Raw genomic sequence first — 57,262 nt, 5'->3', positions numbered from 1 at the left:
GACGCGATCTCCACGCTCTATGATGGCTGCAACCTCCCGATTCCGGACGCCGCCTGTCTGCTCCTCGTCGCCTGGGCGAACGCCATGTGGGTGGAGGGGGCGAGCTATTCCCAGCAACAATCCAACGATGCGCCGCTGCCAGGAACCTGCTTCGAACTCTATCCGGCCGACTGGCACACGCAGGCCTTCATGCAGCACCATACCGGCACGTATATGCGCCTTCTCGGCGGCGCCTCGATCGACATCGGACCAAGCATGTTGGCTCGGGGGCGCCGGCAGCGGCGGATCTCGCGCTACCGGCTGCAGTCGCAAATCAGAAGTTCCGAAAATTTGCTGCTGAAGCTGACCAAGCGCTGAGGCTTCGCAAGCGGGGGCGCCGGCGCGCGCCCTTGGCCCTATCCAATTCCCTCTCGCTCCCATATAGGAGGCCGGAGCAATCCCGAGCCGCCACCGCGGCGTCACCTGAAGAGCGGATCATGGCCCAGCATTACACGCCCCATTTCCACAATCAGCCCGGCGTCGCGCAGATCAGGATTGGCGCGAAGGAATTCATGTGCATCGGGGCCCTCCCACCGTTCGACCATCCGCATGTCTATCTCGACATGGGCGCGTCGAACGAGGCCGTCTGCCCCTATTGCTCGACGCATTACGTCTACGACGCGACGCTGCGCGGCGGCGCCGACCCGGCCGAATGCGTCTATCGCATCTCTGAAGACACCGCCGCCTGATAGAAGATCGCGGGTGAACGCGCCGATCGTCATCGCCGGCGCGGGCATTGGCGGCCTCGCCGCGGCCCTGTCGCTGGCGCGCGCCGGCAAGCGCACGCTGGTCCTCGAGCGCGCGGCTCGGATCGACGAGGTCGGCGCAGGATTGCAGATCGCGCCGAACGCCGGGCGCATCCTCGCCAAACTCGGGCTCGAGCCCGCCCTCGCCGCCGTCGCTCTGGAGCCCGAGGCCATCAACATCCGCCGCGGGCGGGACGGCGCCGTTCTGGCGCGGCTTGATCTTTCCGCCGCAAGGACCCGCTGGGGCGCGCCGTTCCGGCTTTTCCACCGCGCCGATTTGCAGGGCGCGTTGCTGCAGGCGGCGTTGGACAATCCGCAGACTCATGTCCGCGCCGGCGCCCGCGTCGGCGATTTCGAAGCGACCGCCCGAGGCGTTCGCCTGCGCGTGCACACCCAGGACGGCGTCGAGGAAATCGAGGCGGCGGGCCTGATCGGCGCCGACGGCGTGCGCTCGAGCGTGCGCGGCCATCTCGTCCCGTCCGAGCGCGACGCGCCTTCTTATTCCGGCTGCGTCGCCTGGCGCGCGACGCTGCCCGCCGAGAGCGTTCCCGCGGCGCTGCGCGCGCGCGAGTCCAATCTCTGGCTGCTGCCGGGCGCCCATGTCGTGCACTATCCGCTGCGCGACGCGTCAATGATCAACGCCGTCGTCATCATCGAAGAGCCGCTGGAGGCCGAGGACGCCGCGTCAAGCCTGTCGCTGAAAGGCGCGGCGCTCGCGCGCCGACTCGCGCCGCGTAAAATCGCGGCGGAACTGCGCGACTTGATCGAAGCGGGCGACTCCTGGCGGCATTGGCCGCTCTTCACGCGGCCGGCCCTGGAACACTGGACGCAGGGACCGGTCACGCTCCTCGGCGACGCCGCGCATCCGATGGTCCCCTTTCTGGCGCAAGGCGCGGCGCAGGCGATCGAAGACGCCGACGCCTTGGGCGAATCCTTCATGCAAGTGGGCGCGACGGTGGAAACCGCCTTCGCCGCCTATGAGGGCGCGAGGCTTCCCCGCGCCGATCGGGTCGTGGGCGCGTCTCGTCGCCAGGGCGGTTATTTCCATATGGGCGGACTGCCGGCCGTCGCGCGCAATCTTGCGATCCGCGCGCTCGGCGGAGGCGGCATGCTGGCGCGCAACGCCTGGCTTTATCGTTAGCGTTCGCGCTTCGCGGTAAGAACGCGCTCAATTCTCGGATCGGGCGCAAGCCACATCACCGCCACGAGCACGTAAATCGCCAGCGACAGACGCGGATCGATGAAGGTTAGCCCGATGGCGAGAAGATAAAACAGCACCGAGACCTTGCCTTTGACGTCGACGCCCAGCGCGCGCGCGAGCGTCGACTCTGGTCCGTGCGTCTTCAGTAGCATTCGGCTAAGGATGAAATAAGCGATGGCCGGCGCCAGCAGCGCTGCGCCATAGACCGCGACCGTCGCTCCAGCAAAATGGTTCTCCGCCATCCAGGCGCTGGCGAAGGGAATGAGCGACAGCCAGAACAGCAAATGGACGTTGGCCCACAGCACCCGGCCTGTCACATGCGACGCCGCCTGCAGCAGGTGATGGTGATTGTTCCAGTAGATGGCGATATAGGCGAAACTCAAAACATAGCTGAAAAACACCGCGGCGAGCTGCGCGAGCGCCGAGAAGCTCGCCTCATGCGGCGGCTTCAACTCGAGCACCATTATCGTGATGATGATCGCGATGACGCCGTCGCTAAAGGCTTCGAGCCGCTGCTTCTCCAAAATCCGCTCCAAGGCCGATTGTTCTTTCCGACGCTATACGCATTCGCGAGCCCTCGCTTCTGCTCGCCAATTGGCGTCAGTCGATCTCGCAACGGTCCCATTCCTCGGCCCGCGCGTAAACCTCTGTGACGAATTTGCGCTTCCACCAAGGCGCGCCGTCACACCCGCTAAAAAAATTTGCGCGCCGAGCGGGCGCGTTAACCGCCAGAACGGTCGCATATTAACCGGCATTCCTCGAAGCTTAAGTGTGGGTGGCCGGAAGGGCCGGAAACGAGACGCTTGGCGGGAAAAAAATTGATGCAGTTCAGTGTGATACGAGATCGCATCAAATTTTATGCATTCCCATAACACGAAATTATACTTACCGACGATGCAGCAAAATCTAAACGCGTTCGCGTAAAATCCGACAGAAATACTTTCAAGGACAGCAAAACAAGAAAACTAACCTCGCCTCATGTCACGGAGGCGGGTTATGTTGGGCATCGTTAGCAAGGCGGTTGTGGCTCTCGGGATGGCGGGCGCGGCGCTTATCGCCGTCAATGCAAAAAGTTTCGCCGGACCCGAAACCGCGAGTTTCGCCACGCTTGGCGCCGAAACGAGCGTGCCTTACGGCTGGGTGGACTTCTGCCAGCGCTACCGGGGCGAATGCCAGAACGACGAAACGGCGCAGCAGGAGGTCGAACTCACCGCCGCCGTTTACCGCAAGATCGCGCGCATCAACGCCTGGGTGAATGAGAACATCGACCCGATCGCCGACGCCGATCATTGGGGCGCGGTCGATCAGTGGGATTATCCCAGCGACGGGAAGGGCGACTGCGAGGATTTCGCGCTTCTAAAGCGCCGCATGCTGATCGAGGAAGGCTTTCCGCGGCAGGCGCTGCTGCTCACGGTGGTGAAGGAGAAGAACGGCGACGGCCATTCGGTCCTGACGGTCAAGACCAACCGCGGCGAATTCGTGCTCGACAATCTGTCCAACGAGATGCGGCCCTGGACGCGCGCTCCCTATCGCTTCGTCAAGCGCCAGTCGCAGCAAAATCAGAACGCCTGGGTGGCGATTGCCCCGGCGACCAGCGCCCCGCTGTATGTGTCGCGGTAAGGGAGCTCAGCCGATCAGGGTCAGCCCGCTCGCGTAGCGTTGGCCGTTCTCCACATAATGTTTCGCCGAGTCGAGATGGCGCTCGCGCGCCGCTTCATCGAGCGTGCGGATCGCCTTGGCGGGCGAGCCGACGATCAGCGAATAGTCGGGAAACTCCTTGCCCTCGGTGACCAGCGCATTGGCGCCGACGAGGCAGTTCGCGCCGATCTTCGCCCCATTGAGGATTGTCGCCCCCATGCCGATCAACGTCGCTTCGCCGATGATGCAGCTATGCAGAATGACGCCATGTCCGATCGTGCAGTCCGGCCCGATGACGAGCGGAAAGCCCATGTCGGTGTGGAGAATGCTGTTTTCCTGGATATTGGTGCGGGCGCCGACCGTGATCCACTCATTGTCGCCGCGCAGCACGCAGCCGAACCAGACATTGGCGTCTTCCTCCAGCGCGACGCGGCCGATGATGTGCGCGCCCGGAGCCACGAAGAACCGGCCAGGAGCCGGAAGGCGCGGCGCGATTCCGTCGATCGTGTAAAGCGGCATGGGCGAAGCCTCCTAAAAAAGAGGCGCGACATTGGCATTTTCCCCCTTTTGTATGCAATGGCGTAGCGCCGAAGCCGACGCGATCTCATTCGGAAGTCACGGAAATTTGGACTATAAGCGGACGGCGGGGTTTGATATTGCCGGCTGGCGCGCCGCCGGTGGCAGATCTATCGCGCGAGAGCCGCTGTCGGAGGACGCCCACTGAGCGCCATCATGTTGCGGGATCGGGTTCGGCTGGCGAGCGTTTCCGCGGCGCGGGCGGCGGGCGCCTTCGCGCGAGGCGCCGCCGCGCCCTATCACCTCATGAAGTCGATGGCGATCGCGCCGCCGGAGCGGCTGCGCATCGCGCCTCCCGACATCAGAACCACCGATTCGACGGTCGCCGACCAGATTTACGCTGGCTATTTCTCCTTCGAGGGGAAAACCGTGCAGGCGCGGGGCGTATCGCCTTTTCTGGTCGCCGCGCCTTCTGAGTGCTGGCGGCGCTCCCTTGCAGGCTTTTCCTGGCTGCGGCATTTGCAGGCCTCGGACAAGAGGGTGGCGCTGGCCACGGCGCAGGAGCTCGTGGCGGATTTTCTTTCGCTTCCGAAAATTCCAGCCGACGATCCGGCGATGGAGCCTGCCGTCGTTGCGCGGCGCCTTCTCTCATTTCTGTCGCAGTCGCCGACGCTCCTCGACGGCGCCGACGCCGATTTTTATGACGCCTTCATGCTGGCGCTCGCGCGCAACGCGCGGCTGCTCTGGCGGGCGCTGGCCGGCGACGGCGCGCGCGGCGCCGATCGCGCTTTCTGCGCCATCGCGCTTGCCGAATTCGCCGTTTGCGCGGACACCGGCCGCAAGATCGCCCCGCATGTGTCGCGCGCGCTCAGCGCGGAACTCGACCGCCAGATCCTCATCGACGGCGGCCATGTCAGCCGCAATCCGCAGGTCGCGGTCGACCTGCTGCTCGATTTGTTGCCGCTGCGGCAGGTGATTGCGGCGCGCGGCCTGCAAACGCCGTCCGCCGTCCTGCGCGCCATCGACCGGATGATGCCGATGCTGCGGATGCTGCAGCATGGCGACGGCTCGCTGGCGCTGTTCAACGGCATGGGCGCGACGGCGCTGGACCGGCTGGCGAGCGCGCTCGCCCATGAGGACACGCGCGGCGCGCCGCCCGTCAACGCGCCTTACGCCGGCTATCAGCGGATGGAGGCGGGCGACGCGCTCGTCCTCGTCGACGCCGGCGGGCCGCCGCCTTTCGAATTTTCCCTATCGGCCCACGCCGGCTGCCTGTCTTTCGAATATTCGCTTGGAATAGAACGGGTCGTCGTTAATTGCGGCGCTCCCTCGGCTCCGCATCTCGACGCCCGTGAACTGGCGCGCGCCACCGCCGCGCATTCGACGCTCGTCGTCGGCGATCGCTCCAGCGCCCGCATCGCGCCACAGAACGCGCCGCGTCGGCGCGCCGGGCGCGTTCTCGGCGGCCCGCGCAACACGGCGGTCGAGCGCCGCCGTCTCGATGGCGAGACGACGCTTATTTTGTCGCATGACGGCTATGTGCGCGATTTCGGCCTCGTCCATCAGCGCGAACTGACCCTTCCGGCCGATGGCGCCGCGCTCCTGGGCGTCGATCGGCTCATCGGCGCGGAGCGCGGCGGAAGACATGCCCAAGCGAGCGATTTCGCCCTGCGCTTTCACATTCATCCGCGCGTGCGCATCGCGTCGAACGCCGACGGCGCAATCGAACTCACGCTCGCCGATGGCGAAATCCTCATCTTTGAAGCGCAAGACCTGACGCCCGAAATCGAAGACAGTATTTTCTTCGCCGCGCCCGGCGGCGCGCGCAAATGCGCGCAAATCATTGTGCGAGGGGCGGGGGTTGCAGGGGCCGAGATCGCTTGGAGCTTCCGGCGGCGCGCAGGCGCGCAGGTTCCTCCCGGCGGCAAGGTATGTTAAGCGCGGCGCCAGTTAGGAGTATGCGATGCCCGTCGATTTGCGCCACGTGTCGCGCGCGCTGATTTCCGTTTCCGACAAAACAGGCCTTGTCGAGTTCGCGCGCGTTCTGGCGACGCATGGCGTGGAGCTTGTCTCCACCGGCGGCACGCGCAAAGCGCTCGCCGAGGCGGGTCTCGCGGTACGCGACGTGGCCGATCTCACGCAGTTTCCGGAGATGATGGACGGAAGGCTGAAGACTCTGCATCCCAAGGTGCATGGCGGGCTTCTGGCGATCCGCGAAAATCCCGAACATGAAGCGGCGATGCTCGCGCATGACATCCGGCCGATCGACCTGCTCGTCGTCAATCTCTACCCCTTCGAGGCGGCGCTTGCGAAAGGCGCGCCGTTCGGAGAATGCGTCGAAAACATTGATATCGGCGGGCCGGCGATGATCCGCGCCGCGTCGAAAAATCACGACGACGTCGCTGTCGTCGTCGATCCCGATGATTACGCCGCGCTCATCGAGGAACTCGCGGCGACGAATGGCGCAACGCGGCTCGCGACGCGTCGACGGTTCGCGCAGAAGGCGTTTGCGCGCACCGCCGCCTATGACGCCGCGATCTCCAATTGGCTCGCGCAGCAGATCGGCGAAGCCTCGCCGCCGCTGCGCGCCTTCGGCGGACGACTCGCCGAACCGATGCGCTACGGCGAAAACCCGCATCAATCCGCAGGCTTCTATCTCACCGGCGAGAAGCGGCCGGGCGTCGCAACAGCGCGCCAAATTCAGGGCAAGCAGCTCTCGTACAACAACGTCAATGATACCGACGCAGCGTTCGAATGCGTCGCGGAATTCGATCCGGCGCGGACTGCGGCCGTCGTCATCGTCAAGCACGCCAATCCTTGCGGCGTCGCCGAAGGCGCGACTCTTGTCGAAGCCTACGCCAAGGCGCTGCGTTGCGATCCGGTGTCCGCCTTCGGCGGCATCGTCGCGCTCAATCGCAAGCTCGACGCCGACGCGGCGCGCGAGATCGTCAAGATTTTCACCGAGGTGATCATCGCGCCCGACGCCGACGAAGAATCGATCGCCATCATCGGCTCCAAGAAGAATTTGCGCCTGCTGTTGACCGGCGGCGTTCCGGATGCGCGCGCGGCCGGCTTGACCTATCGCTCGGTTTCGGGCGGCTTTCTTGCGCAATCGCGCGATCGCGCCGTCGTCGACGAGATGAATCTGCAAGTTGTGACGAAGCGCCAGCCGACGGCCGAGGAGCTGGCGGATCTCAAATTCGCTTTCCGCGTCGTGAAGCACGTCAAGTCGAACGCTATCGTCTACGCGAAGGGCGCCGCCACGGTGGGAATCGGCGCTGGGCAAATGTCGCGCGTCGACTCATCGCGCACCGCCGCGCATAAGGCGCAGGAGGCCGCGCGCGTGGCGGGGTCAACAACAAGTCTCGCGAAAGGGGCCGTCGTCGCTTCCGACGCTTTCTTTCCCTTTGCGGACGGACTGCTGGCGGCGGCCGAGGCAGGCGTGACGGCCGTCATCCAGCCGGGCGGCTCCATGAATGATAAGGACGTGATCGCCGCGGCGGACGCACAGGGTCTCGCCATGGTTTTCACTGGCGTGCGCCACTTCCGACACTAGCAATGCGTCGGGCGATCCGGCTAAAGTGGCCGTTCGACGCGAAACGGAGTTCAAAAAAATGCGTAAGTCTTTGAAACTGGCGTTGGGCCTCGCGTTGGTTGGCGCGCTTGCCTCGAACGACGCTCTCGCGAAATCGAAACAACGCGCGCCTGTCGCGACGGGTCAGGTCACCGCGACGCAGGGGGATGATTTTCCGATTCCTCTGCCGCATAATCTGACGACGGGCAAAGACTGGCTCGACGACGGCGCGGCGCCGGACGCGGCGAAGGGAAATCTGCAGCCCAATCGTTACGCCAACGACAATTACTTCCTGGAGCAGCAGGATTTCTCGCTGCAAGATCCGCAGCGCTACAATGAAATCGGTCAGTATTTCGATTACGGCTGGTGAGCCGCGCGCGCCCTGAAATGAAAAGGCCGGCGTGGGCCGGCCCCTTCCTGACGACGGGATCTTGGCCGCATTAGCACGTCGGCACGGCGCGGTAGCCGATGACATAGCCATAGCGGCTATAGATCGGCTCGCGAACGTAACCGCAATCCGGCTCGCTCGCGGCCGCCGCCGCCACTGCGCCTAACGCGAGCGCGCCGCCCACGGCGAAAGGCGCCCAGCCATAGCCGTGATGATGCCATTTGGACCAGGCCAATGCCGGCGTGGCGCTCGCGACCGCGCCCAACATGACGCTGGCGGCGAGACTCGTAGAGACGATCTTTTTCAACGTAGACATGAGGTTCTCCTCGGCGTTCTCACTCGTCACTTGGCGAGTAGCCGCACTCTAGCGAGAGCCTGCCCCGACGTTCGTGCGTCGGCGCACAGGACGCATGCGCAGGTCATTTTGGCGGCGCGCGTCTACGCCTCGCTTTGCGAGAGGAGTTTTTGCTGATGATCGGTCGTCAGCGCGTCGAAGATCTCGTCGAACTCGCCTTCCATCACGCGGTCGAGTTTGTAGAGCGTGAGATTGATGCGGTGATCGGTGACGCGTCCCTGCGGAAAATTATAGGTGCGGATTCGCTCGGAGCGATCGCCTGAGCCGACCTGCTGCTTGCGATCCTCCGAACGTTCATTGTCGAGGCGCTGTCGTTCGGCGTCATAGAGACGCGAGCGAAGAACGTTCATCGCCTTGGCTCTGTTGCGATGTTGAGAGCGCTCCTCCTGCATCATCACCACGATGCCCGATGGAATATGCGTGATGCGGATGGCCGACTCGGTCTTGTTGACGTGCTGGCCGCCGGCGCCTTGCGCGCGCATCGTATCGATCTGCAAATCCTTCTCGTCGATGTCGACGTCGACGTCCTCGGCCTGCGGCAGCACGGCGACCGTCGCGGCCGACGTGTGGATGCGACCCTGCGTCTCGGTCGCCGGCACGCGCTGGACGCGATGCACGCCCGACTCGAATTTCAGCCGGCCATAGACGCCGCGACCGATGATCTCGGCGACGATTTCCTTGAATCCGCCAAGCGGGCCGGGGCTTTCGGACACGATCTCCATGCGCCAGCCCTTGAGCGCCGCATATCTCTGATAGGCGTGGAAGAGATCGCCGGCGAACAGCGCCGCCTCGTCGCCGCCCGTGCCGGCCCGCACTTCGAGAATGACGCCTTTCTCGTCTGCTTCGTCCTTCGGCAGAAGCGCCAGTTTCAGCGCGCTTTCCGCCGCAGCGAGTCGTTCGTGCGCGGCCGCCGTCTCACTTTCGGCCAGCACGCGCATTTCGGCGTCGAGCGCGGCGTCAGCGAGCATGGCGGAAAGATCGTCGGATTCCTTTTGCGCCGCGCGATAGGCGCGAATTCTGTCGACGACCGCGTCGAGCGTCGCGCGTTCGCGCGAGAGCGCGACGAACGCCTGCCCGTCGGCGCCGGCCGCGAGCTTGTCGCCGATCTCGTCGTAGCGGCGCAGAATGAGGTCGAGCTTGTCTTGAGCGAACATGGGGAGGAGGCTTCCCGAGCAATGGTGAGGGCGACGGCGTGAAGAAAGGGGGCTCGCTACAAGGGCACGCCGCGCGCAATCGCATAATCGCGCAATTGCTCGCGCACTGAAGCGCTGCCGTCGTCGGACGCGAGCAGCGAGGCGAGATACACCTGCGCCTCTTCGAGATTGAGATTGAGGATCATCGACTTGACCGGACCGATGGCGGAGGCCGCCATCGACAGCGAGCGGTAGCCGATGCCGAGCAGCGCCAGCGCCTCGAGCGGGCGGCCGCCCATCTCGCCGCAGAGCGTCACCGGCGCATTGTGCCGCGCGCCCGCCGTGACGATGCGCTCGAGCGCGCGCAGCACCGGCCGCGAGAGATTGTCGTAGCGCTTCGAAACGCGCGTGTTATCGCGGTCGGCCGCGTACATGTATTGCACGAGATCGTTCGATCCGACCGACAGAAAATCCGCCCGCTCGGCGATAAGATCGATTTCCCACAGGAGCGACGGCACTTCCACCATCGCGCCGAGCTCCAATCGCGTCGGCGGCGGATAGCGATGATGCGTGATGTGCTCGAGTTCCCGCAGCGCAATCGCCTTCGCCGCGTCAAATTCGGCGACATTGGCGATCATCGGAAACATGATGCGCAGATCGCGATGGGCGCCCGCCTTCAGCATCGCGCGCAGCTGCATGCGCAAAAGCCCCGGCCTGTCGAGGCCGATGCGGATGGCGCGCCAACCGAGCGCCGGGTTCTCCTCTTCGATCTTCGCCATATAGGGGAGGATCTTATCGGAGCCGATGTCGAGCGTACGAAACGTGATCGGCTTATCCGGCGCGGCGTCGAGCACGGCTTTGTAGAAGCGATATTGCTCGTCCATGCGCGGAAAGCGCGGCGCGAGCATGAATTGCAACTCGGTGCGGAACAGTCCGATCGAATTCGCGCCGGTCTCATGCAAATGCGGCATGTCGATCGCCAGGCCGGCGTTCATCTGCAGCCCGATTTCGACGCCATCCTTGGTGACCGCCGGCACATCGCGCAGCTTGGCGTATTGCTCCTGACGCCGCGCCCGTAGCCGCGCTTTTTCGGCATAAGCGCTCTGCACGTCGGGTTGCGGCCGGACATGCACTTCGCCGGTCGTGCCGTCGACGATGATCGGATCGCCGGTTTCGACGATGTCGATCAGGCCGGCGACGAGCCCCACGGTGGCGATGCCAAGCGCGCGCGCGACAATGGCGACGTGGCTCGTCGGCCCGCCTTCCTCCAGCACTAGGCCGCGCAGCCGCTTGCGGTCATAGTCGAGAAGCGCCGCCGGCCCCATGGTGCGCGCCACGATGATGGCGTTTTCCGGCACGCTGTCGCGATCGGCGACGTAGCTCTGACCCGTCAGCTGATGCAGCAGGCGGTTGGCGATATCGTCGAGATCGTGCAGGCGGTCGCGCAGATAGGGATCGGTCTGACGCTGCATGCGCGCGCGCGCGTCGTTCTGGACGCGCTCGACCGCCGCCTCCGCCGTCAGCCCGGTCATCACCGCTTCGCGAAGGCGGCGCACCCAGCCGCGGTCATAGGCGACCATGCGCACGGTTTCGAGCACGTCGCGCGGCTCGCCGGCGGCGATGCGGTCGCTATGCGCGACGAGCTCGTCGATCGACTGGCGCATCGCGTCGATCGCATGTTCGAGCCTCGCGAGTTCAGAGGGCATGTCCTCGGCGACGAGCTGCTTGATGACGACGCGCGGCTCGTGCAGCAGCACATGGCCGAGGCCGACGCCTTCCGCCATCGGCGCGCCTCTCAGCGACGCCGGGCGATAGAGCGCGAGATCGCGTGGGTCTTCGATCGCCTGCAATTCGCCCGAAGCGATGAGCTCGGCGAGCAGCATCGCCGTCGTCTGCAGCGCCTCGATCTCTTCTTCCGAATAAACGCGGCGCACCTTGTTCTGCACGACGAGCACGCCGAGCGTGTTGCCGCCGCGCAGGATCGGCACGCCGAGGAAGGAGTGATAGGCGTCTTCGCCCGTCTCCGGCTTGTAGGAGAACGAGGGATGCTCCTGCGCCTCCGAAAGGGCGAGAGGCTCGGCGCTTTTGGCGATCAGGCCGACAAGGCCCTCGCCCGCGTGCATCGTGGTGAGATGCACGGCCTCGCGGTTAAGGCCCTCCGTGGCGTAAAGCTCCAAGCGCTGGTCGGCGCGCAGCACATAAACGGAACAAACCTCGGCGACCATATTCGCGGCGATCTGCACGACGATCTTGTCGAGCCGCGCCTGTGCGCTCACCGGTTCCGCGCTGATTTCGCGGAGTCGGCGCAGCAGAAGGCGAGGGCCGCCGAGAGCGCTTCGCATCCAATCCGTTCCCGTTTTCCCAGAATTTCGCGGGTGGGCACACCGCAAAAAAACCGCCATGCGCCTGCAGATAGCGACGGTGGCCTTCAAGCAGCGTATATTGGCGCCGTCCGCGCTCCGCAAGCGCGGCCAAGAAGCGCAGCGACGCAAGGAACATACCGTTATTGCAAAGCTTGGCGAATCGGCTTGCCGGCAGGGCTCGAAGCCTCTACCACTTTCCCATCAGAGTCTGGCGATGACAGCCCGCCCACGCGTTTGGCGCCCGGCATCGACCGCGCCAGGCGCGTTCTCCGAGCCTGCGGCATCGAGAAGAGAATTCGTGCGTCTGAAAAAATACCTGGTTGCGCTCTTTTTGTTCATCCTCTCGGCTCAGGCCGTCGCCATGGAGTCGGTGCGGGTGCCGCAGGGCGCGCGCGCGATTGACCTCACCAATGTCATCGAGAAACACTCCTCGCAGGGCGACCGGCTGCAGGTCTCGACCGCGCCCGGCTCGGACGGCATCGTCCGCCGTATCGAGGTCGGCGCCAAGGAGGCCGGCAGCCAGCCCAACTGGATCGTTTTCGCGCTCACCAACGACACGGATGAGCAGATCGAGCGCCTGATCGTCGCTCCGCATTACCGCCTGCAGGGCTCGGGCGTCATCTGGCCCGATCTCGGCTCGACGCGCATTTCGGCGATCACGGCCAGCCAGGGCTTTCCGCCCGAGGCCGAAGACGCTTCGGACGCCGACGTTTTCCGGCTGACGCTCGATCCCGGAACGACGGTCACCTATGTCGCGGAGCTGCGCACGCCGAACCTGCCGCAACTCTATTTGTGGGAGCCTGCGGCCTATAAGGACAAGGTGACGAGCCTGACGCTCTACAAGGGCATCGTCATCGGCATCGCCGGCCTGCTCGCGCTGTTTTTGACCATCGTCTTCGTGGTGAAAGGCGCGGTCATCTTCCCGGCGGCGGCGGCGCTCGCCTGGGCGGTGCTGGCCTATGTGTGCATCGATTTCGGCTTTTGGGACAAAATTTTCGGCTTTGACGCCAACGCCAACCGCATCTGGCGCGCCGGCGCCGAGACGGTTCTCTCGGCGACGCTCGTCGTCTTCCTTTTCGCCTATCTGAACCTCAACCGCTGGCATGTGCGCGCCTGGCACGTCGCCGCCCTGTGGCTGCTGATCCTGTTGGACCTCGTCGGCCTTGCGGTGTTCGACGCGCCCGTCGCCGCAGGCGTTGCGCGCATCTCGCTGGCGACGGCCGCCGTCGTCGGCTTCGTGCTGATTCTCTATCTCGCGTCGCACGGCTTCGATCGGGCCATCATGCTGATCCCGACCTGGTTCCTGCTGGCCGTGTGGGTGGCGACGGCGGGATTTGCGGTCGCCGGCTGGATCACCAACGATCTCGTCTCTCCGGCGCTCGTCGGGGGCCTGGTGCTCATCGTGATGCTGATCGGATTCACGGTGATGCAAAACGCCTTCGCCGCCGGCGGGCTGTCGCACGGCGCCATCAGCGACGTCGAGCGCAAGGCCCTCGCGCTCACCGGCGCGAATGAGATCGTGTTCGACTGGGACGTTCCGTCGGACCACATCTATGTCAGCCCGGAGGCGGAAGCGGCGCTCGGACTCGACCGCGGCGGGCTCGAGGGCGCCGCCTCCTCCTGGCTCGATCTGCTGCATCCCTTCGAGCAGGACCGCTATCGCGCCTGCCTCGACGCCATTCTCGAGCAGCGGCGCGGCCGCATCAATCAGGACTTCCGCCTGCGCGCGGCGGACGGCCATTATCTCTGCTACCGGCTGCGGGCGCGGCCCGTCGTCGGCCCCGACGGCGAGGTGATCCGCGTCGTCGGCACGCTCAACGACGTGACCGACGAGCGCAACGCGCAGGAACGGCTGCTGCACGACGCCGTGCATGACAATCTGACGGGCCTGCCGAACCGCGAATTGTTCTTCGATCGGCTGGAGGCCGCGCTGATTCTCGCGCGCATGGAAAAGGACGTGCGCCCGACGATCCTCGTCATCGACATCGACCGCTTCAAGCAGATCAATGAGCAGGTCGGCATGGCCATGGGCGACAGCATTCTGCTCACCGTGGCGCATCGCCTGACGCGGCTGTTGCAGCCACAAGACACGCTGGCGCGACTTTCAGGCGATACATTCGCGATCATCCTCGTTTCGGAGTCGCACGCCGACCACGTCATCTCCATCGCCGATTCGGTGCGCCGCGCGCTGTCTATTCCGGTGCGCTTCACCGACCAGGAGATCGCGCTGTTCGCCTCGATCGGCATCGCGCTCTACGACCAGCAGACGCATCCCGGCGCCCGCGACATGCTGGAAGACGCCCAAATCGCGATGCGCCACGCCAAGCGCTCGGGCGGCAACCGCATCGAAGTGTTCCGCCCGGCCATGCGCGCGCAGCGCTCCGATCGTCTGACGCTCGAGGCCGATCTACGGCGGGCGCTGGAGCGCGGCGAGATCAAGGTTTTCTTCCAGCCGATCGTCAGGCTCGAGGATCGCACCATCGCCGGTTTCGAGGCCCTGCTGCGGTGGGACCATCTGCGCCTGGGCCGGCTCGAGCCTTCCGAATTCCTTCCCGTCGCCGAGCAGACGGGGCTGATCGTCGATCTCGGACTTCTGGCGCTGGAGCGCACGGCGCGCGAACTCGCGGCCTGGCAGCGCGCGCTCGCCGTTGACCCGCCGATCTTCGCTTCCGTCAACGTCTCGTCGCGCCAGCTCTTGCGCCACGACCTTCTCCGCGACGTCAAAAGCGTGTTGATGCGCAATGATATCGCCAAAGGCAGCCTGAAACTCGAACTGACCGAGAGTCTGGTGATGGAGAATCCCGAATATGCCGCGCAGATGCTGGCGCGCATCAGGGAGCTCGGCGCGGGGCTGTCGCTCGACGATTTCGGCGCCGGCTATTCGTCGCTCGCCTATTTGCAGCGCTTCCCTTTCGACACGATCAAGATCGACCGTTCCTTCATCAAGCAGTCCGGCAAAGGCGCGCGACCCGTCATTCTGCGCTCGGTCATCGCGCTGGCGCAGGATCTCGGCATGGACGTCATCGCCGAGGGCGCAGAGACCGAGCAGGACGCGATCGAGCTTTATCAGCTCGGCTGCGGCTTCGCGCAGGGCTACGCCTTTGGGCGGCCGATCAGCGCGCGGGACGCGCGCCGCCTCGTCGGCGCCGCGCCGGAAGCGGCTTAGTCCCTCTCCCCACGGCGGGGCGAAACGATTAGGTTCGGCCGAGCGCGAACGTTTTGGGATGTTCCTTCGAGTGTACGATTTCCGGTCAATCTGTTCGGAGGGCCTGTCATTCCCGGCAGGCCGAAGGCCTGGCCGGGAATCCAGAACCGACCCACGAACACGGGGTTTGCTCTGGATTCCCGATCGCGCGAGACGCGCGTCGGGAATGACAAGCGAGCGGTTCAGCCGGAAGTCGTATGTCGCGTCGAACCATTTCTCCGCATGACCAAGAAACCTTCTCGCGCCTACCTTGCTTCTGTCGAGGAATTGACGCCCATCGAAGCGCGCGCCGAACATGCGCAGCTGCATGAGGAGATCGCGGCGCATGATCGCCGCTATTACCGGGAAGACGCGCCGACCATTTCCGACGCCGAATATGACTCGCTGCGTCTGCGTTACGAGGCTTTGGAGAAAGCCTTCCCCGAACTCGCCACGGCGCAGTCGCTGACGAAGAAGGTCGGCGCCAAGCCGTCGGAAAAATTCGCCAAAGTGAAGCACGCCGTGCCGATGCTTTCGCTCGGCAACGTCTTCTCGGACGAAGAGGTCCTCGAATTCGTCGCGCGCGTGCGCCGCTTTCTGGGTCTGGATGAAAGCCCGCTGCGTTTCACCTTTGAGCCGAAGATCGACGGGCTGTCCTGTTCGCTACGCTACGAGAAAGGCGATCTCGTGCAGGCGGCGACGCGCGGCGACGGCTATGAGGGCGAAGACGTCACCGCCAATGTGCGAACGATCGACGAGATTCCGCAACGGCTGCGGGGTTGTAATCTCGACGTCCTCGAAGTGCGCGGCGAGGTCTACATGACCCATAAGGACTTCACTGCGCTCAATGCGCGGCAAAAGGAGTCTGGCAAGACTCTCTTCGCCAATCCGCGCAACGCCGCCGCCGGTTCTCTGCGGCAGCTCGATCCGAAGATCACCTCATCACGGCCGCTGCATTTCTTCGCCTATGGGTGGGGCGAGACGAGCGCGCTGCCCGCGAATACGCAACTGGGCGTGCTTGAGGCGCTGCGCCGTTACGGGTTGCCGGTCAATCCGCTGACGACGCTCTGCGAGAACGCGGAAGACATGCTGGCGCATTACCGTTCGATCGAAACGCAACGCGCGACGCTCGGCTATGACATCGACGGCGTTGTTTACAAGGTCGACGACATCGCGCTGCAGGAGCGGCTTGGATTTGTTTCGCGCGCGCCGCGCTGGGCCGTCGCGCGCAAGTTCCCCGCCGAGCGCGCCACGACAATTTTGCGCGACATCGAGATTCAGGTGGGGCGCACGGGCGCGTTGACGCCGGTCGCGAGGCTCGAGCCCGTCACGGTCGGCGGCGTCGTCGTACAGAACGCGACGCTGCACAATGAGGATGAGATCGCGCGCAAGGATATTCGCATCGGCGACACCGTCGTCGTGCAGCGCGCCGGCGACGTCATTCCGCAGATCGTCGAGGTGGTGACGGAAAAGCGCCCGAATAGCGCGAAGCCTTATCAATTTCCGCATGTCTGCCCGCGCTGCGGTTCGGCGGCGCTGCGCGAGATCGACGAAAAGACCGGCGAAGCGGATGTCGTGCGCCGTTGCACCGGATCGCTTGTCTGTCCGGCGCAGGCGATCGAGCGCCTAAAGCATTTCGCCTCGCGCAACGCCATGGACATTGAAGGCCTCGGCGACAAGCAGATTGAGCTGTTCTTCCAGGAGGGCCTCATCCGCACGCCCTCCGACATTTTCACGCTGGAAGAGCGCGACCGCGCGAGCCTCACCAAAATCAAAAACCGCGAGGGCTTTGGTGAAACCTCGGTGCGCAATCTCTTTGCGGCGATCGAGGCGCGCCGAAGCGTTCCGATCAATCGCTTCATTTTTGCGCTTGGCATGCGCCATGTCGGCGAGACCAATGCGCGCCGGCTCGCCCGCCATTTCGGCGACTTCGAATCGTTGCGCGAGACGGCGCGCGATGCGTCGTTGGGGAGCGAAGCGCGCGCCCGCATCGATTCGATCGACGGCGTCGGCCCTGCTGTCGCCGAAGCGCTGCACGATTTTTTCGCCGAGCCGCATAATGAGCGCGAACTCGACGCGCTGCTCAAACAAATCACGCTGGAGCCGATGCCGGCGGTGGCGTCCACGTCGCCCGTCTCCGGCAAGACGGTGGTGTTCACCGGCGCGCTGGAGCGGCTCACGCGTGATGAAGCGAAGGCGCAGGCCGAGCGTTTCGGCGCGCATGTCGCGGCGTCGGTGTCGAAGAAAACCGATCTCGTTGTCGCTGGTCCCGGCGCGGGCTCGAAGCTCAAAAAGGCGGCAGAGCTCGGAATCGAAGTGATCAGCGAAGACGAGTGGTTTACGCGGACCGGGCAGGGGTAAAATTCAGCGCTCGTCGCAGATAGGGCGTTTCCCTCCCCTCGACGGGGAGGGTGGCTTGCGAAGCAAGCCGGGTGGGGTGAATTCTATTACCCCCACCCGATCGCCTTTGGCGATCGACCTCCCCGCAAGGGGGAGGTAGTGCGCGCCCTCACACCGCGCGCGTGCCGGGCGTCTCGTCCTTGCGATAGGCGGTGCCGAACACATAATCCCACCAGATCGCGTGAACGCCGAAGCCTTTCTCGGCGTCGCGGAAATGATGCAGCATGTGCAGGCGCTTCACCATGCGAGCGAATTCGGATTTCGGCTGCCCGTGATGCGTCCAGAAGTGCACGCAGTCATAGATCACATAGCCCGTGATGAAGCCGGCCAGCGCCGGCCAGGCGAATGTCGCGCCAAAAATCAGGCGGGCGCAGACGAGCGCGATCAGCATGATCGGCGCCGAGAGCAGCGGCGGCATGACGAGCCGCAGCGGGTCGTTGGGATAGATGTGGTGCACGCCGTGGATGAGGAACTGGAAGCGCGGTCCAAGCCCGAACGGCAGCGCGAACACGGTGTGAAAGAGATAGCGGTGGCCGAAATATTCGGTCAGCGTCCAGCCCAGATAGCCGACGACAAGACCCAGCGCGACGAGCGTCGGACTGTTGAAGGTGAGCGAATAGAACACCAGGCCGAGAATGATCGGGCAATAGACGATCACCGGCGTCAAATGGTGCACGCGTGACAGCTTGTCGAGAAGATCGCTCTCGAAGAGGCGGGGCGAAGCGTCGAGCGCCTCCGTTCTTACGTCCTGCGTCATGACTTACTCCGCCGGCGCGACGACAGGCGCTACGCGCTCCGCCGCCTGCGTGACATTTTCCGACCGCGTGCCGAGCGAATAGGTCGGATCGAAAATGAAGGTGACGAGCAGCGCCGTCCAGGAACGATGGCATCGCAGATCATCATAGAACTCCGGCGCCATCGCCTTCAGCTGAGGCAAACGGTTCCACGGAATCTCATGAAAATCGTGGTGCTCGTTGTGATAGCCGATGTTGAGCGCGAGCGTGTTGAGCGGCCCGTAATAGTCGAACGTTCCCTGATCGGGGCCGAAGGCGAAATGCTCCTGCAGCCAGCGCGCGCTCAACGGATGCATGCCTCCAACGGAGAACCAGAAGGAAAAGAAAAGATAGAGCAGGGCGTTCGGCCCAAAGGCCCAGAGCACGAAAAGATCGAAAACGGCGATGACGGCGATATTGACGTAGGTCCAGGTTCCCCAGATCGGCACCGTGCCTTTCAGGCGCGACAGGCGCGCAAGCTGAATGACCGGGAAGAAGAAGATCCAAGCGGCTTTGCGCCAGCCGCTGTTGCCGACCCATTCGACCTCCCAGCGGCTCGGAATGTCGGCGTCATAGTCATAAGCCGAGAGATGCGAATGATGCTTGATGTGATAGCAGCGAAAGCCCATCGCCGTCGGAAAGGCGTTGGGAAGATCGGCGAGGATCGCCGTCCACTTGTTGGCGAGCGGGCTCTCGAAGACGCAATTGTGAATGGCGTCGTGGATGATGACGAAATTGGCGTGATTGGCGAAGGCGCCGACGCAGATCGCCATCAAGAGCGACAGCCACCAGTAGGAAAGGCCGAGCGAACCCAAGATCGCGGCGATGACAAACTGCCCGACGAAAATCGCCGCCGTGATCTTGAAGGTCACCGGGTCCTTGCCGAAAAGTTCGCGCACTTGCGGATATTTTTCGAGGATCAGCTTGCGCCGTTCGACATGCGAGCGGTCGGCGCCATTGGCGGTGACGGATATGCCGTTCATGACGTTGCATCCTGTAGCTGAGTTGCCGTGACGCCGTCGCGCATACGCATCGCCTCTTCGCCGCCGCCGACCGTGAGGCGCTTTTCATAAATGCGATGAATCTTGTCGACCTTGCCGCCGAACATTTCGATCGGCCGGCGCATGTCGGCGTTGCTTTCCAACACCCATCCCGCTTCGAGATGCGGAACGCGGATCTTCGCGTGGCGCCGCCGCATCTCTTCGACCAGCGACAGGAAGATCGCCCCGCCGGTCGCGCTTCTTTGCAGCGTCTTGCGCGTGCCAAGCAGCAACAGCCGCGCCGATTTGAACTGATGCGAGCGGAACCTCTTAAACGCGCGCGCCCAGCCGAAGGGGAACAGGCGGCCGTTGAGATCGGCGAGAATCTCATTGAGATTGGGAAGCGCGATCGCAAAGGACTGCGGAACGCCGTCAAGCTCGACGACGATGCCGAAATCCGCCGGCACGAGATATTGCAGCGCGTCGGCGTCGGAGTCGAATTCTTCCTTGGTGAAGGGCACGAAACCCCAATTGCCGCTCCAGCCGTCGTTGAACAGCTCGGTCATCAGCGCGGTTTCGCCCTGCTTCAAGGCCTTCATGTTCAACGGCCGGAGTTTCAAGCGATCGCGCCATTCGCGCCGCGTTGAAATGCGCGCCGGCTTGTCGCTCTCGTCGCTCGAAATGTCGAAGCGGTAGGACAGGAGGTCTTGCGCCTTCTCATAGCCCAGCGCCTCGAGATGGCGCGAGAGATAGGGCGGATGCCAGGGCATGAAGAACATCGGCGTCGCGTCGAAGCCATCGACAAGAAGTCCGCACTCCTTGTTGACCGACGGCGAGAACGGTCCGTTGATCCGCTCCGCGCCCTTGGCGCGCAGCCAGTCCTCGGCGGCCTGGGTCAGCGCGCGCACGACCTCGACGTCGTCGATGGCGTCGAGCGCGCCGAATTGCGCATTGGAGGCGCCGACCGGCGTGACGCCGGGCTTATAGATCTGCGCCATGACGCGCCCGACCCACTGGCCATCACGTCGGGCGAGAAATTTCTGCTCTTCAACGAGCTTGTAATGGGGGTTGAGCTTATGCGCGAAGACGCTCCAGCGCTCGAGGTCGAGCGGCGGCGCAAAGCCTGCCGCGCCGGCATAAAGCAGCCGTGGCAGCCTGCAGAAGGTCGCAAAGCGCGAAAGGCCGTCGACCGGGAGAATCTCGATCCGCGCCATATGATAAGTCCTAGCGGCCGCTGGCCTTAATCGAAAGCGTCAAAGTGACGCGGGAGTCAGCGCTAGCCGCCCGCCATCGCCGCGGCGACGATCTGATGCGCCTCTTCCGTCACCGGCGGCATGTCGCGCAGCATCTGGATGACGCCGCGGATTTCCGCTTCGCTGTGGTTCGCCGAGAAAAAGAAGCGCAACCGCGGCCCATCTTTCGGCACGCCGATGCGCACGACCGGCGGCACGTAATAGCCGTTCTCCAGCAGATGCTGCGACGCCCACATCGTTTCGACGTCGCTCGAGAACAGGATCGGCACGACCCCGCGGCCGATCGCCGGCCCGGTCGAGAATCCCGCTTCATGCGCGACGGTGCGGAAGAGCTCGGCGTTGTCCGCGAGTTTGGCGATGCGCCAGGTCTCTTCCTGCATCAGCCGCAGGGCGGTGCGCGCGGCGGCGAGAATGACGGGCGACAGGCCGACGCTGTAGACGAAGCCCGGCAGCGTATAGCGGAACCAGTCGATGACCTGCTTCTTGCCGCAGACATAGCCGCCGCAGGACGCGAGCGTCTTCGACATGGTGCCGACGATGAGGTCGATGCGCGCGGGATCGACGCCCTGATGTTCGGCGAGGCCGCGGCCCGTTTCGCCGAGCACGCCCAGCGAATGCGCCTCATCGACAAGCAGCCAGACCTTGTATTTTTCCTTGATGGCGAGGAGCCGCGGCAGGTCGGCGGTGTCGCCGTCCATGCTGTAGACGCCTTCCACCACGATCAGGACGTTGCGGTATTCCTCGCGGTGACGCGCGAGCAGATGGTCGAGATGATCCAAATCGTTGTGGCGGAATTTGACGACCTGCGCCGGCGCGCCGTCGGCGCCCGCGACGATGCTGTTATGCGCGAGTTCGTCGATGAAGATCGCATCGCGCTTGCCGCTCATCAGCCAGGCGATCGTCGTCACATTGGAGAGATAGCCGGAGACGAGCGTCAGCGCGCTTTCCATGCCAAGGAATTCGGCGATCTCCGCCTCGAAGGGCTTGTGCGTGGTGCGTTCGCCGCCGACAAGTCGCGAGGCCAGCGCGCCGATGCCGAGGCCGTCGATCTCGCGCTTTGCTTCCTCGCGGATCCGCGGGTGATTCGCGAGCCCGAGATAATCGTAATTGGCGAAGCTGACGAAGTGCTTGCCCTGCGCCTCGAATTCGGCCCGCAGCCTGTCGATCTGGGCGAAGAACGGATCGCTGAACTCCAGCAAGGCGTTGCCAGCAAAACGGAATCGCCTTGCCGCGTAATCCTCTAAGCTCTTATGCTTCGTCACTTACTGGGCAATCCCTGGATACGGGCGCGCCGCGCGCGATTAGCGAGAACTTGGGCCGCTGAGCGCCCAAGAAAGGGTCTGCGCTGCTTAGCATTCCCGTCCCGTCTGCGCCAGCGGGGCGGCCCGGGGGCAGGGGTGGGCGATCGGGCGAAGGATTGTTTTCCTCACCCTCATCCTGAGGAGCCGCCGCAGGCGGCGTCTCGAAGGACGAGGGTGAGGAAAAATACGCGAAAAACGGGCTTCCTCGTCCTTCGAGACGCGTGCTGCGCACGCTCCTCAGGATGAGGAAGCCCTTCACCCGATCGCCCTGCGGGGGCAGGGCGGGCGCTTGAGGCGCGAGCCCGTGTCTGGCGGAGTCGGTCGCAAAGCTCTATGCGGAGCGCATGTCGATCGATGTCCCAGGGCCCGTTCAGCCGCCCGTCGATGGCGCTTTACGTCTTTGCGTCGATAATCTCGGCGTTTTGCGCGGGGGCAGGCGCGTGCTCGATCAACTTAGCTTTTCGCTTTCCGCGGGGCAGGCGCTCATCGTGACGGGTCCCAACGGCGCCGGGAAATCGACGCTGCTGCGGGCCTTGGCGGGACTGCTGCCGCGCGCGGGAGGCTCGATCGCTCTCGAAGGCGGGCCGAGCGACGTCGACCTGCCGCAGCAGGCGCATTACCTTGCCCATAGTGATGGGATGAAGGCGGCGCTAAGCGTCGAGGAGAACCTCGAATTCTGGTCGCGTTATTTGGCTCAGGAGCCTGACCGGCGCAGCCGCACGGTCGACGCGGCGCTCGAGGTCGTCAGTCTCGCCCATGTCGCCGCCGCGCCGTTTGGCGTCCTCTCGGCGGGTCAGAAACGGCGCGCTGCATTGGCGCGTCTCCTCGTCGCCTTTCGGCCGCTCTGGCTCCTTGACGAGCCGCTGACCGCGCTCGACCGCGCCTCACGCGAAAAATTCGCGCTCGCCATGCGCGATCATTGCGCGCTCGGCGGATTGATCGTCGCCGCGACGCATGAGCCGCTGGGGCTCGATGAGGCGGCCTCGCTTGCCTTGGGCGGCGCCTCGTGAGTTCTCCGCTCGCTGCGCTTTTCCTGCGCGAATGGCGCGTCGCGCGCCGCATCGGCGGTTCCGGCGCGATGGGCGTCGTGTTCTTCCTGACGCTCGTCGCGATCGTTCCCTTCGCCGTCGGGCCAGACCCTAATCTGCTCGTCCGCATCGGCCCGGCGATCCTGTGGATCGCGGCGCTGCTGGCGACGCTGCTCTGTCTCGACCGCCTGTTTCAGGCCGACGCCGAGGATGGCTCCCTCGATCTCTTCCATCTTTCCGAGACGCCGCTCGAATTGGCGGTGCTCGTCAAATGCGCGGCGCACTGGGCGGCGACCGGCCTGCCGCTCGTTATCGCCGCGCCGTTTCTGGGGCTGATGCTGCAACAGGAGGCCATGGCGCTTCTCGGCGTCGTCGCGACGCTGCTTGTCGGCACGCCGGCGCTCACGCTGATCGGCGCCATCGGCGCGGCGGCGACGGTGACCGTGCGACGCGGCGGCCTGCTTATGGCGCTGCTCGTCCTGCCGCTGACGATCCCGGTGCTGATCTTCGGCGTCTCCGCCGCGGAGGCGGCGAGCGGCGGCGCCGTGCCCTTCTACGCGCCCTTCGCGATCCTCTGCGCGATCACGCTCGCCGCTATCGCGCTTTGCCCCTTCGCGGCCGCCGCGGCGCTGCGCTATCTCGGCGAATAGGTCGCGGTCAATCGATGCACACGCGCCCGCTGTTCGAACGGCCGGTCAGGCTGTGCGTGTGATTGCCGCTGCCGCTCGTCACATGGACGAAGTTCTTCATCTGCCCGCGTCGTCCAAATATGCAGCGCTTGGCGTTGCCGATCTTGAATGCGCCCTGAGTCGTGCAGAAGGCGGAATCGCCGCGCCATTCCCTGCCGGCGCCATGGGCGTAAAAGAAGTAATTATGCGGATCGGACGTCTCGCTGCGCAAAACGACTCTTTCGCAGCCGCCGCAGGCGCGAAGCTTCCACCATCCCTCCGAGGTGAATCCGCCGCTCGGGCTCACCCAAGCGGACGCAACGGTGACTTGATCGGGCGTTCTGTTGCAGACGGTCAAATCCGCCTTCGCGGGCGGCGCAAAAGCGCAGGATGCGACGGCGAGCGCGATCGAAAGACGAAAAGCATTCATTTCACTCTCCTAAAAATGAGTTCTAAAAAAACTCGCGATAAGTCGTCGACGCCCGCCAAAGCAGCTGACGCGTTCTTCGCGCCGGCGCTCCACGATCAGCCTGCGCGCGCCGGGAAGGCGGCGAGCGTGAAGGCGATCGCGAGCGCAAGGAGCAGCGCCAGATGCAGGGCGCGATTGCGCAATCTGGACATTTTTCTCTTCCTTCAAAAATGACGCGCCGAGCGCAACACGCCACGTGCGCTGAACATCATTTAAGATCGAAATAGCGTGCGGCGCCTCGTCCGGTTAGCTGAGAGAGGCGCAAGAAAGATCAGCGTCGCGGCGCAGCCGAGAGCTGCGCGCATGGCAAGTCGCCGCGCCAACTCCTTATGAGCCTGCGGCTTTGCAAACTCGGTCGCTGGGTCAATCGCCATGAGCCGCGCGTTAGTGAGCGCGACTTTTAGCAGCGTATAAGGCCAGTTCTCACTTTTCGGCCCATGTCGGCGCACGCTTCTCCAGAAAGGCGGCCACGCCTTCCTTGGCGTCTTCCGCCAGCATGTTCTCGACCATCACGGCGCTCGCCAGTTCATAGGCGTCCGAAAGAGACTTCTCGCTCTGAGCGTAAAAGGCCCTTTTGCCGAAGCGGATCGCCTGCGGCGATTTTTGCGCGATGAGACGCGCCAGCGCCAGCGCGCCGATCCTTGCGCCATCGGCTGACATGCGGTTGACGAGGCCGATGCGCAGCGCCTCCTCGGCGCTGATGGGAACGCCCGTGAGCAGCATCTCCATCGCCTGCTTTGGCGCCACATTGCGCGAGAGCGCCACGGCCGGCGTCGAGCAGAAAAGGCCGATGTTAACGCCCGGCGTGCAGAAGCGGGCGCGCGGGCCGGCGACGGCGAGATCGCAACTCGCGACGAGCTGGCAGCCGGCGGCCGTGGCCATCTCATCGACAGCCGCGACGACCGGCTGAGGCAGCGTCACGATTTTCTGCATCAGCGCCGAGCAGGCGCGCATCGTCTTATCGAAGAAGGCGCGGCCTCGGTCGGGATCGTTGCGATGCGCCGTCATCTCCTTGAGGTCATGACCGGCGCAGAAGGCGGGGCCTTCCGCCTGCAGCACGACGACGCGAACGTCGTGGCTGCCGGCAAGCGCGTCGAGCCGGCCCGAGAGGGCGTCGATCATCGCGAGAGATAGAGCGTTGCGCGAGGCGGGGCTGTTCAGCGTGAGGATCGCGACGCCAGCCGCGGTCTCCAGCGTCACGCGCGCGGTGGTTTCGACGTCCAGGGTCATCGCTTCGAGTATAGCCCGGCGGCGGGAAACCAAAGGTGCCCGGCCGCCGTGCGCGATTTAGTAGAGGCCGCCGGTGCCGCTGCCGACCTGCTGATCCACGTCGTGCGGCGTATCGAGCTGACGCGGGCCGCCGCCGCCGGAGTAGGAGTCGGGCGGCGCCGTCCCCGGCTTGAACGCTTCGAGAATCGTGCCGGCCCCCGACGAGCGCAGCCCGGAGTGCACGTCGATGGAAATGAGCTTGATCCCCGGCGGCACACGGAACGGCGTATCGGGCTTGTCCTTCAGAGCCACGGTCATGAAGTCGCGGAAGATCGGCGCGGCGAACTGCGCGGCCTGGGCGTGGCTGCCGAGCGAGCGCGGCCGATCGTAGCCGATGAAGACGCCGACCGCGAGATCAGGCGAGAAGCCGACGAACCAAAGATCTTTTGCGTCGTTTGTCGTGCCGGTCTTGCCGGCAAGGTGCTTGCCGACCGATCTGATCGAGACGCCGGTGCCGCGCTGGATCACGCCTTCCATGATCGAGGTGATCTGATAGGCGGTGAGCGGATCGAGCACCTGTTCGCGCTTGTCGATGAGCTTGGGTTCGAGCTGGTTCTCCCATTTGGCGGAGTCGCAGCCGATGCATTGACGCTCGTCATGTCGGTAGACCGTCTTGCCCCAGCGATCCTGAATGCGGTCAATCAGCGTGGGCTTAATGCGCTTGCCGCCATTCGCCAGCATCGAATAGCCGGTGACCATGCGGAGCAGCGTCGTTTCGCCGGCGCCGAGCGCCATGGAGAGATAGGGCGTCATCTCGTCGTAGACGCCAAAGCGCTTGGCGTATTCGGCGATGAGCGGCATGCCGACGTCTTTCGCCAGACGCACCGTCATCATGTTCTTGGAATGCTCGATTCCGTAGCGCAGCGGATGCGCGCCGGTGCCATGGCCGCCTTCGAAATTCTCCGGCGTCCAATAGGTGCCGTCCGCCTGCTGGATGGAAATCGGCTCGTCGAGGATGGACGACGACGGCGTATAGCCATTGTCGAGCGCCGTCGCATAGACGAAGGGCTTGAATGAGGAGCCGGGCTGGCGCAACGCCTGAGTCGCGCGATTGAATGACGACTGGTCGAAGGAAAAGCCGCCGACCATGGAGAAGACGCGGCCCGTGTGCGGGTCCATGGCCACCATCGCGCCGGAGATGTCGGGGATCTGGCGCAAACGATATTGGCCGGCGCGTCCCGCGAGCGGCTCGACGTAGATCACGTCGCCCGTCGTCAAGGCCGTTTTCGGCGTGCGGCCGCTCCAGCGCATGCCTTCGGCCGTTAGAAGGCCGGTCTCGCGTTCGCGCGCCACTTCGCCGAATTTCTCGCGTCCCGGCTGAAGGCCGATGCGCGCGGCGTCGCCGGTCACATCGAGCACGACGGCGAGGCGCCATGGCTTGACGTCGCCAAGCGCGGGAATGGCCGCGAGCGTCACGCCCCAGTCGGAGGAGATGTCGATGTGGTTCATCGCGCCGCGGAAGCCATGCGCCTCGTCGTAGCGAACGAGGCCGTCGGCCAGGGCCTTTCGCGTGAGGGCCTGCATCTTGGGGTCGAGCGTCGTGCGAACCGACAGCCCGCCCTCGTAGAGCTTCTTCTCGCTTTGTTGCTCCAGCAATTGACGGCGCACTTCCTCGGCGAAATAGCCCGCGACATAAGTGTTGGGGGAGAGAACGCGCGGATTGACGCCAAGCGGTTCGGCTTTCGCCTTCGCGCCTTCGTCGGCGGTCACATAGCCGTCGGCGATCAGTCGATCGATGACGTAGTTGCGACGCTCGAGGGCGCGCTCGCGATTCTGAAACGGATGATAATTGCTGGGCGCCTTGGGAAGCGCCGCGAGATAGGCCGCCTCGGCGAGCGTGAGCTCATTGACCGATTTGTTGAAATAATTGAGCGCCGCGGCGGCGACGCCGTAGTTTCCAAGGCCGAGATAGATCTCGTTGAGATAAAGCTCGAGGATCTTGTCCTTGGGATAGGCCGCTTCGATGCGGAAGGCGACGAGCGCTTCGCGAATCTTGCGTTCGATCGAGCGCTCGTTGCCGACGAGGAAGTTCTTGGCGACCTGCTGCGTGATGGTCGAGGCGCCTTGCACATGGCGGCCGCCCTGGGCGAGCACCGTCACGGCGCGCATCACGCCTTCCGGATCGATGCCGACGTGGTTGTAGAAATTCTTGTCTTCGGCGGAGATGAACGCCTGTTTCACCAGCTGCGGAATGGCGGAGCTCGGCAGGAACAGGCGGCGTTCATGCGAATATTCGGCGAGGATCGAGCCGTCGCCGGCGTGCAGCCTTGTCGTCACTGGCGGCTCGTAGTCGCGCAACTGGGCAGTGTCGGGCAGATCCTTGGAAAAATAATAGATCAGCCCGGACCCGGCGATCGCTCCGATAAGGAAAACGATCGTCGCGGTCGCGAAGACGAAGCCCAAAAACCTTGCGAGCATTCGCATGAAATATCACCCTTAGAGCGGCCGGCGGCTGGCGTCGGCTATTGTTTCAATGCCAAAGTCCGTGTCGCGACCGCGGGCGCCTGAGCCTTGTCGGCGCGCGAGAGCGACTCGTTCAGCTCAGATATAGTGAGCGATCGCACTTTTTGGGTCGCTTTCTTTCACAACGCCCGTTTGGATCATTCCACCGTTCGGCGAATTCCCGGCGCCGGCTCGCGGCGCCTTTGACTGCGAACGCGGCCGGTCACGAAATTGCCGCGACGCGAGAAGCGTTTATCCGCAAGTGTGTGACGCCGCGTCTGCGTTTCTCGTTCTTCGGCGGCTGCGACGCGCGGGCGATCGTGCGTCGCGACTGTCTCCATGTGCCGTGATTTTGTGTTTTATTGTGGGCGCGCCGCGGCCGAGGGCGCTTCGGCGGGGGCCCGCGCTTCACGGCTACGCGCGCTGATAAAGGCGTCAACAGCTTCGGCGGTTTTCTGCGCCGCGCGCTCGCGCCAGTCCTGGGACGTCAGCCGGGACAGATCCCTTTCGCTCGAAAGATATCCAAGTTCGAGCAGAACGGAGGGGACGTCAAAGGCTTTGAGCACAACGAAGCCCGCCGAACGGCTTGGATTTTTGTTGAGCGCCCCGACTTCCTTCCAGAATGAGATCAGCGAATGCGAAAACTGGCGACTGTAGCCGCGGGTCTCGCGTCGCGTGAGTTCGAACAATATGTCGCCAACCTCTTCGGCGTCCGCCTTGCTTTCAAGTCCGGCGGCCTGATCCGCGAGATTCTCCTTCTCGGCCATCCGCGCCGCTTCGGCGTCCGAGGCGCGCTCAGAGACCGTGTAGACGGTCGCGCCCTCGACGCGGGATGCGGACAGCGTGTCCGCATGAACCGAGATAAACAGCGACGCGTTGTTTTCGCGACCGATTCGCACCCGCTCGCCGAGCGGGAGAAACATGTCGTGGTCGCGGGTTAAAAGCACGCGCGCGCGCCCGGTTTCCTGGATTTTGTCCCGCAGCGCGCGCGCGAACTCGAGCACGACGTCCTTTTCCATTTCGCCGTGCTTGGAGGTTGCGCCCATATCGACCCCGCCATGACCCGGATCGATGACCACCATGGGCTTGTCCGTTGGCGCTTTGGCGGCCGTCGCTGGCAGTTTGGACGGTTCTGCGGGCTGTAGGCGCGCCTGTTCGGCGACGGTCGAAGCGAAATGCCCGGCGCTGGTCGGGGCGAGTTCGATGACGAGCCGCGGTCCGCCGACGGCGACCTCGCTGTCCGCCTTGAGAATCTTGGCGGGCCCCGCGAGATCGATCACGACGCGCGAGCGTCCCGGCGCGAAGGTGCCATAACGATATGATTTTATGAGCTTGTCGCCGGGCGACAGGCCGGCGTTCGCCTCCATGCGGAAGAGCACTTCCGGCAAATCGACGATGATGCGCGGCGGGTTCGATACGGGATGCGCGGTCACCGGCGGCAGGCCGGTGAGATCGAAGAGGAGGCGGGAGCGATCGGGGAGCGCCTCGATACGCGCGGTCAGCGCAGAGATCTCCTTCCGTTGCTCGTCGGCGGCGGCAGACCGCGTGAGCGGGCCCAGAGCCATGAGGAACGCGGCCGCCATTGCGATCAACGGTCGTGACGCCCCTGCGCGCAAAGCTGTCCTCCTCACCTGCGTCCCCAAATTCGCGCGGCGTTTCGATCCGGCGATTGGCATTTTGGCAAGAGCGCCGTTAACGCATCGTTAGCTTATCTGAAAGCCGTCCGTTGCGGGACCTTTCCCCATGAATTTTTCGGTGAATAGCCGAGCCGGCGCTTGCGCCGGCCTACTTCGACCGATATGTAAGGAGATAGCTGCGGAATTCTGCGGCGCGATATTTGCCGCAAAATGCGGCCGTCAAGTCGAGCCAACAGAATTTCGGACAGTTGCTTTCCGTTACGCCGCCCCGTGCAGGTCGTGACGTTTGGTCGCCGCCACTTGGCGGTGCGAAAGGTTTTTTGACGATCTCATGGCCAGGACCGTGATAGGCGCGAGAGCAGTCGTTTCCTCCGTGTGGCTTGTCCGCGCGGGAGGGCGCAGCCTCGCAAAAAACATGTCCTCTTGGCTCGTTCGTCATTTCACGGGGACGAGGCGCGATGCGCTTTGTCCCGCCGGCTCGCAAGCCGGCAAGCGTATCGCAGGTCTCAGGCCTGTCTCCCTTATCCTCACAAGAAGCGTTCGCGCCGTCAGGATGCGCCAAAGAGCGGTCGCCGAGTCCCCTCGAGGACTCAGGCTTGCCCCGTCGGCGTTATTGCGCGCGACGCCGCAGAAGAGTCCCCCATGGCTAACAAGATGCTCATCGACGCCTCCCACCCGGAGGAGACCCGCGTAGTCGTTCTACGTGGAAGCCGCGTTCAGGAATTCGATTTCGAGGCTGCTGACAAAAAACCCCTGCGCGGCAATATTTATCTCGCGAAGGTCACGCGGGTTGAGCCATCCCTTCAGGCCGCCTTCGTCGACTATGGCGGAAATCGTCACGGCTTTCTGGCCTTCGCCGAAATTCACCCTGACTACTATCAAATCCCCGTCGCCGACCGTCAGGCGCTGCTCGAGGAAGAGAGCCGCGCCCATCAGCAGGCCGACGAGGAAGAGCGCGTTCCGCATGGTCGCGGGCGTCGTTCGCGCCGCCGCCAACATGAGGGCGCCGAGAAGCGTGCGAGCGCTGATGAGGCTGTGACGAGCGAGCCCCTCGACGAGGCGGGCGCTTCGCCGGTCGTCATTGAGGACCAGGCCGAAACAGCCTTCGCCGAATCGGCTGAGGAACGGTCTGAAGCCGCGCCGGAGTTCGCGCCCCAAGCTGAGGCGCAAGAATATCTCGAGGCCCGGCCAGCGGCGGAGACCGAATCGAGGGGTCAAGACGTCGAGGCGGAGGAGCCCGAGGCCGGGAACGCTGAAGCCGCCGAGTTTCGGTCGGAGAGCACGGACGTTGAGGCCGAGGCGGGCGATCAGCCGATCGCTACGGCGCAGCATGAGCAGATTTCCATCGATCCGGCCGGTTTCGGTTCGGTCGAGACCGGCGAAGCCGAGGAGTTTGCTCTCGAGGCGCCGGAGCCTGACCACGAACTGAAGGCGCGCCGCCAGGATGAGCGCGACGAGGCGCGTGAGCGCGCCCGCGAAGATGCTGAAGGCGAAACGGCTGAGGTCAACGCCCGCGTCAACGCCCCGGCTGAGGAGCATGACGAGGAAGAGCACGACGACGAGGACGATCACGTCGAGCACATCGGCGGGGATGCGATGGACGAAGCGCCCTATCGGGCGCCGCGCTCCCGCCGCCAGTACAAGATTCAAGAGGTCATCAAGCGCCGCCAGGTGCTGCTCGTTCAGGTCGTCAAGGAAGAACGCGGCAACAAGGGCGCCGCGCTCACGACCTATCTCTCGCTCGCCGGCCGTTATTCCGTGCTTATGCCCAACACCGCGCGCGGCGGGGGCATTTCGCGCAAGATCACGGACGGCGCGGACCGCAAGCGGTTGAAGGAGATCGTGCATGATCTCGAAGTGCCGGAGGGGATGGGCGTCATCCTGCGAACGGCCGGCGCGACGCGGACCAAGCAGGAGGTCAAGCGCGATTTCGAATATCTGCTGCGGCTGTGGGAGAGCGTGCGCGAATTGACCCTGCGCTCCGCGGCGCCGACCCTCGTCTATGAGGAAGGCTCGCTCATCAAGCGGGCGATTCGCGATCTTTATGGGCGCGACGTCGAGGAAGTCGTCGTTTCCGGCGAAGACGCTTATCGCGAGGCCAAAGACTTCATGCGCATGCTGATGCCGAGCCACGCCAAAAACGTGCGCCTGCATCGCGAGGCCTTTCCGATCTTCGCCGAGAGCGGCGTCGAGGCGCAGCTCGATGCGATGTTCTCCAATCATGTCACGCTGAAATCGGGCGGCTATCTGGTCATCAACCAGACCGAGGCGCTGGTCGCGATTGACGTGAACTCGGGACGCTCGACGCGCGAGCACAATATCGAGGACACGGCGCTTCGCACCAATCTAGAAGCCGCGGACGAAGTCGCGCGCCAGTTGCGACTGCGGGATCTCGCCGGACTGATCGTCGTCGACTTCATCGACATGGAGGAGAGTCGCAACAATCGCGCTGTTGAGCGACGCCTCAAGGACGCGCTGAAAAACGACCGCGCCCGCATTCAGGTCGGCCGCATCTCGCATTTCGGCTTGCTCGAAATGTCGCGCCAGCGCATCCGCGCCGGCGTCGTTGAAGGCTCGACAGTGCCATGTCCGCACTGCATCGGCGCCGGTCACGTGCGCTCCACCGCTTCCGTCGCGCTGCACGTGCTGCGCGTGCTGGAAGAGGCGCTGGTCAAGAGCGCCGCGCATGACGTGACGCTGCGCACCCGCGCAGTGGTGGCGCTCTACATTCTCAACCAGAAGCGCACCCATTTGCAGGAGCTGGAGCGCCGCTTCGGCGTCCACATCACGGTGGCCGCCGACGATACGCTGACGGGCGCGACCTATCATGCGCTCGAGCGCGGAGAACTCGCGACCGGTCCGCGCGTTTCGCAGCGCGACGCGCCTCTGCGGGTCGATTCGCTGCGCGCCGAACCTCTTGAGGAAGAGGCGCCGGAAGATGTGATCGGCGGCGAAATCGTCGAGGTGGAAGAGGAAACCGTCGAGTCGAACGGCGAACAGCGTGACGAGAACGGCGAACGATCGCGCTTCGGCGCGGAAGAAGACGCGTCACGTGGTCGTCGCCGTCGCCGTCGTCGAGGCCGTGGCGGCGGCGCACAGGGTGGCGAACCCTTGCCGCCCGGCGCCGAGCAGCCGTCCGATGAAGGTCTTGCGCTCATGGCGGCGATTGAGGGCGCGCCGGCGCCTGCCGAGGAGCGGTCTGACCGCCGCGGCGGCCGACGCGGCGGCAATCGCGGCCCGGATCGCGGTTCAGATCGCGGTCCTGGCCGTTGGCGCCGATCCGCGCCCTTGCCCGAGGAATTCAAAGACCCTTCCGCAGTCTTCGCGCTCGACGAGGGTGGTGAGGATGCTCAGGCGCTGATCTCTCCGCGGGGGGCGCAGACGCCGGACTATCCGGAGACTTTGCCGCCGCCGCCGGTAAACGGCGCTGAGATTGCGCCGCCCTCCCAGCCGCCCTTCCAAGAGCGCGCAAGCGAGCCGGTCGCCCCCATCGCTCCGCCTCAGGCGGCGGCGCCGACGCCCGAGCCCGCCCCGCAGCCGGTCGCCCCGCGCGAGCCAACGGAAGTGGTCATTACCCAAGCGGACCCCGACCGCCCCAAGAAGGGCGGCTGGTGGCAGCGCGTGCGCACGCCTTTCGGAAGCTAGGGCCGCAGCCAGGCTTCTAGGCGGGCGAGGCCCTCGCGCACGTCCGCCTCCGGCCCGGCGTAAGAAAGCCGCAGCGTTTTCGCGCCGCGGCGCGGATCAAAATCGAGGCCGGGCGTCGTCGCGACGCCGGCCTCGTGCAACATCCGCCGACAGAACCCGATTGAATCGTCGGTGAAACGCGAGATGTCGGCGTAGATGTAAAACGCGCCGTCGGGCGGCGCGAAACGGTCCAATCCCACTTTGGCTAGGCGGTCCAGCAGAAGCGCTCGGTTTCGCGCATAGGCGGCGCGGTTCGCCTCGAGTTCGTCGCCAGCGTCGAAAGCGGCGAGGGCCGCGCGCTGCGACAGGGTCGGGGCGCAGATCGCCAGCGACTGCTGCAGCCGCTCGAGCGGACGCATCAATTCGGGCGGCGCGACGAGCCAGCCGAGCCGCCACCCGGTCATCGCGTAATATTTCGAGAAGGAATTGATGACGAGGGCGCGTTCCGAGAAGCGCAGTGCGGTCTCCGCGCGCATCTCATATTCGAGTCCGTGATAGATCTCGTCCGAGACGAAAACGATTTCGGCTTCGTCGCAGAAGGCGCAGATCCGCGCCAATTCTTCGCGCGCAATCATCGCGCCGGTCGGATTGGCCGGGCTCATGAAGAGCGCGCCGTGAACCTTCCTGTCGCGATGCGCCGCTTCGAGCATCGCCGCGGTGGGCGCAAAGCGCGTCTCTTCGCCGATGTCGAGCAGGACCGGCTCCAGGCCAAGCGCGGAAAGGATGTTCGCATAGGCCGGATAGCCAGGCGCGGTGACGGCGATCCTCGCTCCCGGATCGAACGCGGCGAGAAAGGCGAGAAGAAAGCCGCCGGATGAGCCTGTCGTGGCGATGATGCGGTCGGGCGTGACGTCGACGCCATAGCGCTCGCGATAGTGGCGTGCGATGCGCTCGCGCAGCGGCGCGTCGCCGAGCGCTTCGCCATAGCCGATCACGCCGTGGGCAAGCGACTCCGCGGCGGCCTCGCGCACGCGGCGCGGCGCGGCGACCCCGGGTTCGCCAAGTTCCAAATGGATGATGCTGCGGCCGGCGCGCTCCAAGGCTTTCGCGTCGCGCAGCACGTCCATCGCCATGAAGGGCGCGATATTGGAGCGGCGGGACGGGGGTAGAGGTACGTTCATGCAAGCCTTCTATTGCCAATCTCAGTCAGGCGCACGCTTTTGGCGCCGCGCGCCATATTATCAGGGCGGGCATCGCCGCCGTTCACGGAGCAGAGATGGCCAGCAGCCATGATTTCCAGCGCATCGCACTGTCTCTCGAGGGAACGCGCGAAGCGCCGCATTTCGACAGAACCGCATTTAAGGTCGCGCGGATCTACGCGACTCTCGCTGCCGACGGACTGACGGCGAATGTGAAATTCGCGCCCGAAGAGCAGGCGTTCAAATCCATGATGGCGCCCCAAGCCTTTGCGCCCGTTCCCAACGCGTGGGGACGGCAGGGATGGACGACGATTCTGCTCGCAGCGGTTGATGTCTCGGAGCTGCGCGACGCGCTTGAAACGGCTTGGCGCCACGCCACACGACGATAAAGAAAAACAAATGTACGAATTAAGCGCCGCCGAGCTGATTCAGAGATTGTCGATCGCCCTGGCGATCGGCCTGCTCATCGGTCTCGAACGGGGCTGGACGTCACGCGACGAGTCGGAAGGCGAGCGCGCCGCCGGTCTTCGCACGCATGGTCTCGCCGGACTGCTCGGCGGCGTATGGGGCGCCATTGTTCAGCCTTATGGCGGGGCCGGCGTCATCGCATTGGCGATCACGCTTGTCTTCATCGGCGCGTTGATCGGCGTCTATCGCTATCGAGAAAATATCCATGATGAGACCTTTGGCGCGACGACCGTCGTCGCGGCGTCGCTAGCCTTTTCACTCGGCGCCTTCACCGTGATTGGGGACATACAGGCGGCCGCAGCCGCAGCGGTGGCGACGACCGTGATCCTGGCGCTCAAAGGGTTTCTCCACGGCTTCGTCAAGCGCATCACCTGGGACGAGCTGCGCTCCGGGCTGGCGCTGCTGGCGATGAGCTTCATCTTGCTGCCGATTTTGCCGAATCGCGCCATCGACCCATGGCAAGCGGTGAACCCTTTCGAATTGTGGCTGATGACCGTGCTGATCGGCGTGATTTCGTTCGTCGGCTACGTCGCCGTCAGAATCATCGGCTACCGCCGCGGCGTCGCCGTCGCCGGCATGGCGGGAGGACTGGCGTCGTCGACGGCCGCGACGGCGGCGATGTCGCGGCTGGCGCGGGAACATCCCTCTCAGATTGGCGCTTCGGCGGCGGGCGCCATCTTCGCCAATGCGGTGATGGCGCCGCGAATCATCGCCGTCATCGCGGTCATCAATCCGACGCTCGCGTGGCGCTTGGCGCCGCCGGTCGTTGCGGGCGGCGTGCTCTTCGCGCTTGCCGGTGTCTTTCTCCTGCGACGAAGCGAGCGGCCTGCAGAATCGAGCGACTTTTCTGTCGGCAATCCGCTGGATCTGATGGCGGTGCTGAAATTCGGCGCGCTCCTCGCGACCGTGATGATCCTCTCGCGGCTCGCGACGCATTTCGCCGGCAGCGCCGGCGCCTATGCGCTCGCGGCCATTTCCGGCATCGTCGACGTTGACGCGATCGGACTGACCATGGCGCGGCTTGGCGCAACCGAGATCGGCGTAAAGGCCGCGGCGGGAGCGGTGCTGCTGGCGCTGCTGTCGAATACGGCGTCGAAAGTCGTGATGGGCTGGGTTATCGGCGGCGCCGCGATGGGCCAAAGACTCGCCGCGGCTTCCGCTCTCGCCGTCGCCGGCGCGCTCATGGCGTTGTGGTTGGCGGACTTCGTTGGCCTATAGGCCGCGCTCGTCGAGAGCGACCGACTTCACTAGGGCGAATACGTCAGCGCCGACGGTCAGCCACAACTCGTCCAGAGCGAGGCGCGTGATCGCGGAGACAAGGCGGTCGCCGCCGATGAGCGTCAGCGTGACGAAGGCGAGGGCGCTCTCGGTCGCATCGATCTTCTCGATGCGTCCGCGCAAGATCGTGCGCACGCTGGTGTCGCGGGGTTCGGACATCGCAAGCGCAACGTCTGTCGCGCGCATGACGACGCGCGCCTCGCGCTGCGTCGTCAGACGCGCCGCGATCAAGATCTCGCCCGCCGGATGGGCGAGCCGCGTGACGCCGTATGCTTCGTCGACGGCGACCACGCGCGCCTTGAGCGCGTTGACCACGCCGAATCGGCCGCCTTCGACAAGACGGCTCGCGCTCGGCAGCACGTCGAGCGGCGCGCCGCGCGCGACGACGCGACCGCGATCGAGCACGACGGCCTCGTCGGCGATGCGCGTGACTTCTTCCGGCGCATGGCTGACGTAAATGATCGGGATATCGAGTTCGTCGCGCAGCCGTTCGAGATAGGGCAACACGTCGAGACGGCGCGCCACGTCGAGCGACGCCAGCGGCTCATCCATCAGCAGCAGTTGTGGACGCGTCAGCAGGGCGCGGGCGATCGCGACTCTCTGTCGCTCGCCCCCGGAAAGCGTATCCGGCCAGCGCTCCGCCAGAGCGGCGATGTCGAGCATTTCGCAGAGCGCCTCGCGGCCTGCGTCTGCCGCCGTGACGCGCGCGCGGGTCATTCCATAGTCGAGATTTCCTTTGACGGTCAGATGGGAAAACAGGCTCGCGTCCTGAAACACCATGCCGAGCGCGCGGCGATGCGTCGGCACGAAGACGCCATGCGCCTCGTCTTGCCAGACGTCGCCGCCGATTTTGAGAAGCCCGTCGGGGGCGCGCGCCAGCCCCGCGATGCAGCGCAGGGCGGTGGTCTTGCCGGAGCCGGAAGGGCCAAAGAGCGCTGTGACGCCGCGTCCCGGCAGCTCCAGGTCAACGTCGAGCGCGAAGCCGGGATAGGCGAGGCGGAAACGCGCGGCGATGGCGCCGTCAGCCATTGCGGCCGTTCCGTCGGCGCCCATAGAGCGCAAGGAGAACGCAGAAACTGAACAGCAGCATGCCCCCCGCGAGCCAATGTGCACGCTCGTAGTTCATCGACTCGACCTGGTCATAGATCAGAACCGACACCACGCGCGTCTTGTCCGGAATGGCGCCGCCGATCATCAGCACGACGCCGAATTCACCGACCGTATGCGCAAAACCGAGGATCGCCGCGGTGACGAGACCGGGCCGCGCGAGCGGCAGCGCCACCGTGAAGAATGCGTCTAGCGGGCTCGCGCGCAAGGTGGCGGCGGCCTCAAGCGGACGATCGCCCATCGCCTCGAAGGCGTTCTGAATCGGCTGCACCACGAAAGGCAGCGAATAAAAAAGCGACGCCACGACGAGGCCGGCGAAGGTGAAAGGCAAGGGCGCGACGCCGAGGAACGCCGTGAGCCTGCCCAGGGGTCCATGCGGACCCATGACCAGCAGCAGGTAGAAGCCCAGCACCGTCGGCGGCAGAACCAGCGGCAGCGCCACGACGGCGCCCAACGGACCCTTGAGCCAGGACCGCGTCCGCGCCAGCCACCACGCCAGCGGCGCGCCAATGAGGAGCAGCAGAAAGGTGACGATCGTCGCGAGCTTGAGCGTCAGCCAGATCGCCGCGAAATCTTCAGATGTCGGCATACGAGACCTGCCGCCGAGCGGCGGCGGTGAGGTTAAGACAGGCGGAAGACTGTCAGCGTCCGCCTGTTCCACATTTTAGCGGATTCGTGCAGGGACGAAACGGCCTACCGCGCGGCCTGGCCGGGGGGCGCGAAGCCAAACTTTATCATGATCGCCTGCGACTGTCCGGTTTTGAGATAGTCGAGAAAGGTCTTCGCCAAAGGTTTGTCGGCGCCCTGGCGGGTCACGACATAAGCCTGTTCGAGTCGCGAATGCAGCGTCTCCGGTATCAGAGAATAGCCGCCTCTGTCGGCGACCTCTTTGCTCAAAGCGATCGAAAGAGCGGTCATCGCGACATCGGCGGCGCCGGTCTCGGCGTATTGCGTCGCCTGAGAGATGTTCTCGCCGAACACAAGCTTGTCCTTCACCTTGTCCCAAAGGCCGGCGGCGCGCAGCACTTGTTCCGCGCATCTTCCGTAAGGCGCATGCGCCGGATTGGCGATCGCGATCTTGCTAATCTTGGGATCGGCGAGATCCTCCAGGCGCAGTTTTGTCGCGTCCCGCGTCGCGCTCCACAAAACGATCCTGCCGACCGCGTAGGGCGTGGGCTCGGTCGCCGCGAAGCCGTCCTTGCGCAGCGCGCGTGCATAGGCGATGTCGGCGGAAAAGAAAATGTCGAAGGGCGCGCCCTCGCGGATCTGCGTCTGCAGCTTGCCGGAAGAGCCGTAAACAACGTCGACCTTGTCGCCCTTATGGACGGCTTGAAAGTTGGAGACGATTTCCTGCAACGCGAATTTGAGATCGGACGCCGCGGCGATGGTGATTTCGCTGGCTGTCGCCGCGCGCAGCGGCGCAAGCGTCAAAACAATCAGGCAACAGACGGCGAGAAAATCATGCAGTCGGCGCATCTACGCAGCTCCCGAGGTTTGATGGCTCGAAAGCATGCCTGTTGCGATGCGCCGGCCGCTGGACCCAATTGCAAGAATCGTTCACACGGCTGCAGCGATCCACCGCGACAATTCGCCCTTGGGCGCGGCGCCGACCTTTTGTGCCGCGGCCTTGCCGTCCTTGAACAGAATAAGCGTCGGAATCGATCGGATGCCGAGCTTGCTCGCCACGGCAGGATTTTCGTCGATGTTGAGCTTGACGACTTTGATCTTGCCCTTCATCTCCGCGGCGATCTCCTCCAGCGCCGGGGCGATCATGCGGCAGGGACCGCACCATTCCGCCCAAAAATCGACAACAACCGGCTCGGCGGATTTGAGCACTTCCTGTTCGAAAGTGGCGTCAGTGATTTTCTGCGTGGTCATGGCCGGCCTTCCATTGGGGCTTTTCGTTAGACGTGCGCGGAACGTAGGAAGCGCGTCATCGCCCGTCAAGGCGACGTCCCACGCAGCTTCGGATCAGACTGAGCGGAATCATTGTTCTACGCTTAGCGATTCATTAACCGCATGTGTCGCAAACGCATGTGTCGCGCGTCGATAAAAACACCGCGAGTCGACAAAAAAAACACAAAGAGCGGGAATGGCGTCCCGCCGCTCCCCGCTCTTTGGTACCCCGTCCTTAACCAAACTGAAACGCCAAGCTCCGAAGTCTTAAGTCGCTCCGATAGCCCCGTTCGCGCCGACTCATCTTGCGAGCCTCGGCGAACTGCGTTCTGTTCGGCGTCCTCCCCGACTTGGACCGTAGCTGGGCCTAATTCCTGCGACGCATACGACGCTTAGGCTTTTACCCCAACCAACCTGGCGAGCGAACACTAGGACAAAACGGGCGGACTGTCACTTGAAAAATGTGCAGTCTGACGAATTTTGTGATCAGGCGCCGCTGAATTAGGCGGATTACGCGGACCCAGCCTCAATGGCGCAACGCCATCACGTTTGCGACGGCGCCGCGCTCGTTATTGCGCCGCATTACAAGGGAATGTTGTCGTGCTTCTTCCAGGGATTCTCCAATTCCTTGTGCCGAAGCAGCGCAAGCGCACGAGCGATTCGTTTGCGGGTCGAACGCGGCGTAATCACCTCGTCGATATAGCCGCGCTCCGCGGCGACAAATGGCGACAAGAAGCGATCTTCATACTCCTTGGTGCGCTGAGCGATCTTCTCCGGATCGCCGAGATCGGCGCGGAAGATGATTTCGACGGCGCCCTTTGCGCCCATGACGGCGATCTGCGCCGAGGGCCAGGCGTAGTTGACGTCTCCGCGAAGATGTTTTGACGCCATAACGTCATAGGCGCCGCCAAACGCCTTGCGCGTGATGACCGTCACTTTCGGCACCGTCGCTTCGGCGTATGCGAACAGCAGCTTCGCGCCATGCTTGATCAGGCCGCCATATTCCTGCGCCGTGCCGGGTAGAAATCCCGGCACGTCGACAAAGGTGACGATCGGAATGTTGAAGCAGTCGCAAAAACGCACGAAACGCGCCGCCTTCTTGGAGGCGTCGATGTCGAGCACGCCGGCGAGCACGAGGGGCTGATTGGCGACGAAACCGACCGTGCGCCCTTCGATGCGGCCAAAGCCGATCACGATATTGCGGGCGTGCGCATCTTGGATCTCGAAGAAGTCGGCCTCGTCGACAATCTTATGGATGAGCTCCTTGATGTCGTACGGCTTGTTCGGATTATCCGGAACAATCGTGTCGAGCGATTCGTCGAGCCGGTCCACCTCGTCGAAAGCGGGCCATTCCGGCGGCTCCTCCTGATTGGAGGAGGGCAGGAAATCGATCAGCCTGCGCATCTGCAGGAGCGTTTCGACGTCGTTGTCGTATGCGCGATCGGCGATCGAGCTTTTGGTCGTATGCACCGAAGCGCCGCCGAGCTCTTCCGCCGTGACCGTCTCATTTGTCACCGTCTTCACGACATCGGGCCCGGTCACGAACATATAGCTCGTGTCGCGCACCATGAAGATGAAGTCGGTCATCGCCGGCGAATAGACGTCGCCGCCGGCGCAAGGGCCCATGATCACCGAGATTTGCGGAATGACGCCGGAGGCCATGACATTGCGCTGGAAGACTTCGCCATAGCCGCCGAGCGCCGCGACGCCTTCCTGAATGCGCGCGCCGCCGGCGTCGAACAGGCCGATGATCGGGGCGCGATTTTTCAGCGCCATGTCCTGCAGCTTGGTGATCTTCTGCGCGTGAGTCTCCGACAGAGAGCCGCCGAAGACAGTGAAGTCCTTGGCGAAAACGAAGACGGCGCGGCCGTTGACGGTTCCCCAGCCGGTGACGACGCCGTCGCCGGAGATTTTCTCGCCCTGATCCATGCCGAAATCGGTGCAGCGATGGGCGACGAACATGTCGAATTCTTCGAACGAGCCGTGATCGAGCAGCAGTTCGATTCGCTCTCGCGCCGTGAGCTTGCCGCGGGCGTGCTGCGCTTCGATGCGCTTTTGGCCGCCGCCAAGCCTCGCGGACGCGCGCCGCCGTTCAAGCCCGTCGAAAATATGTTTCATGTGCTGCCCTGGTTGCTGATTATGGCTGTAATCCGGCGCGTCTAGAGCTTGCGCGACCCAAGCCGCCAACGAGCGATGTCGGCGCCGGTCAGCACGTAAAGCTTATCGGGCGACGTCCGCTCGGCGAGCTTCACGAGTTCGGTGCTCACGCCCATCATCGCCGCGTAGCGGGAAAGCGTCTGGAGCATGCCGCCATCGTCATAATTTCGCTCGCGAACGAGTCCGCCTTCGGCGATGTCGAAACTCGTCGAATAATTGAACATGCGGTGAATGCCGACGCTGCTCTGCGGCGGGATCACGCGCCTCCTGCCGCCCATCAGCGCATAGACGCAGGCCGAATAGCAGCGGCCCGATACGAGCGCCATCGTGCGAGATTGATCCGCCGCGGGACGGGCGACGATCACCGCCATCCCGAGCTTGCGGATGGCCTGGCCGAGCTCCATCGAGGCGACGACTTTTCCGCCAGGCGAGTCGAGCAGCACAATTCCGTGCAGATTGCCGCCGCGAGCATTTTCGCGCACGAAGGCGACGAAGGCGTCGGGCGTCTCTGGGCCGATTTCGCCTTGCGCCGCGATCACCTGTGGGCAGTTTGCGCCGCAGCCGCCGGAACTCACGCTGACGACGCGAAAGCTCATATCTTCGGCATGCGCGAAGGCGGGGACGAGGGCGGCGACGCAGAGCGCGATGAAAACGGTTTTGATCAATCTCATACGGGCGGCCTTCTTTGTCCCAGCAAGCTAAAGCGAAATCCTGGGCTTTGGAACACCAATTCCCGCGGCGAGCCCTTTGCCGTCTCGAGGGCGCCAGTGGTGGGCGGTGACGGTCTCGAACCGCCGACCCTCTCGGTGTAAACGAGATGCTCTACCAACTGAGCTAACCGCCCTGACATGACCCGCGCCCGCCGGGTTTTAAGGGCGGGCGCCTCGCGAGGCAAGCCGGTTAAAAACTACGGCCGCCGGAGCTCCGACGGCCGTCGTGCGAAGTTTCGGAAAGCGCCTGCGACGCCAGCGCCTCCGCGCCCTGAGCTACTTGGCTTTGTTGAGCGCGGTCTTCAGCGTCGCGCCGGGCTTGAAGCGGGCGCTCTTCGACGCGGGAATCTTGATTTCTTCGCCGGTCGCCGGATTGCGTCCTTTGCCGGCGGCGCGTTTCTTCACCGAAAAAGTGCCGAAGCCGACGAGGCGAACTTCGTCGCCCTTCTTGAGGGCCTTCGTGATGCCGTCGATGACGGCGTCGATGGCGGCGGCCGCCGCCGCTTTCGAGCTCTCCGTCTCGCTCGCGACGTGCTCAACGAGTTCCAATTTGTTCATGGCTTTTTCCTTCTCCTTCACTGCGAGCCGCCCGGCGTAAGAATGCGCGACCTCGAATCGGCATTGCGCAGCGATGGCGAGTGTTGGTCGCGAATCGCAGGAAAAGCAAGGCTTACCGGCCGCCAAAGGCCCGGAATCGCTGGTTTTCCGGGGGAAATGGCGGCTCCATCCAGAAATGCTCATACAATCTATGGGCTGCAGCGCGCAATCTATGGGCTGCAGCGCGCACCAGCCGCCCAAAAGCAAAAAGCCCCGCTCTGGAGGAGCGGGGCTCTTGAGTGTGTTGTAGGTCTGCGATCAGTGGGCGCGGACGCCGGTGCCGTCATCGTCGCCGACGGCGTGTTTAGCGATCGCGGCGGCGTCTTCCCGCCATTCGATCGGCGTCGGCTGAGAGATCAGCGCATGCCGCAGCACTTCTTCCATGCGCGCGACGGGCACGATTTCCAGCCGGTTCTTCACCGCGTCCGGGATTTCCGCCAAATCCTTGGCGTTCTCCTCTGGGATCAGCACTTTTTTCAAGCCGCCACGCAGCGCCGCAAGCAGCTTCTCCTTCAAGCCGCCGATCGGCAAGACGCGGCCGCGCAGCGTGATCTCGCCGGTCATGGCGATGTCGCGCCGGACGGGGATGCCGGTGATGATCGAGACGATGGCGGTCGCCATCGCCACACCGGCCGACGGTCCGTCCTTGGGCGTCGCGCCTTCCGGCACGTGCACATGGAAGTCGCGTCGGTCGAAGACCGGCGGTTCGACGCCGAAGTCCACGGCGCGCGAACGCACATAGGACGCCGCCGCGGAGATCGACTCCTTCATCACGTCGCGCAGATTGCCCGTCACGGTCATCTTGCCCTTGCCGGGCATCATGACGCCTTCGATCGTCAGCAGTTCGCCGCCGACCTCGGTCCAGGCCAGACCGGTCACGACGCCGACCTGATCTTCGAGTTCGGCCTCGCCATAGCGGAACTTCGGCACGCCAAGATAGTCGGCGAGATTCTCGCTCGTGACGACGATCTTCTCTTTCTTCTTGAGAAGGATTTCCTTCACCGCCTTGCGCGCGAGATTGGAGAGTTCGCGCTCCAGATTGCGCACGCCGGCTTCGCGCGTATAGCGGCGAATAAGGGTGAGCAGCCCGTCGTCGGCGATCATCCATTCGTCGGGCGAAAGGCCGTGCTTATGCACCGCACTGGGAATGAGGTGCCTGCGCGCGATCTCGAGCTTCTCATCTTCCGTGTAGCCGGCGATGCGAATGATCTCCATGCGGTCCATCAGCGGCGCCGGAATATTGAGCGTATTCGCCGTCGTCACGAACATGACATTCGAAAGGTCGTAGTCGACTTCGAGGTAATGGTCGTTGAACGACGCGTTCTGCTCCGGGTCCAGCACTTCGAGCAAGGCCGAGGACGGATCGCCGCGGAAGTCCATGCCCATCTTGTCAATCTCGTCCAAGAGAAAGAGCGGATTGGACGTCTTCGCCTTGCGCATCGACTGGATAATCTTGCCGGGCATCGAGCCGATATAAGTGCGCCGATGACCGCGGATTTCCGCTTCGTCCCGCACGCCGCCCAGCGACATGCGCACGAAGTCGCGGCCGGTGGCCTTGGCGATGGACTTGCCGAGCGAGGTCTTGCCGACGCCAGGCGGCCCGACGAGGCACAGGATCGGTCCCGTCAGCTTGTTGGCGCGGCTCTGCACCGCGAGATATTCAAGGATGCGCTCCTTGACCTTCTCGAGGCCGAAATGCTCGGCGTCGAGCACTTCCTCGGCCTGTCCGAGATCCCGCTTCACCTTGGAGCGCTTACCCCACGGGATCGACAGGATCCAGTCGAGGTAGTTCCGCACGACGGTGGCTTCGGCGGACATCGGCGACATCTGCCGCAGCTTCTTGAACTCGGCCAAGGCCTTGTCGCGCGCTTCCTTTGAGAGCTTGGTGTTCTTGATGCGCTCCTCGAGCTCGGCGAGATCGTCCTTGCCGTCCTCGTCGCCCAGTTCCTTCTGGATCGCCTTCATCTGCTCGTTGAGATAATATTCGCGCTGCGTCTTCTCCATCTGGCGCTTGACGCGCGTGCGAATGCGCTTCTCGACCTGCAGAACCGAGATCTCGCTCTCCATCAGCGACAGACATTTTTCGAGGCGGCGCGCGACGCTGACCGTCTCAAGCACGTCCTGCTTCTCGGCGATCTTCACCGACAGGTGCGACGCGACCGTGTCGGCGAGCTTCGAATAGTCGTCGATCTGCGTCACCGCGCCGACAACCTCGGAAGAGACCCGCTTGTTGAGCTTCACATAGCTTTCGAATTCGGCGATCACCGACCGGCCGAGCGCTTCGACCTCGACCGGAGAGGCGAGATCGTCGGCGACGACTTCAGCGTCCGCTTCGTAATAATCGTCCGCGCGCGTGTAGGTGCGAACGCTGGCGCGCGCCACGCCTTCGACCAGCACCTTCACCGTGCCGTCGGGCAGCTTCAGAAGCTGCAACACCGAGGCGAGCGTGCCGATTGGATAGATCGCGTCGGCCGAGGGATCGTCGTCGCCCGCGTTCTTCTGCGTCGCGAGCAGAATGAGCCTGTCGGATTTCGTCACCTCTTCGAGCGCGCGAATGGATTTCTCCCGCGCGACGAAAAGAGGAACGATCATGTGCGGAAAGACGACAATGTCGCGCAGCGGCAGCACCGGATAGCTTTCGATGGTTCCGGGGGTGACGGCGTCTCGCTTTTCGTTCGACATTCTTTTTGTCCTGTCCTTGACGCGTCCCGCTAAAGCGGCGGCGCGAGACCGCAGGGCGATTTTTGGGTTCAGGCCGCGAATACGGTCGCCCGCCGATTTCGCGCCCATTAAAGACCGCCGGCGGATGCGCCCGACGGCCCCGTTAACGCAAATGGTTACGCGAATAATCGATTCAAGGCGCTGCGGCGCCCAAGCTTAAACCTGCGCCCGGCGTCGCCGCCGCATAGGCGCTTCGTCTTCGCGCGTCAGGCGCTCGTGCCGCTCTTTTCGCTGCGTTCGGCGTAAATATAGAGCGGCCGGGCTTTGCCCTCGACGACTTCTGGTCCGATCACAACCTGTTCGACTCCCTCCAGACCTGGCAGATCGAACATCGTGTCTAGCAAGATTCCTTCCATGATCGAGCGCAGGCCGCGCGCGCCGGTATGGCGTTCGATCGCCTTGCGCGCGACGGACGAAAGAGCGTCGTCCTGGAAGGTGAGCTCGACGTTTTCCATTTCGAAGAGCCGCTGATACTGCTTGACCAGCGCGTTCTTGGGCTCGGTGAGGATCCGCTTGAGCGCGTCCTCGTCGAGATCCTCGAGCGTCGCAATGACCGGCAGACGGCCGACGAATTCGGGGATGAGCCCAAATTTCAGCAGGTCTTCCGGCTGCACTTGCCTAAAAATGTCGCCGGTGCGCCGTTCGTCGGGCGACTGCACGGTGGCGGCGAAGCCGATCGAGGTGTTGCGTCCGCGGGAGGAGATGATCTTTTCAAGCCCGGCGAAAGCGCCGCCACAGATGAACAGGATGTTCGTCGTGTCGACCTGCAGGAACTCCTGCTGCGGATGCTTGCGTCCGCCCTGGGGCGGCACGGAGGCGACGGTGCCCTCCATGATCTTCAACAGCGCCTGCTGCACGCCTTCGCCCGACACGTCGCGGGTGATCGAAGGATTGTCGGACTTGCGCGAAATCTTGTCGATTTCGTCTACATAGACGATGCCGCGCTGGGCGCGCTCGACGTTGTAGTCCGACGCCTGCAGAAGCTTGAGAATGATGTTTTCGACGTCCTCGCCGACGTAGCCTGCTTCGGTCAGGGTCGTGGCGTCGGCCATGGTGAACGGAACATCCAGGATGCGCGCCAGAGTCTGCGCCAGCATGGTCTTGCCGACGCCGGTCGGTCCGATCAGCAGAATGTTGGACTTCGCCAGCTCCACGTCGCCATGCTTGGTCGCGTGGTTGAGGCGCTTGTAATGGTTGTGGACCGCGACCGAGAGCACGCGCTTGGCCTGGGACTGGCCGATGACATAGTCGTCCAGAACCTTACAAATCTCCCGCGGGGTCGGAATGCCGTCGCGCTGCTTGACCAGCGAGGACTTGTTCTCCTCGCGGATGATGTCCATGCACAGTTCGACGCATTCATCGCAGATGAACACCGTCGGTCCGGCGATGAGCTTACGGACCTCGTGCTGGCTCTTGCCGCAAAAGGAGCAGTAAAGCGTGTTCTTGGAATCGCCGCCGCCGACTTTGCTCATATTGCTCTCCTATCGGGCCGGCCTGCCGGGCGAATCGGCCCGAACACCTGTGTAACCGGCGCCAAACTAACAAAAAGTGGAAGCGGCTGGCGTGCCCGTTCCCATCCAGTTTCGGTCGTCAGCGACGAGCGCCCGAGAACCATGACTAGTTAGTGTATTTTACACGACGGCCAAATTGCAACCTTCGCCGGAAACTCTGCCGAAGCAAGAAAGGCGCCCTCGCTGGCAGGCTCAGGCGGTAAGGATCTTGGGAACCCGATTCAGCCGCAGCCGATAGGCGTCCGGCATGCCGCTTCCCAGCAAGGGGCGCAGATACATCCGAAAGGCGTCGGTGACGTCCGTGCCGCAGGGGCTAATGTATTCGTCAGGCATGACTTTTGTCTTCGCAGCGATCTCTTCAAGTGGCGTCAACTGATAATCGACCGAATAAAAGCCGGTCCGGTGGATCGTCACCGAGCCGTCGCGATCGCCCCAAATGGCGTATTGCACGGCCTTTTCGCCGACCTCGCGCGCCTCGCGCTGGTCGACGTCGGAAACGCAGCCGACAAAGCTCCTTTGCACATAGCCGAATGTATCGGCCCGCACCCGCTTGAATCCGAGCCGGTCCTTCACGAGGCGGGTAAGTTCGTCGGCCAGCGCGCCGCCGCCGAGATGGACATTGCCGTGATCGTCGCGCTCCACCGCCTTGGCGAGCTTTTCGGCGATGGGGGTATGGTTTTCGTCGCAGACGCCTTCTGACACCGCGACGACGCAGCGGCCGTATTTCGCCATCGTCGCCTTAACGTCGGCGAGGAACTTGTCGATGATGAAGGCGCGCTCAGGGATGTAGATCAGATGCGGGCCGTCGTCGGGGAATTTCTTGCCGAGCGCCGAGGCGGCGGTCAAAAACCCGGCGTGCCGGCCCATGACGATGGCGATATACACGCCGGGGAGAGCCCAATTGTCGAGATTGGCGCCGGCGAACGCCTGCGCCACCCAGCGCGCCGCCGAGGGAAAGCCCGGCGTGTGGTCGTTGACCATCAGATCGTTGTCGATGGTTTTTGGGATGTGCACCGTCCGCAGCGGATAGCCGGCGTTTTGGGCCTCCTGCGAGACGATGCGCACCGTGTCCGAGGAATCATTGCCGCCGATATAGAAAAAGCAGCCGACCCCATGCGCGCGCAGGACGCGGAAGATTTCCTGACAATATTTGAGGTCCGGCTTGTCGCGCGTCGAGCCGAGCGCCGAAGACGGCGTGCAGGCGACGAGCTCGAGATTATGAGTCGTCTCCTGCGTGAGGTCGACGAAATCCTCGTTGACGATGCCGCGAACGCCGTGGAAGGCGCCATAAACGCGCTCGACCTCGCGAAATTTGCGGGACTCCAGCACGGCGCCGACGAGCGACTGATTGATGACGGCGGTGGGGCCGCCGCCCTGAGCGACGAGCACTTTAGAAAAATCAATGGCGGTCACGACAAGCTCCTGGAAATCCGCGGCGCTTCAACCGCGCTGCGCTTATATTCTCAGGCGCGAGGCGGTTCAAATCGATCCGACCGCTCATCCGAGGTCGTGCGCGCGCAGACCTTGGCGAAGAGCCCATCGTAATAGGGCGGCACCGGCGACCATTCGTCTTTCGGCGGATAGGGCTTGGTGATCTTTCCTTCGCCCATCTGGCCCTGCCGCCAGCCGCCGCCCTCGGACCTGTATTTCCGATTGGCGCAATCGAGCGACACTTTCTCGATTTCCGACAGCCCCTTTTCGGCAAGGCCGAACGCCGCGGCTTTTGGCGAGGCGGCGTTGTAATCGGTGAGCGCGTCGACCGTGACGAATCCATCGGGTGAGGTCCGACGCGAGCCGGCGTCCAGATAGACGGTCGAGAAATCGTCCTTGGAGACCTGCACCCACTCGGCGCGGGCCGATGCGGAAGACGCTAGCGTCGACAGGAGAGCCGAGACGCTGATCTTCCACATCGCTGTCCGCATCCTCGGCTTAGACAAGAGCGCCGTGGCAATGCTTGTATTTCTTACCCGAGCCGCAAGGGCAGGGCTCATTGCGGCCCACCTTGCCCCAAGTGGCGGGATTGTTCGCGTCGCGCGCAGCGGGCGCCTCGCTGACCGCGAGCCCGCGCGCCGAGAAATCGGCCCCCGCGAGACGCGTATTGAGATCATCGAGCGCAAGCTGCGCGCCGCCGCCGATCAGCGCCTCTGGATTTGGATGCGACATTTCCATTGGCGGCAGCTCCGGCGGCGCGGAAGGCGGAGCTTCGAAGGACACTTCGACGCGCATCAGTTGCGTGGTCACCGTCTCGTCCCACCGCGTCATCAGGCTTTTGAACAGCTCGAGAGCTTCGGACTTGTACTCGTTAAGCGGGTCGCGCTGCGCCAGACCACGCCAGCCGATCACCTGCCGAAGGTGGTCGAGCGCGACGAGATGTTCGCGCCACAGCGTATCGAGCGACTGCAGGACGACCTGCTTCTCGATCATGCGCATCAGCGGCTCAGTGTTCTTTTCAACGCGCTCGGCGTAAGCGGCGTCGGCCGCCTCGAGCAGGCGCTCCTTGAGCTCCTCGTCGGCGATGCCTTCTTCCTTCGCCCAGTCGACGACCGGCAGATCGAGATTGAGCTTCGCTTTGACGTCTTCCGCCAGCCCGTTCACGTCCCAGGCCTCGGCGTAGGCGTCATGCGGAATGTGCAGCGACACCATCGCGTCGACCACATCGGCGCGCATGTCGGCGGTCTGCTCCTCGACGCTCTCCTCATCCATGATTTCGCGCCGGCGCTCGAAGATCACCTTGCGCTGGTCGTTCATGACGTTGTCAAACTTGAGGATGTTCTTGCGGATGTCGAAGTTGCGCGCCTCGACCTTATGCTGCGCCTTCTCGATCGCCTTGTTGATCCAAGGATGGACGATGGCTTCGCCCTCCTGCAGGCCGAGCTTCACCAGCATCGAGTCCATGCGCTCGGAGCCGAAGATGCGCATGAGATCGTCCTGCAGCGACAGGAAGAATTTCGAGCGGCCGGGGTCGCCCTGACGTCCGGAGCGGCCGCGCAGCTGATTATCGATGCGCCGGCTCTCGTGGCGCTCGGTGCCGATGATGTAAAGGCCGCCGGCGGCGATAGCCTTCTCCTTGAAGTCCGCGACCTCCTCGCGGATTTCCGCTTCCTTCTTGGCGCGCTCGTCGCCCTCCAGGCCGGCGCATTCCTGCGTCACGCGCATCTCGACGTTGCCGCCCAGCTGAATGTCGGTGCCGCGGCCGGCCATATTGGTGGCGATGGTGATCGCGCCGGGCACGCCGGCTTCCGCGACGATATAGGCTTCCTGCTCGTGGAAGCGCGCATTGAGCACCGCGAAAAGCTTCGACGGCTTGCCGGAGCGCGCCGCCGCATAGAGCCCCGTCAGCCCCTTGGGATCGGCGAAGTCGATCATCTTGTAGCCCTGCGTCAGCAGGAATTCCGCAAGCTGCTCCGACTTCTCGATCGACGTGGTGCCGACCAGAAGCGGCTGCATCCGTCCATTGGCGTCCTGGATCTCGGCGGCGATTGCGCCGAGCTTTTCCTTGGCGGTGCGATAGACCTCATCATCCTCGTCGAGACGGCAGACCGGGCGGTTGGTCGGAATTTCGACGACGTCCAGCTTGTAGATTTCGGCGAATTCATTCGCCTCGGTGGCCGCCGTGCCGGTCATGCCGGCGAGCTTGCCGTAGAGACGAAAGTAATTTTGGAAGGTGATCGACGCGAGTGTGACGTTTTCAGGCTGAACCTGAACGTGCTCCTTCGCCTCGAGGGCCTGATGCAGGCCTTCCGAATAGCGGCGGCCCGGCATCATGCGGCCGGTGAATTCGTCGATGATGACCACCTCGCCCTTGCGGACGATGTAATCCTTGTCCTTCTGGAAGAGCTTATGCGCGCGCAGCGCCTGATTGACGTGATGCACGAGCGTCACGTTGTGCGCTTCGTAAAGCGCGCCTTCGGTCAGCGCGCCAGACTCGGACAGCAGCTCTTCCATGTGCTCATTGCCGGCGTCGGTCAGATGAACCGTGCGCTGCTTCTCGTCGAGCTCGAAGTCGTCGGCGTTGAGCTTGGGGACCAGCTTGTCGATCGTGTTGTAAAGATCGGATTTGTCGTCGATGGCCCCCGAGATGATGAGCGGCGTGCGCGCTTCGTCGATCAGGATCGAGTCGACTTCGTCGACGATCGCATAATTATGTCCGCGCTGAACCATCTGCGAGAACTCATATTTCATATTGTCGCGCAGATAGTCGAAGCCGAATTCGTTGTTGGTGCCGTAGGTGATGTCGCAAGCGTAGGCGGCGGCGCGATCCTCGTCCATGAGGTCATGGACCACGACCCCGACGCTCATGCCGAGGAATCTGTATATCTGCCCCATCCATTCGGAGTCGCGCTTGGCGAGATAGTCGTTCACCGTGACGACATGGACGCCTTTGCCGGCGAGCGCGTTGAGATAGACGGCGAGCGTGGCGACGAGAGTCTTGCCTTCGCCCGTGCGCATCTCCGAGATCGCGCCTTCGTGCAGCACCATGCCGCCGATGAGCTGGACGTCGAAATGGCGTTGCCCGAGGGTGCGCTTGGCCGCCTCGCGCACCGTGGCGAAAGCGGGAACGAGCAGATCGTCGAGCGACTTGCCGGCGGCGTGCTCTTCGCGGAACTGGCGGGTGCGATCCCGTAGCTCATCATCGGTCAGCGCTTCGACGTCCGCCTCCAGGGCGTTGATCGCGTTGACCTTCGGCGCGTAGGTCTTAAGCCGGCGATCATTCGCCGTGCCGAAAATCTTCTTGGCGAGTGCGCCGATCATTCTTGCGAACCTTTCTCCCGCGCAGCGTTTGCCGCCTTCTCGGCGCGCCGGGGAATGGCGGCCGGCGGAACGTCACATAATGCATGAATAACATCCGCCTGCGCCATCGCGCCAACGGCGGGGCGCCAGGATCGACGCGGCATTTTCCGCCGGAGAGATAAGAGCCGCCGGAAACCTTGTCAATGTAAGGGATTTTCTCGCGACGCCATGTGGATCAGGGCTGACCCCCGTCGCCTGAGGGTAAGCCAAACAGACGTTGACGGCGGTCAGCGCTGCGCCTAGCGTCGCTTGACCAATCGTTTTTATGGTCGCGCGTTCATATTCGGAACAGAATTAAGGAGGTCCCATTGGCACGTCCTCATTATACGTTTTTCGCCGCTCTTGGCGCCGCAATTTTTCTTGGCGGCGCGACGGCGGAGGCTCAGCGCCGAACCCCTCCCGAAGCCGGTGTGAGCCCGACGGAGCACTTCGGCGACAAGGCGCCTCCCAAGGAAGAAGCCGCCCCGCAGACCAAGAAGCCCGTCTCCGGCGAGGAGGACGCCCGGCCCGGCGTCGGCGAAGTTTCCAGAGAGCCGCAAGTTCCCACCAAGGCGAGGTCCATTCGCCGTGACCCTGCGGCCCAGCCCACGCCCAAGCCTTAACTCTTTTCAGTCGCGCCCGCGCATTTTCGCAGGGGAGGGGACCATGCGCAGATTTTTGATCTTATTGGCCACGCTCAGCATCGTCTGTGCGCCGAGCGCCGCTCAGGCCTGGTTCAAGTTCCGCAACACCACCAAAGCCACGGTGTGGGTTTCATTTCTTTGGTATTCGCCGGGCTGTTCGGACGGCGGCGACTGGACGAAAAAGGGGTGGTGGAAATTGGAGCCGGGCCAGACGAAAACCGTCTTCGGCAAAGATCTGCAGAGCGTCAACACCTACTATTATTGGTACGCCGAGTCGAACGACGGCGCTGTGTGGAGCGGCCCTTTCAACACATGCGTGCCGCAGAGCGCCTACGAGTGGTGCATCAACACCTGTTGTTCGCCGACATGCCGGACGGTCGGCTTCCGCGAGAAATATATCGGCAGCTACAATAATTACACGATCAACCTCGTCAAATAGGGGCTTATGGAGCCTCATTGATGGGGCGTAGGGGCAACGGCATCACGCCCGTCTGCATCAGCCGCAAAAACAGCCTTATGCCCACCGGCTCATTGCCGTTCGGATGCACGAGCACGATCGAGCCGGGGCGGGGCCGTAGGCCGAGCGCCAGCCAGGAATCGGCGCCGAGCGCGACGAGATGCCGGCTGCGGACGTTCTCCAGCAGCGCGGCGTCGGCGACAAGACCTGGAAAGCGAAAAAACACCGACGGCGTTTCGCCTTGGGCGATGATGAGCTTTTCCGTCTCGAAAATCTCGCGATCGACGTCCACGCCCGGCCGCAGGAAGTAATTCCGCCCGTCCGGAAGGCGGCGAACATAGGGATGGCTGTAGGAGTGGTTGGCCCAGGCGATGTCGAGCGCGCCGCTGCGCGCCTTCTCGCGCAGCCAGGCGAAGTCGGCGCCGTGGCGGGCGATCCAGCCGCCGGAGACGGCGATCATTACGGGCGTGCGCGGCCCCTGCGCGGCGAGTTCTTCGAAAAAGGCGCGGTCCAGCGGCTTGCGGCTCGGGCAGAGATCGCCGGTCACAAAGGCGCCGCCGCCGGCGCCGTGAATGAGGCCGGCGTTGACGAGCGCCGGCGGACGCGTCGGGTCTTGCGGCGGATGCAGCGCCTTGACATAGCGAGTCTCGGCTTGCGCCGCATCGCTCGTCTCTTCGCAGCGCCAGCAGGCGGCGCGCTCCAGCGACGTCTGCAGCGACTGCGGATCGACGGTCAGGATTAGCGGCGTCCCGTCGACGTCCATCCGCCGGATGGCGAGCCGCGACTCCCCCTCTTTGGCGCAGAGGTCGAAAATCGGCGCATAGGCGCGCACTCGCTCGAGCGTCGGCGGGGCGCCGGGCGTGATCTCGATCGGCGCGCAGGCGCCGTCTTCGCCGCGCGCCGTTGCGGCGCCGGCGACGCACGCCCACAATAGCAAACCGAACACCCGTCTCACGGCGCGATCATGATCAAAAAGGAAGACATTGAGAAGATCGCCCTTTCGGTCGGTTCGGCGGAGTCGGGCGAGGTTGCGGCAATGCTCGGCGAGGAGATTGCCTGCCAGTTCGGCCCGCGCGACGAAACGCCCCTCTGCATCACGGCGCGTGACGCGCAGGGGACGCTCATCGCCGGGCTGAACGGCGTCTGCCACTGGCGCTGGCTTTACGTTCGTCATCTTTGGGTTGATGCGCCGGAACGTGGGCGCGGCTGGGGGCGCCGGCTGATGGCGGAGGCCGAGCGGCTGGCCAAAGACCGCGGCTGCGTCGGCATCTATGTCGACACATTCGATCCGCAGGCCGCCGGGTTCTATGAAGATATCGGATTTACGCGCGCGGGCGAGATCGTCGGTTTTCCGCCTGGACATCAGCGGCTGTTTTTCAGGAAATCGCTGGAATGACAAATATGATGAAGGCGATGGTCCTGCCGCGGCCCCATGCGCCGCTCGTTATAGAGGAGCGGCCGATCCCGTCGCCCGGCGTCGGCGAGTTGCGGCTCAAGGTCGAGGCCTGCGGCGTTTGCCGCACTGATCTCCATATCGTCGACGGCGAACTGACCCAGCCGAAGCTTCCAATCGTTCCGGGCCACGAAATTGTCGGGCGCGTCGACGCGATCGGTCCTGGCGTGACCGGTTTCTCGCTTGGACAGCGGGTCGGCGTTCCCTGGCTTGGCCACACCTGCGGGCATTGCCCCTACTGTCTGAGCGCCCGCGAAAATCTGTGCGACGATCCGCTCTTCACCGGCTACACGCACGATGGCGGCTACGCATCGCACGCCGTAGCCGATGCATCCTACTGCTTCCCTCTGCCGGAGACTGGCGATCCGGCGACGCTCGCGCCGTTGCTCTGCGCGGGCCTCATCGGCTGGCGCACATTGAAGATGGCGGGTCCGGCGGAAGCGATCGGCGTCTACGGCTTCGGCGCCGCCGCCCATATCATCGCTCAGGTCGCGATCGATCAAGGCAAGCGCGTGCACGCCTTCGTTCGGCCCGGCGATCAGGCGGCGGCCGAATTCGCGCGCTCGCTCGGCGCCGCGTCGGCGCAGGATTCCAACGCGCCCTCGCCGGAGCCGCTCGACGCCGCGCTGATCTTCGCGCCGGTCGGCGCGCTCATCCCGCGCGCGCTCGCCGCGACAAAAAAAGGCGGCGCGGTCGTTTGCGGCGGCATTCACATGAGCGACATTCCGAGCTTTCCCTACGCACTGCTCTGGGAGGAGCGTCGACTGCTTTCGGTCGCCAATCTCACGCGCGAAGACGCGCGCGAGTTCCTCGCGCTCGCGCCGACGATTCCTCTGAACATGCATGCGACGCGCTATCCTCTGGCGCAGGCGAATGAGGCGCTCGCCGATCTGCGTGAAGGTCGCCTGCAAGGCGCGGCGGTGCTCATTCCGTAGGCCGTGATCGCTTGCGCGCTCCGCAATGATAGGCGTTTGCCGATTGTCATTCCCGACAGGCCGAAGGCCTGACCGGGAATCCAGAGCAATGGCATGAGTGATGGGTTTCGTTCTGAATTCCCGATCGCGCTCCCCGCGTCGGGAGTGACATCACAGTTTTGCGGCTTGCGATGACGACTTCAAAGCATTCTCAATCTCAGCGGCGATGATCGCTGTATCTTTCGATGCGTCGATCTTGAACCATTCGATTTCGCCGGTCGGCTTCTCCATTTGCGACTTGAGCACGTCGCGCGTGGCGTCGGACACGTCGTTGACGCGCGCATCGACGCGCGCCGCGCGCCGGTCGAGATCGAGATCGAGCCAGACCCCAAGAAACGGCGCGCGCGCAATCTCGGCCGCGGCTGTTATCGCTGCGCGATCTTGCGAGCGATCGAAGACGGCGTCGACGATGACGGGCCAGCCGCGCGCGGCCGTTCGCGCCGCGACATCGAACATCTCGCCATAAACCTGCGCCGAAACGGCGCTCGCGTATGCTTCCTGCGGGAGACGCGCGGTCGGCGCGACGCCGAAGAGCCGTTTGCGAATGCGATCGCTGTTGATGACACGCGCGCCGGGCGGACATCCGATGACGGGCGCAAGCGCCGCGGCGACGCTCGACTTACCCGATCCGCTCAGCCCCCCGATCACGATGACGGCGCCTGTGGCCGGCGCAAGCAGAGTCATCGCGAGATCGAAATAGAGGCGCGCGCGTTCGGCATTGTGTTGCGACGCCTCGACATGCGCGCGGATGGCGGCGCGCAGCGACATGAAGAAGGGAAGCAGCGGCAGGCCGTCAGTTTCGTCGCGGGCGTCGAGATAGCGGTTCAACGCCAGATTGGCGCAGCCAAAGGCGCCGACGCGCCACAGATCCATCAGCAGGAAGCTGACGTCGTACAGCACGTCGATCGTTGCGATCTCGTCGTCGAACTCAAGGCAGTCGAAGAGCGTCGGCGCGCCCTCGAACAGACAGATGTTGCGCAGCGTCAGATCGCCGTGGCAGCGGCGCACCTTGCCCTGTGTCTTGCGCGTGTCGAGAAGCGCGCTTTGCGCGTCGAGGGCTCCGTTGAGGCGCGCGACGAGCACATCGATTTGCTCCGCGCTTGCCGGCGCCGCGTTGCGCAAGCTCAAAGCCGTATCGTCCAGAGTCCGGCGCATCGCCGCCGCGCCGCCCTTTTCGTCGTTCGGCCCGGCTTCGTCGTGGGTCTTGGCGACTAGACGCGCAAGGGCCTCCACCATCGCTTGCGTCAGGCGGCGGTCTTTCGCAATCTGTTCGAAGAGGTCTTCGTCGGCGAAGCGCCGCATGACGACCACGGCGTCGATCATCTCGCCCGCGCCGTCGAGCGCCAGCCGCCCGTCCACCTCGCGGGTCACGCGATGCGCGCCGAGATAAAGTTCGGGCGCGAAGCTTGTGTTGAGCGCCGCTTCACGCGCGCACATCTCCCATCGGCGGCTCGGCGTCGAGAAGTCGAGATAGGGAAAGCGCACCGCTTTCTTCAGCTTGTAGGCGTGCGTTCCGCAGAGCGCGACGACGGAAATGTGAGTCGTGACGATTCGCTCCGCGCCGCCCTCGAGCGAGGCGAGAAAGCGCACGACGTCATCTTGCGCGCCAAAATCCATGTGGAAGGTCTCGAACTTGCGCCCGCTGATGCCGCGCATGAGGCGAACCGTCCCCCGCGGCCAGACCTCTGGGCGTTTGATTCAGCCTATTCCATGCCGAGCGCGGAAAGATAGAGGTCGAGGATTTCCTCCTCTTCCTCCCGCTTGTGCTTATCCAAACGGCGCAGCGACACGATCTTGCGCATCACCTTGGGGTCGAACCCGGTCCCTTTCGCTTCCGCGTAGACGTCCTTGATGTCGTCGCTGATCGCACGCTTCTCCTCCTCGAGCTTCTCGATCCGCTCGATGAAGGCGCGCAAATGTCCGCCGTCGACGGCGTTGCTGGTCATGTGCAATTCCCGAGGCTGCTCCGGGCGGGCGGGGCGCGCGCCGGATGGGCGGGAGCCTTGCGACAAACCGGCGGCGCTCGTCAAGGCGGCGGCGCCACTAATCCCCGAAATCCGCACCCCGAGCGGCGCACTTGAAACCGGCCTTAACGTCGCCGATCTTTGGCGGGCCACCAGAAAGGCCGTAAATTGATGACCGAGCGGGATCCCTTTTCCAGTCGCGAGCGCCCGATGGCCCCAATCGGGGCGCGCGCCGCGCCTTACATTCCGCCACAGGCGCTCGAGGGCGTGCGCACGCGCCGCATCATCGCGGTCACGCTCGATTTGATTCTCGTCGCCAGCATGTCGGCGGCGCTGTTCGTCGCCCTCTTCATCCTCAGCGCCGGATTGTCTGCG

48 protein-coding genes and 1 tRNA gene (2 of these 49 cut by a window edge) are annotated in these 57,262 nt (G+C 64.1%); 19 read left to right on the top strand and 30 right to left on the bottom strand.

What is annotated here, in order from left to right:
- The 3 genes from ACPS74_RS05345 to ACPS74_RS05335 all read left to right on the top strand — a co-directional run.
- On the top strand, positions 1-357 hold the final stretch of the coding sequence (locus tag ACPS74_RS05345) for a lipase family protein (RefSeq protein WP_157055287.1). It extends 735 nt beyond the left edge of the window; the window shows 357 of its 1,092 coding nt (coding positions 736-1,092); the start codon falls outside the window, past its left edge; its stop codon occupies positions 355-357.
- Positions 358-476: 119 nt separating this feature from the next.
- Positions 477-728: a zinc-finger domain-containing protein gene (locus ACPS74_RS05340; protein WP_018408977.1), complete on the top strand. Its 252-nt coding sequence runs from the start codon at positions 477-479 to the stop codon at positions 726-728.
- 13 nt (positions 729-741) lie between these two features.
- Positions 742-1,926: an FAD-dependent monooxygenase gene (locus ACPS74_RS05335; protein WP_029651545.1), complete on the top strand. Its 1,185-nt coding sequence runs from the start codon at positions 742-744 to the stop codon at positions 1,924-1,926.
- Here ACPS74_RS05335 and ACPS74_RS05330 read toward each other — a convergent pair.
- Positions 1,923-2,522 (bottom strand): TMEM175 family protein, encoded by a 600-nt coding sequence (locus ACPS74_RS05330; protein WP_239754145.1) that lies wholly within the window; start codon positions 2,520-2,522, stop codon positions 1,923-1,925. The genes ACPS74_RS05335 and ACPS74_RS05330 overlap by 4 nt on opposite strands.
- Before the next feature lie 460 nt (positions 2,523-2,982).
- Between ACPS74_RS05330 and ACPS74_RS05325 the strand changes: the two genes are divergently transcribed.
- Positions 2,983-3,606, top strand: coding sequence for a transglutaminase-like cysteine peptidase (locus ACPS74_RS05325; protein ID WP_029651543.1), 624 nt, complete (start codon positions 2,983-2,985; stop codon positions 3,604-3,606).
- A gap of 6 nt (positions 3,607-3,612) precedes the next feature.
- Here ACPS74_RS05325 and ACPS74_RS05320 read toward each other — a convergent pair whose 3' ends face one another.
- The gene (locus ACPS74_RS05320) at positions 3,613-4,143 is read right to left on the bottom strand and encodes a gamma carbonic anhydrase family protein (protein WP_029651542.1); all 531 of its coding nucleotides are present in this window, start codon (positions 4,141-4,143) and stop codon (positions 3,613-3,615) included.
- 213 nt (positions 4,144-4,356) lie between these two features.
- On the opposite strand from ACPS74_RS05320, the gene ACPS74_RS05315 reads away from it, so the two are divergent.
- Genes ACPS74_RS05315 through ACPS74_RS05305 form a run of 3 tightly spaced genes read left to right on the top strand, consistent with a single transcriptional unit; the run spans position 4,357 to position 8,084 of the window.
- The gene (locus tag ACPS74_RS05315) at positions 4,357-6,078 is read left to right on the top strand and encodes a heparinase II/III family protein (protein WP_029651541.1); all 1,722 of its coding nucleotides are present in this window, start codon (positions 4,357-4,359) and stop codon (positions 6,076-6,078) included.
- A gap of 25 nt (positions 6,079-6,103) precedes the next feature.
- Positions 6,104-7,696, top strand: coding sequence for a bifunctional phosphoribosylaminoimidazolecarboxamide formyltransferase/IMP cyclohydrolase (purH, locus tag ACPS74_RS05310; protein ID WP_029651540.1), 1,593 nt, complete (start codon positions 6,104-6,106; stop codon positions 7,694-7,696).
- Between the two features lie 58 nt (positions 7,697-7,754).
- The gene (locus ACPS74_RS05305; protein WP_029651539.1) at positions 7,755-8,084 is read left to right on the top strand and encodes a hypothetical protein; all 330 of its coding nucleotides are present in this window, start codon (positions 7,755-7,757) and stop codon (positions 8,082-8,084) included.
- A gap of 70 nt (positions 8,085-8,154) precedes the next feature.
- On the opposite strand, the gene ACPS74_RS05300 is transcribed toward ACPS74_RS05305, so the two are convergent.
- From ACPS74_RS05300 to ptsP, 3 genes are all read right to left on the bottom strand, one after another.
- Positions 8,155-8,418 carry a hypothetical protein gene (locus ACPS74_RS05300; protein WP_029651538.1) on the bottom strand — a complete coding sequence of 88 codons (264 nt, stop codon included), beginning with the start codon at positions 8,416-8,418 and terminating at the stop codon, positions 8,155-8,157.
- A gap of 122 nt (positions 8,419-8,540) precedes the next feature.
- Positions 8,541-9,611 carry a peptide chain release factor 1 gene (prfA, locus tag ACPS74_RS05295; protein ID WP_029651537.1) on the bottom strand — a complete coding sequence of 357 codons (1,071 nt, stop codon included), beginning with the start codon at positions 9,609-9,611 and terminating at the stop codon, positions 8,541-8,543.
- A gap of 56 nt (positions 9,612-9,667) precedes the next feature.
- Positions 9,668-11,932, bottom strand: coding sequence for a phosphoenolpyruvate--protein phosphotransferase (gene ptsP, locus ACPS74_RS05290; protein WP_029651536.1), 2,265 nt, complete (start codon positions 11,930-11,932; stop codon positions 9,668-9,670).
- Between the two features lie 319 nt (positions 11,933-12,251).
- On the opposite strand from ptsP, the gene ACPS74_RS05285 reads away from it, so the two are divergent.
- The gene (locus ACPS74_RS05285; RefSeq protein ID WP_029651535.1) at positions 12,252-15,119 is read left to right on the top strand and encodes an EAL domain-containing protein; all 2,868 of its coding nucleotides are present in this window, start codon (positions 12,252-12,254) and stop codon (positions 15,117-15,119) included.
- A gap of 261 nt (positions 15,120-15,380) precedes the next feature.
- Positions 15,381-17,498, top strand: coding sequence for an NAD-dependent DNA ligase LigA (gene ligA, locus ACPS74_RS05280; RefSeq protein WP_029651534.1), 2,118 nt, complete (start codon positions 15,381-15,383; stop codon positions 17,496-17,498).
- Between the two features lie 148 nt (positions 17,499-17,646).
- Here ligA and ACPS74_RS05275 read toward each other — a convergent pair whose 3' ends face one another.
- The 4 genes from ACPS74_RS05275 to ACPS74_RS05260 form a co-directional block, all read right to left on the bottom strand.
- Positions 17,647-18,294: a sterol desaturase family protein gene (locus ACPS74_RS05275; protein ID WP_029651533.1), complete on the bottom strand. Its 648-nt coding sequence runs from the start codon at positions 18,292-18,294 to the stop codon at positions 17,647-17,649.
- Between the two features lie 3 nt (positions 18,295-18,297).
- Positions 18,298-19,293 carry a fatty acid desaturase gene (locus ACPS74_RS05270; RefSeq protein WP_018408964.1) on the bottom strand — a complete coding sequence of 332 codons (996 nt, stop codon included), beginning with the start codon at positions 19,291-19,293 and terminating at the stop codon, positions 18,298-18,300.
- On the bottom strand, positions 19,290-20,504 hold the full coding sequence (locus tag ACPS74_RS05265; RefSeq protein WP_036242093.1) for a hypothetical protein: 1,215 nt from the start codon (positions 20,502-20,504) through the stop codon (positions 19,290-19,292). The genes ACPS74_RS05270 and ACPS74_RS05265 overlap by 4 nt, the downstream gene beginning before the upstream one ends.
- Before the next feature lie 62 nt (positions 20,505-20,566).
- Positions 20,567-21,805 (bottom strand): aminotransferase class I/II-fold pyridoxal phosphate-dependent enzyme, encoded by a 1,239-nt coding sequence (locus ACPS74_RS05260; protein ID WP_029651531.1) that lies wholly within the window; start codon positions 21,803-21,805, stop codon positions 20,567-20,569.
- A 383-nt stretch (positions 21,806-22,188) separates the two neighbouring features.
- Between ACPS74_RS05260 and ccmA the strand changes: the two genes are divergently transcribed.
- Both ccmA and ccmB read left to right on the top strand, forming a co-directional pair.
- Positions 22,189-22,854: a heme ABC exporter ATP-binding protein CcmA gene (gene ccmA / locus ACPS74_RS05255; protein ID WP_029648286.1), complete on the top strand. Its 666-nt coding sequence runs from the start codon at positions 22,189-22,191 to the stop codon at positions 22,852-22,854.
- Entirely contained in the window at positions 22,851-23,522 is a 672-nt protein-coding gene (gene ccmB / locus ACPS74_RS05250) for a heme exporter protein CcmB (protein ID WP_029648285.1), read from the top strand. The genes ccmA and ccmB overlap by 4 nt, the downstream gene beginning before the upstream one ends.
- A 7-nt stretch (positions 23,523-23,529) precedes the next feature.
- On the opposite strand, the gene ACPS74_RS05245 is transcribed toward ccmB, so the two are convergent.
- From ACPS74_RS05245 to ACPS74_RS05230, 4 genes are all read right to left on the bottom strand, one after another.
- Positions 23,530-23,970: a DUF1036 domain-containing protein gene (locus ACPS74_RS05245; protein WP_029648284.1), complete on the bottom strand. Its 441-nt coding sequence runs from the start codon at positions 23,968-23,970 to the stop codon at positions 23,530-23,532.
- A gap of 462 nt (positions 23,971-24,432) precedes the next feature.
- Entirely contained in the window at positions 24,433-25,239 is an 807-nt protein-coding gene (locus tag ACPS74_RS05240; protein WP_029648282.1) for an enoyl-CoA hydratase, read from the bottom strand.
- A gap of 57 nt (positions 25,240-25,296) precedes the next feature.
- Positions 25,297-27,702 carry a penicillin-binding protein 1A gene (locus ACPS74_RS05235; protein ID WP_029648281.1) on the bottom strand — a complete coding sequence of 802 codons (2,406 nt, stop codon included), beginning with the start codon at positions 27,700-27,702 and terminating at the stop codon, positions 25,297-25,299.
- A 377-nt stretch (positions 27,703-28,079) separates the two neighbouring features.
- On the bottom strand, positions 28,080-29,285 hold the full coding sequence (locus ACPS74_RS05230; protein ID WP_239754147.1) for an N-acetylmuramoyl-L-alanine amidase: 1,206 nt from the start codon (positions 29,283-29,285) through the stop codon (positions 28,080-28,082).
- Between the two features lie 714 nt (positions 29,286-29,999).
- Here ACPS74_RS05230 and ACPS74_RS05225 point away from each other — a divergent pair.
- Positions 30,000-33,002: an Rne/Rng family ribonuclease gene (locus ACPS74_RS05225; RefSeq protein ID WP_029648278.1), complete on the top strand. Its 3,003-nt coding sequence runs from the start codon at positions 30,000-30,002 to the stop codon at positions 33,000-33,002.
- On the opposite strand, the gene ACPS74_RS05220 is transcribed toward ACPS74_RS05225, so the two are convergent.
- Positions 32,999-34,162, bottom strand: a complete 1,164-nt coding sequence (locus ACPS74_RS05220) for a pyridoxal phosphate-dependent aminotransferase (RefSeq protein ID WP_029648277.1) — start codon at positions 34,160-34,162, stop codon at positions 32,999-33,001. The two genes, ACPS74_RS05225 and ACPS74_RS05220, sit on opposite strands and share 4 nt — an antisense overlap.
- A 95-nt stretch (positions 34,163-34,257) precedes the next feature.
- Here ACPS74_RS05220 and ACPS74_RS05215 point away from each other — a divergent pair, with 95 nt between their 5' ends.
- Positions 34,258-34,569, top strand: a complete 312-nt coding sequence (locus tag ACPS74_RS05215) for an MmcQ/YjbR family DNA-binding protein (protein WP_029648276.1) — start codon at positions 34,258-34,260, stop codon at positions 34,567-34,569.
- Between the two features lie 10 nt (positions 34,570-34,579).
- Complete coding sequence (locus ACPS74_RS05210) at positions 34,580-35,866, top strand: MgtC/SapB family protein (RefSeq protein WP_029648275.1); 1,287 nt, start codon at positions 34,580-34,582, stop codon at positions 35,864-35,866.
- Here the strand turns inward: ACPS74_RS05210 and modC are convergent.
- From modC to secA, 13 genes are all read right to left on the bottom strand, one after another.
- A complete protein-coding gene (modC, locus tag ACPS74_RS05205; RefSeq protein ID WP_239754158.1) occupies positions 35,861-36,955 on the bottom strand; it encodes a molybdenum ABC transporter ATP-binding protein in 1,095 nt (364 codons plus the stop codon). The genes ACPS74_RS05210 and modC overlap by 6 nt on opposite strands.
- On the bottom strand, positions 36,948-37,622 hold the full coding sequence (gene modB / locus ACPS74_RS05200; protein WP_029648273.1) for a molybdate ABC transporter permease subunit: 675 nt from the start codon (positions 37,620-37,622) through the stop codon (positions 36,948-36,950). The genes modC and modB overlap by 8 nt, the downstream gene beginning before the upstream one ends.
- A gap of 104 nt (positions 37,623-37,726) precedes the next feature.
- A complete protein-coding gene (modA, locus tag ACPS74_RS05195) occupies positions 37,727-38,509 on the bottom strand; it encodes a molybdate ABC transporter substrate-binding protein (RefSeq protein ID WP_029648272.1) in 783 nt (260 codons plus the stop codon).
- Between the two features lie 81 nt (positions 38,510-38,590).
- The gene (gene trxA, locus ACPS74_RS05190) at positions 38,591-38,911 is read right to left on the bottom strand and encodes a thioredoxin (protein WP_018408946.1); all 321 of its coding nucleotides are present in this window, start codon (positions 38,909-38,911) and stop codon (positions 38,591-38,593) included.
- Between the two features lie 600 nt (positions 38,912-39,511).
- Positions 39,512-41,047, bottom strand: a complete 1,536-nt coding sequence (locus ACPS74_RS05185; RefSeq protein ID WP_029648271.1) for an acyl-CoA carboxylase subunit beta — start codon at positions 41,045-41,047, stop codon at positions 39,512-39,514.
- A 41-nt stretch (positions 41,048-41,088) separates the two neighbouring features.
- Positions 41,089-41,757, bottom strand: coding sequence for a hypothetical protein (locus tag ACPS74_RS05180; protein WP_029648269.1), 669 nt, complete (start codon positions 41,755-41,757; stop codon positions 41,089-41,091).
- 97 nt (positions 41,758-41,854) lie between these two features.
- A tRNA-Val gene (locus ACPS74_RS05175) sits at positions 41,855-41,930 on the bottom strand.
- Between the two features lie 142 nt (positions 41,931-42,072).
- On the bottom strand, positions 42,073-42,354 hold the full coding sequence (locus ACPS74_RS05170; RefSeq protein ID WP_026223074.1) for an HU family DNA-binding protein: 282 nt from the start codon (positions 42,352-42,354) through the stop codon (positions 42,073-42,075).
- 297 nt (positions 42,355-42,651) lie between these two features.
- A complete protein-coding gene (gene lon, locus ACPS74_RS05165; protein WP_029648268.1) occupies positions 42,652-45,075 on the bottom strand; it encodes an endopeptidase La in 2,424 nt (807 codons plus the stop codon).
- 245 nt (positions 45,076-45,320) lie between these two features.
- Positions 45,321-46,586: an ATP-dependent Clp protease ATP-binding subunit ClpX gene (gene clpX / locus ACPS74_RS05160; RefSeq protein ID WP_018408942.1), complete on the bottom strand. Its 1,266-nt coding sequence runs from the start codon at positions 46,584-46,586 to the stop codon at positions 45,321-45,323.
- Between the two features lie 231 nt (positions 46,587-46,817).
- Positions 46,818-48,038, bottom strand: a complete 1,221-nt coding sequence (locus tag ACPS74_RS05155; protein WP_029648267.1) for a 6-phosphofructokinase — start codon at positions 48,036-48,038, stop codon at positions 46,818-46,820.
- A gap of 50 nt (positions 48,039-48,088) precedes the next feature.
- Positions 48,089-48,535 (bottom strand): surface-adhesin E family protein, encoded by a 447-nt coding sequence (locus ACPS74_RS05150; protein WP_029648266.1) that lies wholly within the window; start codon positions 48,533-48,535, stop codon positions 48,089-48,091.
- A gap of 19 nt (positions 48,536-48,554) precedes the next feature.
- The gene (secA, locus tag ACPS74_RS05145; RefSeq protein ID WP_029648265.1) at positions 48,555-51,377 is read right to left on the bottom strand and encodes a preprotein translocase subunit SecA; all 2,823 of its coding nucleotides are present in this window, start codon (positions 51,375-51,377) and stop codon (positions 48,555-48,557) included.
- 347 nt (positions 51,378-51,724) lie between these two features.
- Here secA and ACPS74_RS05140 point away from each other — a divergent pair, with 347 nt between their 5' ends.
- Together ACPS74_RS05140 and ACPS74_RS05135 are read left to right on the top strand one after the other, a co-directional pair.
- Positions 51,725-52,018 carry a hypothetical protein gene (locus ACPS74_RS05140; RefSeq protein WP_029648264.1) on the top strand — a complete coding sequence of 98 codons (294 nt, stop codon included), beginning with the start codon at positions 51,725-51,727 and terminating at the stop codon, positions 52,016-52,018.
- 43 nt (positions 52,019-52,061) lie between these two features.
- Positions 52,062-52,478, top strand: a complete 417-nt coding sequence (locus ACPS74_RS05135; RefSeq protein WP_018408936.1) for a DUF1036 domain-containing protein — start codon at positions 52,062-52,064, stop codon at positions 52,476-52,478.
- A 4-nt stretch (positions 52,479-52,482) separates the two neighbouring features.
- Here the strand turns inward: ACPS74_RS05135 and ACPS74_RS05130 are convergent, their stop codons facing one another.
- Positions 52,483-53,451, bottom strand: a complete 969-nt coding sequence (locus tag ACPS74_RS05130; protein ID WP_239754170.1) for a polysaccharide deacetylase family protein — start codon at positions 53,449-53,451, stop codon at positions 52,483-52,485.
- Between the two features lie 9 nt (positions 53,452-53,460).
- Between ACPS74_RS05130 and ACPS74_RS05125 the strand changes: the two genes are divergently transcribed.
- Positions 53,461-53,892: a GNAT family N-acetyltransferase gene (locus ACPS74_RS05125; protein ID WP_029648262.1), complete on the top strand. Its 432-nt coding sequence runs from the start codon at positions 53,461-53,463 to the stop codon at positions 53,890-53,892.
- An 8-nt stretch (positions 53,893-53,900) separates the two neighbouring features.
- A complete protein-coding gene (locus ACPS74_RS05120; protein WP_029648261.1) occupies positions 53,901-54,884 on the top strand; it encodes a zinc-dependent alcohol dehydrogenase family protein in 984 nt (327 codons plus the stop codon).
- Between the two features lie 150 nt (positions 54,885-55,034).
- On the opposite strand, the gene ACPS74_RS05115 is transcribed toward ACPS74_RS05120, so the two are convergent.
- Together ACPS74_RS05115 and ACPS74_RS05110 are read right to left on the bottom strand one after the other, a co-directional pair.
- Entirely contained in the window at positions 55,035-56,579 is a 1,545-nt protein-coding gene (locus tag ACPS74_RS05115; protein WP_239754172.1) for an AAA family ATPase, read from the bottom strand.
- Positions 56,580-56,626: 47 nt separating this feature from the next.
- A complete protein-coding gene (locus ACPS74_RS05110) occupies positions 56,627-56,869 on the bottom strand; it encodes a DUF2312 domain-containing protein (protein WP_026223071.1) in 243 nt (80 codons plus the stop codon).
- Positions 56,870-57,097: 228 nt separating this feature from the next.
- On the opposite strand from ACPS74_RS05110, the gene ACPS74_RS05105 reads away from it, so the two are divergent.
- Positions 57,098-57,262, top strand: the start of a protein-coding gene (locus ACPS74_RS05105) for an RDD family protein (RefSeq protein ID WP_051381665.1). Its footprint extends 279 nt past the window's final position; only the first 165 of its 444 coding nucleotides appear in the window; it begins with the start codon at positions 57,098-57,100; the stop codon falls past the right edge of the window.

This window comes from Methylocystis sp. SB2 (genome assembly GCF_049817085.1).
In the GTDB taxonomy this organism is placed as follows: domain Bacteria; phylum Pseudomonadota; class Alphaproteobacteria; order Rhizobiales; family Beijerinckiaceae; genus Methylocystis; species Methylocystis rosea.
The sequence above is the reverse complement of the archived record's forward strand: the minus strand, read 5'-3'. Positions and strand labels throughout refer to the sequence as shown.

What these genes read in the sequence shown, in the direction of transcription:
- ACPS74_RS05340 (WP_018408977.1), top strand. Translation starts at nt 477, where the DNA reads ATGGCCCAGCATTACACGCCCCATTTCCACAATCAGCCCGGCGTCGCG.
- ACPS74_RS05325 (WP_029651543.1), top strand. Translation starts at nt 2,983, where the DNA reads ATGTTGGGCATCGTTAGCAAGGCGGTTGTGGCTCTCGGGATGGCGGGC.
- ACPS74_RS05320 (WP_029651542.1), bottom strand. Translation starts at nt 4,143, where the DNA reads ATGCCGCTTTACACGATCGACGGAATCGCGCCGCGCCTTCCGGCTCCT.
- ACPS74_RS05315 (WP_029651541.1), top strand. Translation starts at nt 4,357, where the DNA reads ATGTTGCGGGATCGGGTTCGGCTGGCGAGCGTTTCCGCGGCGCGGGCG.
- purH (WP_029651540.1), top strand. Translation starts at nt 6,104, where the DNA reads ATGCCCGTCGATTTGCGCCACGTGTCGCGCGCGCTGATTTCCGTTTCC.
- ACPS74_RS05305 (WP_029651539.1), top strand. Translation starts at nt 7,755, where the DNA reads ATGCGTAAGTCTTTGAAACTGGCGTTGGGCCTCGCGTTGGTTGGCGCG.
- ACPS74_RS05300 (WP_029651538.1), bottom strand. Translation starts at nt 8,418, where the DNA reads ATGTCTACGTTGAAAAAGATCGTCTCTACGAGTCTCGCCGCCAGCGTC.
- prfA (WP_029651537.1), bottom strand. Translation starts at nt 9,611, where the DNA reads ATGTTCGCTCAAGACAAGCTCGACCTCATTCTGCGCCGCTACGACGAG.
- ptsP (WP_029651536.1), bottom strand. Translation starts at nt 11,932, where the DNA reads ATGCGAAGCGCTCTCGGCGGCCCTCGCCTTCTGCTGCGCCGACTCCGC.
- ligA (WP_029651534.1), top strand. Translation starts at nt 15,381, where the DNA reads ATGACCAAGAAACCTTCTCGCGCCTACCTTGCTTCTGTCGAGGAATTG.
- ACPS74_RS05275 (WP_029651533.1), bottom strand. Translation starts at nt 18,294, where the DNA reads ATGACGCAGGACGTAAGAACGGAGGCGCTCGACGCTTCGCCCCGCCTC.
- ACPS74_RS05270 (WP_018408964.1), bottom strand. Translation starts at nt 19,293, where the DNA reads ATGAACGGCATATCCGTCACCGCCAATGGCGCCGACCGCTCGCATGTC.
- ACPS74_RS05265 (WP_036242093.1), bottom strand. Translation starts at nt 20,504, where the DNA reads ATGGCGCGGATCGAGATTCTCCCGGTCGACGGCCTTTCGCGCTTTGCG.
- ccmA (WP_029648286.1), top strand. Translation starts at nt 22,189, where the DNA reads ATGTCGATCGATGTCCCAGGGCCCGTTCAGCCGCCCGTCGATGGCGCT.
- ACPS74_RS05245 (WP_029648284.1), bottom strand. Translation starts at nt 23,970, where the DNA reads ATGAATGCTTTTCGTCTTTCGATCGCGCTCGCCGTCGCATCCTGCGCT.
- ACPS74_RS05240 (WP_029648282.1), bottom strand. Translation starts at nt 25,239, where the DNA reads ATGACCCTGGACGTCGAAACCACCGCGCGCGTGACGCTGGAGACCGCG.
- ACPS74_RS05235 (WP_029648281.1), bottom strand. Translation starts at nt 27,702, where the DNA reads ATGCGAATGCTCGCAAGGTTTTTGGGCTTCGTCTTCGCGACCGCGACG.
- ACPS74_RS05230 (WP_239754147.1), bottom strand. Translation starts at nt 29,285, where the DNA reads ATGGCTCTGGGCCCGCTCACGCGGTCTGCCGCCGCCGACGAGCAACGG.
- ACPS74_RS05225 (WP_029648278.1), top strand. Translation starts at nt 30,000, where the DNA reads ATGGCTAACAAGATGCTCATCGACGCCTCCCACCCGGAGGAGACCCGC.
- ACPS74_RS05220 (WP_029648277.1), bottom strand. Translation starts at nt 34,162, where the DNA reads ATGAACGTACCTCTACCCCCGTCCCGCCGCTCCAATATCGCGCCCTTC.
- ACPS74_RS05215 (WP_029648276.1), top strand. Translation starts at nt 34,258, where the DNA reads ATGGCCAGCAGCCATGATTTCCAGCGCATCGCACTGTCTCTCGAGGGA.
- ACPS74_RS05210 (WP_029648275.1), top strand. Translation starts at nt 34,580, where the DNA reads ATGTACGAATTAAGCGCCGCCGAGCTGATTCAGAGATTGTCGATCGCC.
- modC (WP_239754158.1), bottom strand. Translation starts at nt 36,955, where the DNA reads ATGGCTGACGGCGCCATCGCCGCGCGTTTCCGCCTCGCCTATCCCGGC.
- modB (WP_029648273.1), bottom strand. Translation starts at nt 37,622, where the DNA reads ATGCCGACATCTGAAGATTTCGCGGCGATCTGGCTGACGCTCAAGCTC.
- modA (WP_029648272.1), bottom strand. Translation starts at nt 38,509, where the DNA reads ATGCGCCGACTGCATGATTTTCTCGCCGTCTGTTGCCTGATTGTTTTG.
- trxA (WP_018408946.1), bottom strand. Translation starts at nt 38,911, where the DNA reads ATGACCACGCAGAAAATCACTGACGCCACTTTCGAACAGGAAGTGCTC.
- ACPS74_RS05185 (WP_029648271.1), bottom strand. Translation starts at nt 41,047, where the DNA reads ATGAAACATATTTTCGACGGGCTTGAACGGCGGCGCGCGTCCGCGAGG.
- ACPS74_RS05180 (WP_029648269.1), bottom strand. Translation starts at nt 41,757, where the DNA reads ATGAGATTGATCAAAACCGTTTTCATCGCGCTCTGCGTCGCCGCCCTC.
- ACPS74_RS05170 (WP_026223074.1), bottom strand. Translation starts at nt 42,354, where the DNA reads ATGAACAAATTGGAACTCGTTGAGCACGTCGCGAGCGAGACGGAGAGC.
- lon (WP_029648268.1), bottom strand. Translation starts at nt 45,075, where the DNA reads ATGTCGAACGAAAAGCGAGACGCCGTCACCCCCGGAACCATCGAAAGC.
- clpX (WP_018408942.1), bottom strand. Translation starts at nt 46,586, where the DNA reads ATGAGCAAAGTCGGCGGCGGCGATTCCAAGAACACGCTTTACTGCTCC.
- ACPS74_RS05150 (WP_029648266.1), bottom strand. Translation starts at nt 48,535, where the DNA reads ATGTGGAAGATCAGCGTCTCGGCTCTCCTGTCGACGCTAGCGTCTTCC.
- secA (WP_029648265.1), bottom strand. Translation starts at nt 51,377, where the DNA reads ATGATCGGCGCACTCGCCAAGAAGATTTTCGGCACGGCGAATGATCGC.
- ACPS74_RS05135 (WP_018408936.1), top strand. Translation starts at nt 52,062, where the DNA reads ATGCGCAGATTTTTGATCTTATTGGCCACGCTCAGCATCGTCTGTGCG.
- ACPS74_RS05125 (WP_029648262.1), top strand. Translation starts at nt 53,461, where the DNA reads ATGATCAAAAAGGAAGACATTGAGAAGATCGCCCTTTCGGTCGGTTCG.
- ACPS74_RS05120 (WP_029648261.1), top strand. Translation starts at nt 53,901, where the DNA reads ATGAAGGCGATGGTCCTGCCGCGGCCCCATGCGCCGCTCGTTATAGAG.
- ACPS74_RS05115 (WP_239754172.1), bottom strand. Translation starts at nt 56,579, where the DNA reads ATGCGCGGCATCAGCGGGCGCAAGTTCGAGACCTTCCACATGGATTTT.
- ACPS74_RS05110 (WP_026223071.1), bottom strand. Translation starts at nt 56,869, where the DNA reads ATGACCAGCAACGCCGTCGACGGCGGACATTTGCGCGCCTTCATCGAG.